Source organism: Halorussus litoreus (assembly GCF_003382685.1).
GTDB lineage: Archaea > Halobacteriota > Halobacteria > Halobacteriales > Haladaptataceae > Halorussus > Halorussus litoreus.
This window is the reverse complement of sequence record NZ_KZ859508.1, coordinates 80,901-121,699: the sequence shown is the minus strand read 5'-3', so window position 1 is coordinate 121,699 and position 40,799 is coordinate 80,901. Positions and strand designations below refer to the sequence as shown.

The window sequence follows — 40,799 nt, the reverse complement described above, 5'->3', positions numbered from 1 at the left end:
CGTGCGACGCGGCTTCGGCCGCGTCGCACGACCGCCGACCGATCTAGGGCCAGAGGCCCCGGCTCGTCTTCGCATCGCCGACGCGGCCCAGCGCCACGGCGTAGGCGGCGTCGCGCCAGCTCATGTCGCCGGCCTCGACCTCCGCGCGTACGTCGCCCCACGCCGACAGCATCATCGACTCGAGTTCGTCGTTGACGCGCTCGAGCGACCACTGCCGGCGGTTGATGTCCTGGAGCCACTCGAAGTACGAGACGGTGACCCCGCCCGCGTTCGCGAGGATGTCCGGGATGACGGGCACGTCCCGCTCGTCGAGGATGGCGTCGGCCGCGGAGGTGGTCGGGCCGTTCGCGCCCTCGACCACGATGTCGGCCTGCACGTCGTCGGCGTTGTCGGCCGTGAGGACGTTCCCGAGCGCGGCCGGGACGAGCACGTCCACGTCGAGTTCGAGCAGTTCCTCGTTCGTGAGCGTGTTCGGCGCGTCGTACTGCATCACGGCCTCGGGCTGTTCCTCGTGGGAGGGGATCGCGTGAGTGTCGAGCCCGTTGGTGTCGTAGGCCGCGCCGTTCACGTCGCTGACCGCGACCACGTTCGCGCCCCAGTCGTCGAGCAGGCGGGCCGCGTTCGCCCCGACGCTGCCGAACCCCTGGACCGCCACCGTCGACTCGTCGACGGTCTTGTCGTAGTACCGGAGCGCCTCCCGAGCGATGATGGCGACGCTCCGACCGGGTGCCTCCTCGCGGCCCTCGCTTCCGCCGATGACCGGCGGCTTGCCCGTGACCACGCCGGGGGTCGTCTCGCCCTCCTGCATCGAGTAGGCGTCCATGAACCACGCCATCGTCTGGGCGTCGGTGCCCATGTCCGGGGCCGGGATGTCCTTCTTCGGCCCGATGGTCTCGCGGATCTCCTCGGCGAACCGGCGAGTCAGTCGCTCCTTCTCGCCGGTGCTCAGCTCCTTCGGATTCACGACGATCCCGCCCTTCGCGCCGCCGAACGGGAGGTCCATCACCGCGCACTTCCACGTCATCCACATCGAGAGGCCCGTACACTCCTCGGCGGTGACCTCGGGGTGGTATCGCAGTCCGCCCTTGTAGGGGCCGCGCACGTCGTCGTGCTGGGCGCGATAGCCCGTGAACACCTCGACGCTGCCGTCGTCGCGCTTGAGCGGCACGCCGACCTCGACCACCCGCGTCGGGTGCTTGAGCCGTTCGATGACGCCGTCGTCGACGTCGATCTGGGCCGCCGCCTCCGAGAGCTGTCGGAGCGCTGTTTCGAGTGCCGATTCGGTTTCTTCGTAGTCGTCGCCGTCAGAGTCGTCGAGCGTATTCGTAGCCATTGTATGGAATTCTGCGATAGGAAATTACTCGAAGGGCATCCGTCGGTTGCGCATCGCGGCACCGCAGTCCGAACAGTCACCGGGATGGGAGTCAGCGCTCACTATCGTGGCGCAGTCCGTACACTCGTACTCGTACTCCGCCTCGGCGTCGTAGTCGGGATCGCTTTGTCTCATCCGGTAAGAATTGCTAGGGAGCCCCGGACTCATGGATTAAGCTGTTGAATAGTCCACCGTACCCGCCCGTTCCGCTGTTTACTATTCAACCTCACTCGGTCGCGGGGCGCTCTCGAACAGTGAGGCGTACAGTTTCCGCTGGATGCGCCGAACATGGTCGTAGAACGCGGTGTGAGAGATGTCGAGCATCGATGCCACGTCCCGACCGGTCACGTCGCGCTCGGCGTCGAAGAATCCGGCGTGGTACGCCGTCTGGGCCACTTCGAGCTGGCGCTCGGTGAGGTCGTCGAACAAGCGACCGGGCGACCCGGTCGTGTCGAGCGCTCGCGTCCGTTCGCGCTGGGCCACGGCCTCGGCCGCGTCGTAGGTGTTCGAGATCACCTCGTCTATCGACCGGGTCGTGACCGAGTCGGGCACGTCGACCGAGAGCGAGAGGCCTCCGGGCGTCGCGCGCAGATTCCGGAGGACTGCTCCGTGGTCGGCGAGCACCGTCGTGACGAAGTCGCCCCCGACGCCCAGCCCGACCAGTCCGCCGTCGTCGGTCTCCCGGACGATCTTCGCGTCGGTGACGCCGACGAACTCCTCGGCCGCGTCGAGCACGCGCTCGGGGTCGGCCTCCTCGGTCGCGACGAAGACGAGCGTCGTGCCGTCGTCGCGACTCACCGTCCCCTCCACCGACAGCGACGCGTCGGCCTCGCTCGCGAGTCGGGAGAGGGTCGCGTTCGGGTCGGGAACGTCGTACTCCAGTTCGACCACCGTGTCGCTCCGGAGCGCCTCCTTGCGCTGGACCGCGTTGATGGCCGAGGCGACGGTGTCCCCGAGTTCGCGCAGCACCGACTGGGCCATCTCGTCGAAGGCGTCGGGGGTCTCCGCGTAGATGCTCAGCGTGCCGAACAGCACGTCGTCGTACGCCAGCGGGATCGACAGCACCGACTGGAAGTCCCGGGACACCGCCTCCTTGCACCACTGGCCGGTCCGGAGCTGGTCGGCGACGTTCGGCACGAGGACGGTCTCGCGCTCGTCTGCGGCCCGGAGGCTTGGTTCGATCGACGACGCAAGGCCGGCGTCACCCGACGTGGGGCTGGCGCCACTCGTCGCGAGGCGGGCGTCGCCTGTCACAGGGCTGGCGTCACCCGTCGCGGCCTCCGCGTCTGACTCCAGCGGTACGCTGTCGAGGTAGCCCCGCTCGTCGCCGGCCCACGCCCGCGGTCGGAGCGTCCGGTTCAGCGACGTCGTCTCGCCGATCCACGCGAACGCGAACCGGTCGTCGGCGGTCAGCCGGTCGCAGACGGCCGCCTCGATGTTCTCGCGGGACTGTGCTCCGACGAGCGCCTGATCGATCTCGCGGATGAACTCGTTCACCCGGTTGAGCTGCGAGAGCTGTTCGTTCTGCTGCTGGAGCCGCTGGTCGCGGTCCCGGAGTTCGCGCTCGCGCTCGACCCGGTCGAACGCCGCCTCGGTCGTCGCGGCCACGAGTTCCACGACGTCCTCGCCGATCTCGTCGAACGAGTCGCCGTTCGTCGTGGCCGCGAGGAACACCCCGTGGTCGCCCAGCGGGACCGCGACGTAGTCGCCCAGCGGCGCGAACATCGACTGCTCGCGTCCCGGCGGTGTTCCACCGTTCGCTTCAGTATCGGCGTCGGCCGTCCGCGTCTCGCCCTCGACGAAAGCTCGACTCACGACCGTCCCGCGGTCCGGACGCAACTCGGGGAGCGTCCCGAGCGTCTCGATCAACTCGTCGGACGCCGCGGTGGGGTACAGCGCGTTCTCCTCGCTGTCGAACTGGTACACCGCCGCGGCGGCCGGGGGGAGGATCGACGCCGCGTCCGTCACGACGCGGTCGGCGATCTCCGGGCCGGTCTCGGCGTAGAGCAGCCCTCGGCTCGTCCGGTGGAGCTGGGTGAGCGCTCGCTCGCGCTGCTTGCGCTTGGTGATGTCCCGACAGCTGTACAGTACCGTCCCGTCCTGGATCGACACCTGCCGGACGTTGACGAGCAGGGCGTGCTCGCGGCCGTCCTTGTCGGTCGCGGTACACTCGACGTTGGTGAGAACCCCCTCGGTGTCGAGTCGCCCGCGGTCGAACAGTTCCTCGCCGAGGAGCGCGTCGATACTGCCCAACTCGTGGATCTCCTCGGCGCTGTAGCCGAAAATGAAGTGGACGTTCGGGCAGACGTACGTGAACTCGCCGTCGTCGTCGGTGACGAGCACGGTGTCGGTCATGTTGTTGAGCGTGACCCGGTGGAGCTCCTCCGACTCGCGGAGTTCGGCCTCCAACCGCGCGCGCTCGGCAACCTCCCGGCCGTCGACGAGGAGCCGGTCCACGTCGGCGTCGGCGCTACTTCCCTCGCCTTCACTGTCGCCGAGGCTGACTGGACGGACGGTGAACTCGAACAGAACGTCACCCTCCTCCGCGATGTTTTCGTCCCCGATCCCGCCCGGAAGTCGAGCCTCGAAGTCGACGTACTCGCCGCGAAGCGCGCGCTGAACCACTCCCTGGAGTTCCCGGCGGTCGGCGGCGTCTGACCACGAGAGCCCCCAGAACCGCTTGCCGAGGACCGCGCGCTCCTCGACGCCGAGCGCTCGAACCGCCGCCCGGTTGGCTCGCACGACGGTTCCGTCGGGGTCGAGGACCGCGACGAACTGGTACGGCGTCGAGAACAACGACTCGAACCCTGCGACTGCTTCGTCTTTGTGGCGGTGATCGCGGTCCCGCTCGACGACCTCTCGGCAGCGCCGCCGGAGGTCGGAGGGGTCGGCGTCCGCTAGAACGTAGTCGTCGACCCCCGCCTCGATGGCCCGACTGGCCAGCGACTCGTCGCCGGACGACGGCGCGAGGACGAACGGCGTGCCGACGTCCCGCGAGCGCAGGTCCGCCAGCAGTTCGAGACCGGTCGCGTCGTGGTCGGTCCCGCTGTCGAAACTGGCCGCGGCGACGACGCAGTCGATCCTGTCGAGGCTGCCCTCGGTCGCCACCGCCGTCGCTCGCTCGGCCGACTCGACGGTCCGCGTCGAGAACGCCTCCGCCGCTGCGAACGCCGGTTCGACGGCCGCGAGCCACGAGTCCGGCCCCGCGAGGAGGACGCGAACCTCGTCCTCGCGCGGGTCGGACGACCGCGTGTTTTCCATCACCGAAACGTTCGGGCCGCGACCGATAAGCGTGTCGTCGTCGGCGGCGAAGTCGGGTCGCTCTTCTCCCTTCGGAGCGCTGTTTGGCCGGACGGATTGCTGACCGGTGCGCCAGCTATTTCCAGTTGAGGTTCGACCGACCACGTATGAGCGACGCGCCACGAATCGCGGCCGTTGCCGGCAGCCTGCGCGACGACAGCGTCACGAGAGTTGCACTGGAGCGCGCCCTCGACGGCGTCGAGCGCGAGGGCGGCGACGGCCGACTGCTCGACCTCCGGGAGTACGACCTGCCGGCGTTCGACCCGGACGTGGACGCCGAGGACGCGGGCGACGCCGCCGAGTTCACCAGCGAGGTGCGGGACGCCGACGCCGTCATCCTCGGCACGCCGATGTACCACGGGTCGTACTCCTCGACGCTGAAGACGGCCATCGACTACTGCGGGTTCGACGAGTTCGAGCACAAGACGGTCGGCCTGCTCGCGGTGTCGGGCGGGAGCTTCCCCATCACGGCGCTCGAACACCTCCGGTCGGTCTGCCGGGCGCTCGACGCGTGGGTACTCCCGTATCAGGCCGCGGTGCCAAGGTCTCACGGCGCGGTCCGGGACGGCGCGTTCACCGACGAGGACATCGAGGAGCGGGTCGTCGAACTCGGCGTGGAGGTGGTCCACTACGCGACAATCGAGCCCAGTCCGCCGTCGATGGAGAGCGAGGAGAACGTGGGCGCGATGGACTGACTTTGTGTGGCTGTGACCGCACGCGGAAGGGACAGGGGACGATTTGGGGTACGAGTAACTACTCCCAGTTACCAAGGTGATCACCCGTGCCGGCAGTCCCCACTACCCCTCGGACGAACCGACCGAAAAGATAGTCCCGACTTCGACGAGATCGTCGACCGAATTCTGGACTGCGAGGACGCGTCGCCGACGCCGAGAACGGTGTGACGAGTGCTGACGCGATCTCTTCGTTCGAGTAGTCGCCCTCGAATCGGCAACCCTTTTCTCCCTCGCTTGAGCGCACATCGGACGTGCACAAGATAACCAACAGCGGGTGGGTCGAGGTCATCACCGGCTGTATGTTCTCCGGGAAGACCGAGGAGCTCCTCCGGCGGCTCCGCCGAGCCGAGATCGCGGGCCAAGACGTGGCCGCGTTCAAGCCCTCCATCGACGACCGGTACGGGGAGGAGACCGTCGGCTCGCACAACGGCCGCCAGTGGGAGGCCACCGTGGTCGACCCCGACGAGGGCGTGTGGGACATCCCCGAGGAACTCAACGGCGAGGACGTGGTCGCCGTCGACGAGGCGAACTTCTTCTCGGCGGAACTCGTCGAGGTCTGCGAGCACCTCGCGGACCGCGACCGGCGGGTCGTCGTGTCGGGGCTCGACCAGACGTTCCGGGGCGAGCCGTTCGAGCCCGTGCCGCGGTTGATCGCGCTCGCAGAGTACGTCGACCAGTATCAGGCCATCTGCGCGGCGTGTGGCGAGCCCGCGACCCGTACCCAGCGGCTCATCGACGGCGAGCCAGCCCACGTCGACGAACCGACGATCGTGGTGGCCGCCGAGGAGTCCTACGAAGCGCGATGTCGGAACTGTCATACCTTCCGGACCGACTAGTTCGACCGTGACTCTCCCGTGACCCAAGAGGTGAACCGCCCATGACCCAGTGGGTCGAGAACCCCTCGGGCGGGCGCGAGCGCGGCCCCGTAGCGCTGGCCCGCGCGTGGGCAGAGGTACTGGTCCGGCCCCGGCGGTTCTTCGAGAGCGGCGTCGCGCCGGGCGATCAGGCCCCGGGGCTGGTGTTCGCCATGACCGTCGTGCTCGTCGAGGAGGCGGTCCGCTTCGCGCTGGTGCCCGGCGCGGCCCCGGTGTTCGGCGGTCGGCCCGCGCTCTCGGCCGCGTTCGCGCTCGCGGTCGCCGTACTGTTCGTCGCGCCCGCGGTGCTCCACCTGACCGCCGCGCTCCAGACGCTCCTCCTGATGGCACTGGTCCCGGACCGCGCGGGCACCAGCGAGACGGTCCAGACCCTCGCCTACGCGACCGCGCCCTGCGTCTTCGCGGGAGTTCCGAGCCCCACTCTCCGGGCGGTCTGCGCTCTCTACGGCGCGGGGCTGTTCGTCGTCGGCCTCCACACGGTCCACGGCACGTCCTACCTCCGAGCGCTCGTCACCGGTGCGGTCCCGGCGGCGCTGGTGTTCGGCTACGCGTTTCGGGGCTTCGCGGCGCTCGACGAGATTGTCGTCTGGCGAGCGGGCGAGGTCTGTCTTCGGATTCCGGAACTCGGTGCGGAACTGTGCCTCGCGCTGGGCTGATTCTCGGTCGTGTTTTGCAGTTGGGTATCTCTCGATTTGGGGCGCGCTGGCTTCCTCTCACCACCGTTCGTGCGCTGGCCCGTCTTGACTCCCGGCGCGCGTTTGGGCGCGGCGCGCTTGCGCGCCACGCCCTAGCGCGCGAGGGAGGCGGCCGCGTCTGTGCGAGGGAACCAAGCGCAGGCTCGTCGGACGCGGGTTGTCCAACAGCGTTGAGGTGGCCGGCGAGGCTGGGGAGGTCTGAGAGGCCCGCCGTTGCGGTGCCGTCGCGGTTGCGGTGCTGTGCGGTGCGGTCACGCCGAGGCGCAAGCAGTAGCTAGCTCAGAATAACTTCGTGTAGAGGGATCAGTAGCGAAGCTAGCTACTGCCGAAGCATATGAGAAACCGCAACCGCACAGTACCGCGACCGCACAGTACCGCGACCGCACAGTACCGCGACCGCACAGTACCGCGACCGCACCGTCCCTCGTCCTCCCCAGCCTCCTGCGCTTCTCACTTCGTTGCGATGCTCGTCCCTCGCGCGCGTTGCTCGCGCGCGCCGGAATTCGTTTATTAATAGAGAACGAGACACGAGGAAGCACCCCGAGAAAACCAATCGAATCGAGACGGTTCGCAAACCAACTCTCCCGGTTATAAGACCGTTCGCGTCGAACCACGTCCCATGCTCAACCTGATCCTCGACGACTTCATGGTCGAACTCAAGGACGGAGCCATCCAGAACGTCGGCCCGTCGAACAAGTCCGCCAGCGCGAAGCTGTTCGACGTCGAGTCGGCCGAAGCGCGGGAGTTCGGCGACAAGCGCGTGAAGATCGTCTGCGAGGACGCCGACGGCAACGAGGTGCAGGTCGCGCTGTTCCCCGAGCAGGTGCGCGAGATCGCGGCCGACATCGAAGCGATGGAGGACGACAGCCCGGTGTTCGAGTAGGGCCGCCGAGTTGGTCCGCAGACCACTCACTCCCGCAGCACCACCTACTCCCGCAGGAACGCGACCACGTCGTCCGGACTCGCGTCCAACCCGCCGCCCTGCGCGAACGCGGGGCTGCCGCCGCCGCCACCGCCGAACTCCGCGGTCACTTCGTCGACGATTTCGCCGGCATCTGGATCGCCGCCAGTCGCGGCGACCACGAACGTCCCGCCGTCCGCGCCGGCGAGCACCACCGCGTCGGGCTGATCGTCCGAAGGAACTGCGTCGTCCGCACCGCCGACGAGTTCCCGCGCGCGGTCGGCGAGTTCGTTCGGTCCGAATCCGGAGACCGTGCCGACAAGCCACTCGTCGCCGTCGCGCTGGGTCGGAGTCCCGCGGAGGTCGTCGAGTCGGGCGTCCAGCACGCTCTCCTTGGCATCGCTCAGTTCGGCTTCGAGGCGTTCGATCTCCTCGCTCGCGCGCCGGGCCGCATCCGGGAGGTCCCCGACGCCCACGTCGTGGACCGTGGCCGCCTCGCGGGCCGCGCGCACGTCCTCGGCCCGCCGCCGAATCGCGGTCGGTCCCACCGCGAACTCCACGCGGGTCAGCCCCTCGCCGGGGTTCGAGCGGTCGAGCAGGGTCACGGGGCCGATTTCGGCGGTGTTTCGGACGTGGGTACCGCCGCAGGCCGCCCAGTCCCAGTCCGCAACGCTCACCACGCGCACGGTGTCTGACTCGCTCATCACGCCCTCCTCGGTCTTGGTGTTGAACGCGACCTCCTCGCGCTCACGGGCCTCCCGTTCGGGAATCTCGTCCCACGAGACCTCGCGAGACTCCCAGACCGCGCGGTTCGTCAGCCGCTCCAGTTCCGCGAGCACGTCGTCGGTGATGTCGGTCGTCGTGGTGAAGTCGACCCGGACCTTCCGCTCGCCGATGTCGAAACCGCCGTACCCCAGATCGTCGAGCACGCGCCGTCCCGCGCCGTAGAGGACGTGGCTTGCAGTGTGGGCTCGCGCGCAGTACGTCCGGAAGTCGTCGTCGATCTCGGCCCGCACCGTCTCGCCGACCTCGAACGCCGCGGCTCCGTCCTCCGCAGCTACTTCGTGAACGACCTCTCCGTCGCGCTCCTGCACGTCCGCGACCTGCGCGCTCGCTTCGCCGGTTGCTAGCGTGCCCCGGTCGGCTGGCTGGCCGCCGCTCTCGGCGTAGAAGTACGTCCCGTCGAGCACGACCTCGTCGCCGTCGACCGACTCGACGGTGGCCTCGAACTGTCGCACGTCGGGTTCGCGCGCCGCCAGTTGACTCATGTGCGGGGTGAGTCGGCGGGCCGACTAAAGCGTCACGCTACCCGCAGTCGGGGCGTCACACTCCGTCCGTCGATTGCTCCCGGTGTCGGGAGGCCGCTCGACTCACCTCCACAGGTCCGCCCGCGTCCGCGCCTTGAGGTAGTCGATGACGACGATGGCGGCGGGCCCCGAGAGACAAACGCCGGCGAGCAACGCCCGGTCGCGCGGGCCGAGGTCGACGCCGAGCGCGGCCATGGCGACGACGAACGCCGCGCTCGCGCCCGCGACGCCGGCAACGCGCTTGCTCGCGCGCCCGAGGTCGAAGCCGGTCGCGGGCCGCCGGAGGAGGTTCTCGGCCGCCACTGCGAGGCCCACTCCCTCCGCAATTCCGACGAGGACGAACAGTCCCGGCGCGAGGTCGGGCAGCGGATGCGGCAGCGCGACGACCGCGAGGACGACGAGGATGGCGCAGACGCCGGCGGCTCGGCTCCGGATGGCCGCGAGCAGACGGGTCGGCTGGGAGGAGTTCTCGCCGAGCGAACCGGTCGGTCGACGTGACATGCTCTCCAATCGGACGCTTCGCGTTATCAATCTTCTCGGGGACGGAAGGGTTGTGCTCGGATGAGCAGCTGAAGTTGGCGGAACATTTTCGAAATCCCACGGCCTTTTAGTCCGCCAGGGGATGGCCTTCGGCCTTCAGTCGGCCAGGGGGTGGCTGGTCACCAGCCGAACCAACAGTTGGACGCGCTCTTTCGCACGTCAGCCCATCCCCGGCGGCGGCCCCTGATCGAACTCGTCGTCGCTCGTGTCGACGTTCAGCCCCATCTCCTCGCGTTTACGTTCGAGCTCCTTGATCTGGCGCCGGAAGTAGCCCAGCCCGATGAGCGCGAGCAGGACGCCGGCGGCGATGATGCCGGTGAAGATGGTGAGGTCGCGCGCGAGGTAGTACCGGACGACGAGCGTGTTCGCGGTCACCTCGGCCCACTCGATGTGGGTCCGGCCGTCTCGAATGGTGGTGTCGTCGGCGTTCGGCCGGACCTTACTCAGGATGGGCGTGCCGACCCGCATCCCCACCGGCAGGATAACCTCGTATGATCCCTCGACGTGGACTGGCTTGCTGAACGACTTGCCGCGGTGAGATGCGGTGTACGCCAGCTTCCCCTCGTCGGCGGGCAGCTCGAAGATGGTCCGGGAGTCGGTCGTCCGGACGCGCTCCTGACCGAGCGAGACCACGGTCCCGTTGGGGTAGCGGAACCGGACCGTCCCGACCTGCACCGGGCCCTCCTCGCCGAGCGTCTGGGGCTCGTACACCCGGAGCTCCGAGCGGTTCGAGAAGTCGTACGTCGCGCGGTACTCCCCGTCGGTGACGTTCAGCGTCACGTCGGCCGTGGTGTTCCAGTCGTAGCTCGCCGACTCCTCGCCCGCCAACTGCTCTTCGCCGATCTGGTCGGAGCCGAACACGCCGCCACAGCCTGCCGTGACCGCCAGCAGTGCGACCGCCGCGAACGCGAGGAGGAGTCGCCGGTTCATGGTCGTGTCGTGGTGTGGCGCGTTTGGATCGAGTTGTCGTCGGGTCGAATCACGGGATGACGCATCTGATCTCGGCTGGCAGGTAGTTACCGATGGCCGAAAGCAGCCCCGGCGGGTCGGTCTCGTCCTTGCAGACGATGCTCTGCTCCAGCAGGCCGAGGCGTTCGACCGTCACGATGTCCTGCGCGTGGCCCGCGCGGTTGACCGTCGCGCGTACCTCGCCGCGGGTGGCGCTGTTGACGTTCACCCGGCCCGAACCCCGGGTCCAGTCGTAGAGGCGGTCGCGCTCCGCGTCGGCGAGCCGGTGAGGTCCGGATTCGGAGACTCCATCCGCTGCTTCAGCATCGGAGTCGCCGTCGCCACCGTAGACGAACCGGAGCGGGACGTGCTGGACGAGGCCGAGCCGCTCGACGATCTGGATCGGACTCCCCTGTCCGAGGCCGAGTTCGCTTGCGGGGACGCGGATCTCCTCGCCGGCGTCGAGGACGAAGCCGTCCTCGTCCCAGCCTTCGAGGGTGCCGACGTACGTCTCGCCCGGCTCGAAGTCCGGCGTGATCTCGCCGTACTCCTCGCGGAGCAGGTTACGCGCGACCACCTCGTCGTCGCCGTCGAGGGTGACCGTCGCGAAGTCGTCGTGGCGCACGCCGACGGTGTACTCCACGTCGAGGTCGCCGACCGCGTTGTCGACGAGCGACCGGAGGGCGTCGAGCGAGCGCTCGCGGGCGTCGCCCTGGACGTACAGCTTGGTAGCGAGTACGACCATCTACGCCTCGGCCTCGGTCTCTGCCTCTTCGAGTTGCTCGACGTTGAGCTCCTCGCGGAGGGTCTCGATGCGCCGCTCCATCGAGTCGATGAGCCGGGAGTTCTCCATCGACTCCAGCGGCGAGCCACACTCCGGGCACTCGAAGCCGAAGTCCATCGCCTCGCCGAACTCGAATCGGATGGAGCAGACCTCACAGAGGTAGAACTCGTGCTGGTACTCGTACTCCTGACGATTCTCGAGCGCTTCGAGCAGTCGGTGCATCTCCTCTTCGAGGTTGTCCGGGATGTTCTCGTACTGGAACGTCCAGAGGTACGTGAGCCAGCCGGAATCCTCGTCGCGGAGCCGTCGGTAGGTCGCGAGGTCGTTCTCGTAGAGGATGAACAGCGCGCGCCGGACGTCGTTGAGCTCCAGATCAAGCTCTTCGGCGAGTTCCTCGTCGGTGACCTCACCGTCGGGCGGCGCTGCCGCGACGGGCATCCCTTTCGGACCGACCAGCTCGTGAAGATATTTCTGGATTACCGGGTCTTCGAGCAGGTCCTCAAAAGCCATTGTGTTCAACTGGGGGCGCAAAGCCGTTTAAATCCATCGGAGCGGACCCCCGGCCGCCGACACGCGTCCGGTTCGACTGCGGTGATGGAAGCGGAGGGTTACTCCCCACGAGAGCCGAAAGAGCGGTAAGAGAAGCCGAGGCGATAGGATTCCACCGCCTCCCCAAGTCCGCGTCGCTCTTCGTCGGCCACTTGCGGAGCCCCCGTCACTCCTCGTCCGCGGGGACGACTTTCTTCCCGGTCGCTTTCGGCACTACGGTCTGGTCGGCGTCCGCCCACTCCCGGTCGAGTTCCCGGCCCTCGAACAGCCTGTCCAGAAACACCGCCAGCCCCGCGACCTCGGAGTGGGGCTGGTTGGTCACGCCGACGTTCCAGTCGGCGGCCTCGTACACGTCGAACGACACCTTCTGGGAGCCGACCACGACGAGGATCGGCTCGCCGTCGGTTGCCTCACTGCCACTGTGCCCCTCCGGTTCGGTCCCGCGGTGGGCAGCCCGGATCTCGCTCTCCACGTCCTGGATTCGCTCGCCGTACATCGTGAGGTGGACCACGCGGCCGTCCCACTCCCGGATGACCGACCGCGGGCTGTCGGTCAACTCGACCGCGAACGGGCCGCCGAAGCGGTCGGTGATGTCTTCGACGGTCCCCTTGGACTTGCTCGCGTCGCCCGCCAGCACCGCGCGGTCGCCCCCCAGCGCCCGCGCGGTCAGCCCGACGTGGGTGGTCATCCGTTCGTCGCGGCCGGGCCGGTGGCCGAGCCGGAGCACCGCGACCTCGGGTTCGCCTTGCATGGGAGTAGCTCGGTGGTCGGCGGGTTAGGGGGTTTCGGAACGTTACGGGCGGAAGGACCATCGCCGAGTCGATTCTCCGAAGGCCGAGTAGTCGGGGGTCTACACCGAGAAGTCCGTCCGGGCCTCCGCGTCCGGTCCGGCGTTCAGCGTGGCAACTACGGTGTAGTCGCCCGGGTCGGGGTCGTCCCACGCCTCGGTGAACGTCTCGCTGTCCCCGGCGTCGACTGTCTCAGTCCGGAGCGCCTGCGTGAACATCTGGCCGTCGCTGGCCCGCCAGATCTCGTCGCCGTCGTCCAGTACCGCGAAGTCGGCCGAGAGGCCGTTCCGGAAGGTGATCTCCGCCGGCGCGTCGCCGACGTTCTCGACGGTGTACTCGAAGACGACGCGGTCCTCCTCCGGCGTTGCGGTGACGGAACTGTCGAGCGTCATACTTCCTATTCGCCGCCGTGCCGTTGAAAACTTTTCCACGCGACGGGCTCCACGCAGTTGGGCACAGCATAGTTCGACGCCAAAAAAGCAGTCCGTATGTCGGGGCTCTGCGTCAGTCGTCGCTGGAGACGTCTCCCAGCGCGGCGGCCACGCCGAGTAGTTGTCGGTGCCGGGGCCGGCGATCTCGACTTCGGACCGGGTCCGATTGGCGAACGGCACGCCTATAGGACCGTGACTCGTACCTCCGTCCGTGCAAGTCGTCGGGTACGAGACCGAACGCGCCGACGCCCGAGATGGCGGTGCCGACCGCGGAGCCGACACCGCCGAGTCGGACCACCGCGATCCGGCGCTGCTCGTGGCGGAGGCGGGCGAGGTGCGCCGCGAGCCGCTGGAGTCGGGCCGGAGTCTCGCGTACGCGTTAGGCGAGCGCCGATGCGCGGGCGCGCTCGACGGGCGGATCCACCGCGAGTGTGCGACCGCCGACGCGCCGTACTGCGACAGCCACACCAGCACGTGGGTCTGCGCCCGGTGTACCGGCACCTGTCTCAAGGACGAGATGGACTGCTACGACAACCACGCCGTCTACCTCGCCGCGTTCGCACCCGCGACGTTCAAGGTCGGCGTGACCAAGGAATGGCGACTCCGAACTCGCCTGCGCGAGCAGGGTGCCGACCGGGCCGCCCACCTCCGGACGGTCGAGAACGGCCGGATCGCCCGTGAGATCGAATCGCAGTTGGCCGAGGAGTTCACCGACCGGGTTCGCGTGCCCGAGAAGGTCGCGGGGCTCCACCGCGAGGTCGACGAGGCGGCGTGGTCGGCCGCGCTCGCGGAGTTCGATCCGGTGGAGACGTTCGCGTTCGACTACGGCCTCGAACTGGACTCCGCGCCGGTGCCCGAGACCGTCGCGACCGGCGAGATAGTCGGTGTGCAGGGCCGCGTCGCGGTGCTCGAACGCGGCGGCACGACCTACGCGGTCGACGTGCGCGACCTCGTGGGCTACGAAGTTCGCGAGGAGGAGAGCGACCGCAAGCTCCAGTCGAGTTTGAGCGCGTTCTGAACCGCGTCGGTTCGCGTCGCGCGATTCACGCCGTTTCGGTCGCCTACCGAACTGCTTCTGCGCCGCGCGCGAGAATGCCGTCGTCGGTGGTCGTCTTTTCGTTGCTCGCGGTGGTCGTCTCCTCGTTGCCGGAGTCGGTCGTCTCTTCGTCGCTCGGGGTGGTCGTCTCTTCGTCGCCGGAGCCTGCCGTGGTTTCCTCGTTCGCCTCCGAATCTCCTGCGGTTCCGTCGTCCCCACCGCCAGAGGCGTCCTTCGCGCCGAAGACGTCGGTCTCGATGGTCTCGGTGTAGGTCATCTCCTCCAGCGGGACGCGGAACGTCTCGCCGGCGACCTCGACCTCGGCGTAGAAGTCGATGCGGAGTTCGGTCACCTGTCCGTTTTCGAGGTGGGTGACCCACCACTCGTCGAGCTTGTCGTTGTCGATGGTGGTCGTCGTCCGAATGGTCTCCTCGGTGTGGCCCTCGATGACGTGCTCGTCGTCGCTCGACCCGTTGCCGACCGCCACGTCGTTCATCGTGATCTCGTACCCGATCTCGGTGATGGCCATCGGGACGGGCTTGTCGTTGTAGACGACCATGCGCAGGTCGATTGGCGTCTCGGCCCGGGTGACCTCGCCCCACTGCGCGCCCGTCTCGTTGACGTACGCCACGGGGTCCGAGACCAGCGGCTGGCTCGCGTTGATCGGCCGCGTCTCGGTCGAGTTGAACTGCGAGATGACGTCGGTCGACACCTGTCGCTCGACCGGCGGGGCGTCGAAGCTCCGGCCCAGCGTCCCCGACCGGACCTCGGCGTCGACCTGCACCGCGGTCTGCTCGTCGTTCCTGACGTGGCTGGCCCACCACGCCGGGATGCGGTCGTTCTGCATCACGGTGGTGAACGCCAGCGTGGAGTTTCCTGAGCCGATGGAGACGCCCTCCTTCGTGCCGTTGGCCATCGCCACGTCGTTCATCGACACGTCGTAGTTCACCGACACCCCGCCGAGGCTCACCCCGAACGGGTTGGGATTGTTCACCACGAGTTCGGTCCGAATCTCGGTCGTCTCGTCGGTGACCTCGCCGAACTGGTTCTGGAGGCCCGCGACGCTCGGCGTCCCGAGGACCCCGAGCGCGAATCCGGCCGCGACCGCGACGACCAGCAGCGCGACGACCGCGACGAGTATCTTGAGCGTGCTACCGAACAACGCCGACGTGAGCCGTCCCATGCTCGGTGCCGGACGCGCCACCATTTAAAAGGTGTCGGCCACGGTCGACCGCTCGAACGTTCTCGAAACGCTCCTTGCGTGGAATGGCGATAATCCTGCTTGGACGATTATAATTTCAGAACCTGGCGCGCGCGAGCAACGCGCGCGAGGGACGAGCATCGCAGGCCGTAGTCCTCGGGAGCGCAGCGACCGAGGGCTCGTCGGAGCTTGCTCCGACGGTGGCCGAGAAGCGCAGGAGGCTGGGGAGGTTCGAGGCTGCGGTGCGGTCGCGGTGCTGTGCTGGGCGGTCTCTCATATGCCTCGGCAGTAGCTAGCTTAGACTCTCACAGAACAGTCGACGAAAAGAGCAAGAAGCTAGCTATTGCTTGCGCCTCGGCGTGACCGCGACCGCAACAGCGAGCCTCAGACCTCCCCAGCCTCCTGCGGTCCTCGGTCTCCGCTTCGCTCCGACCTGCGGTCCTCGTCCCTCGCACGAGATGGCGCGAGATGAACTCGCGCCAGCACGCGCCGGGTTGGAAGAATCAGTAGGCGCGCCAGAGGAAAAACAAGCCAGCACGCGCCGAGGTGGAAGGTAAACAGCACACGCTCGGTGAAAATCGAACCGAGCGCACGCAGACGGTTCCACTAGATCAAACACACCACCCCGAGACACGAACTATTACGGTCGCGCCGACGGATTGGCGAACCATGACCGACGAGACTCCCGAGACCGATGGGAAACCCGATTACGAAGCGCAGGTGCGCGAGGCCTTCCCCGAGATCGCCGACATCGAGGACGAGACGCTCCGCGAGCAGGTCACCGAGGCGTGGGTGCTCGGCCTCGAACGCGGCGGCTGGGCCGACGTTTTCGACGTGCCCTACGCGTGGAACATCCACGAGAAGACCAACGTCGAGCACGTGCGCGGGGTCACCCGCATCGCGGTCCGGTCGGCCGAGGAACAGCGCGACTTCCACGGCGCGGACCCCGACCTCGACGTGATCCGGGCGGCCTGCCTGCTCCACGACGTGGGCAAGTGCTACGAGTACGTCGACCACGTCGACGACGAGAAACTGCTCGATCCCGACCCGACGTACGCCACCGAGGAGATTCCCCACTCGCTGTCGGGCTACGCGCTGGCCCACGAGGTCGGCTGCCCGCTTTCGGTCCAGCGCGCGATTCCCCATTTCTTGGGGGAAGTGCCCAAGCGCACGCTCGAAGCCGAACTGGTCAAGAGCGCCAACTCGGCGAGTTCGAACGCCATCACCCAGTCCGCGATGGGCATCACGCTTCAGGAGTGGGTCGAGAAGTACAGTCAGACGAGCGACTGAGCCGTTGGCAGGTTCCTCTGAACCCTCGGCGGGGTCGAGTCGAGCAGCAGTTTGCCGTCCCAGTTAATTGCACCTTTGTTACCAAATACCATAGTTGAGGAGCTGTCAGTATCGGCACAAAGACGTTAAGAATTATTGATGACGAATAAATCTGTTGGGGGACCATGAAACGGCGTCAATTCATCGCCGCGACGGGGGTCGCGGGACTGGCGGGACTAAGTGGGTACGCGAATCGACAAGACGGGGGCACGTACCTAGAGCAAGCACAGGAGATCGGGTTTGCCGAGAACTGGCGAGCACGACGACTCGACGTGGCCGACGACTGGCCGATAGAGGCCCGACGGGACGTCCCCGACCGGGAGAACGACCAGACGTTCCAGGGGACCGAGACCTTCGAAACCGCACCGTGGGAACCGCCGGAGGGGTGGCAGGACACCGCCGCAGGCGACGTTGACACGCTTCAGATTCTCAACCACGGCGCGGCCAACATGGAGTTCGACCCGGCGACCCTCGCCACGCACGAACTGTTCGAGGAGAAGACCGGGATCACCATCGAACCGATAGAGATCGGCGTGGACCAGGCCAATCTTCAGGAACAGCAGTTCCTCAGCGCGAGGCAGGGCGAACCCCACGTGATGAACGTCGACGGTCCACTGACGCCGGTGTTCGTCCAACAGGGCTACCTCGAAGTGGTCGACCCGCTGTACACCGACGAGATGTGGGACGCCTACATTCCGGCACTCAGGAGCATGGTCGAGTGGGACATCGACTCCACCCGAGAGGGGACTCACCAGTACGGGTTCCCGAACATCGCCGAGGCCACGGTCGGGAACCTCAGGACCAACCTCGTCGAAGAGCAGGGCATCGATCCGAGCCGGTTCGACGGCGAGTGGTCGTGGGACCTGCTCGAAGAGACGATGGAGGCGTTCGAGGGAACCGACGTGTTCGGCTACGCTTACTACGCCGGGAACCCGGTGTACCTGTTCTACTCGTTCCGCCAACTGCTTTACCAGCAGGGCGGGCAGATCGTAGCCGACGACGGAACGGTCCAGATAGACACCCAACCGGCCCGGACCGTGCTCCAGAAGATGGTCGAGTGGCGCGAGAACAACTGGGTCCCACAGGAGGTCATCTCCTACGGGGAGGGCGACCTCGTCGACCTGTTCCTGGCCGGGCGACTGGCGTACGTCGACGCGTTCGCCGACTTCGTGCCGCGGGCACTCAATCAGTACGAGGCCGACAGCGAGTACCGCGCCGTCGTGCCACCGATGGCGAACACGGGGCCGAACCCCCAACAGGCGGCACTCGTCGCACCCAACACGACCGCTATCAACCCGTTCGCCGACGACGCCCAGAAACTCGCGGGGCTGCTCTACGGCGACCTGCGACTGAGCTATCCGAGCCAGTGGTGGGAGTTCACCTTCGAGGGGAACATGTCGTTCATGGACAGAGTGTACGACGACGCCGAGGCGGCCGATTTCGTCCAGTTCGGCGACGTGTTGGGGTCTGCCATCGACCGGGGCGTCCTCGAGTTCTTCCCCCAGCAGCAGGCCATCTTCCAGCGACTGGCCGACCCGTTCCAGAGCGCCATCGTGGGCGACATCTCGCCCGCGGAAGCGACCCAACGGGGCCAACAGTTCATCGATAGCGTCCTCGGCCAGTAACTCCCTCGACCGCTCGACTTCCAGCAAGGACACTGGTTTCCAGTAATCACACAATGTCAGAAGCCTATCGGAGAGTTCCCGAAACTCGGTACGGACGACTCAAGCGACTGATTTCGGAGTTCGCGAACGACCACATCCGCCTCGTTCTGCTGGGTCCAGCACTGGTGAGCCTCGTCGTCATCTTCATCTACCCCGTCGCCTTCCTCGTCTGGAGTTCGATGCAACGCACGCTGGCGTTTGGGGCGACGGCGGAGTTCGCACCGACTGCAAACTACGAAGCGATGCTGTCCGACCCGACGTTCTGGAACGCCGCCGAGAAGACGCTGACCTACTCTTTCGGGTCGTTCGTCGTCACGATGCTTTCGGGGTTGATAATCGCGCTCGCGCTCAACAACGTCGTCAGGAAGCGACTTCGAGACACGTACACGACCCTTATTCTGCTGTCGTGGGCGGTCCCGCTGTCCATCGTGGGCGTGACGTGGCGCTGGATGTTCAACGGTCAGCTGGGCGTGGTCAACAAGCTACTCCGGGACCTCGGTCTGCTCTCGGGGAACTTCTCGTGGCTCGCCAATCCGGAGACGGCGATGGCGGTGGTCATCATGGCAGACGCGTGGTCGCGCATCCCGTTCGCGACCATCATCATACTGGCTGGGCTTCAGTCGATACCCCAGGAGACGTACGACGCCGCGAAGGTAGACGGCGCGACCACGTTCCAGACGTTCCGACACGTCACGCTACCGTACCTCAGGCCGTCGTTTTTCGTGGCGGGCCTGATAACGTGGATGTTCGCGTTCCGCGCGTTCGCCATCCCGTTTTCGACGACCGGCGGTGGCCCGGCGGGCGCGACCGAGGTACTCGCGATCTACATCCATCGGTTCGGCATCGAACTGTTCGACTACGGCTTCGCCTCGGCGGTGTCGATGTTCCTCGTCGGCGTGACCCTCATCGTCGCGGGCATCTACGTGAACGTCATCCTCGAACAACTCAGCGAGATAGAAGCGTGAACCGAAAACAGCGTATCCAGCCATGAGCGGACGAACTGCCAAGCCATGAGCGGACGAACCGGCCTCGACCGATACAGACGCGAACAGCGCCTCGGGGACGCGCTCGAAAGTCCGTACGTCGTTCACCTCGTACTCTTTCTCGCGGTGCTGTTCATCGTCGCCCCGCTGGTCTGGGAGCTGCTCACCTCGCTGAAGACCAACGACGCCGTCTACAACTTCAACTACTTCCCGCGGAATCCGACGCTCGAAAGTTACTACATCGCGCTGTTCGAGCGTGGATACTGGCGAGCCGTCGTCAACAGCATTATAATTTCGTCCGCGTCGACGGTCGTCGTGATGTTGCTCGGCGTGCCCGCGGGGTACGCGTTTAGCCGATACCGATTCCCCTTCGACAACCTCGTGTTCGTGTTCATCCTGTTCACGCGGCTGTTCCCGCCCATCGGACTCGTGGTGCCGTACTACCGCATCATGACCGAGTTCGGCCTCCTGAACACGAAACTCGGTATCGTAATCGCGAACGTCTACCTCTGGCTTCCGCTGGTCGTCTACATCATGCGGAACTTCTTCATCACGATACCCCACGACCTCGACGAGGCGGCGCTCGTCGATGGCTGTACGAAGATTCAGGCGTTTCGCCACGTCATTCTGCCGGTGGTCATGCCGGGAATCGCGGCCGGAACCATTCTGACCTTCCTCTACTCGTGGCGGGAGTTCCTGTTCGCGTTCACGGTCAGCACCGACCTGAACTCGATGACGATTCCGGTCTCGACGTTCCTGTTCGTCGGTGACACGTCGGTCCAGTGGGCGTCGATGGCGGCTGCCGCGGTCGTCGCGACGATTCCGTCGGCGCTCGTCGTGTTCTTCTTCCAGCGGTACATCGTCGTCGGTCTCACGGGAGGGTTGAAAGGATGAGTTTCGAGGCAGGATCGAAAAGATGAGATGTGCCAACAGTCGACACGCATTTGGGTGCGCGGGCAGAAGTATCCACGCGAGTTCCGGGGGAGGATCCGACGTGACGTTCGGTAACGACCAGACGCGGCGTTCAGGGGGACAACCATGAGTGATTCCGTGCAGGGAGACGATTCACGACTCGACGAGCGCACAGGAGACCAGACGCGCGAGGTCAGTCTCGAACTCGACGGGTTGACCAAGGTGTTTCAGGACGACGAGGGCGACGTGGTGGCCGTCGACGACGTGTCGATGGACATCTACGACGGCGAGTTCGTGGTGCTGGTGGGGCCGTCGGGATGCGGAAAGACGACGACGCTCCGGATGATCGCCGGACTAGAAGACCCCACCGACGGCCGAATCGTACTCGGTGGCCGCGACGTCGCGGGACTCGAACCCCGAGAGCGCGACGTGGCGATGGTGTTCCAGAACTACGCGCTCTACCCGCACAAGACGGTGGCGGAGAATCTCGAATTCCCGCTTCAGATCCGGCACTACCCGTCCGACGAGCGGAAGTCGCAGGTCGAGAGCGTCAGCGAGTTGCTCGGCATCTCGGACCTGTTGGACCGGCGCCCGGGCGACCTCTCGGGCGGCCAGCAACAGCGAGTCGCGCTCGGGCGAGCCATCATCAGGGACCCGGAGGTGTTCCTGTTCGACGAACCGCTGTCGAACCTCGACGCCAAACTCCGAATCGAGATGCGGACAGAGTTGAACAAGCTACACGACAGGGTCGGGAAGACCTCGGTCTACGTCACGCACGACCAGGAGGAGGCCATGACGTTGAGCGACCGCGTCGCCGTGATGAACGACGGCGAACTCCAGCAGATCGCACCGCCACAGACCGTCTACGACCGGCCGGCGAACCTCTTCGTCGCCAGCTTTATCGGCGAACCGCCGATGAACTTCTTCGACGTCGAGCTTTCACCCGTCCAAAGCGACGCCGGCCTCCGGATCGTCTCGGACGTGTTCGACCTGTTGCTTCCCGAGGCGATGGCGCGCAAACTCGACTCGTGGGACGGGAGTACCGACAACCTCGTCTTCGGTGTCAGGCCCGAGGACGTGACCGACACGACAGTCGCCGACGAGACGTTCCCGCCCGAAACGACGTTCGACGCCTACGTGGCGGTGGTCGAGCCGATCGGAGCGGACAAAGACCTCACGCTCGCGCCCGACGCGGACGCACCCGAGGAGAGGGAGTTCACCGTCCGGGTGGACGCCGACACCGAAGCGCGGGAGGGCGACGTGATAACTCTCGCGGTGGACATGGCGAAGACCCACGTCTTCGACGACGAGACCGGGACCAATCTCACGCTGTAGGAGGAGTGTTCGTGACTGCACCGCACACTATCGGCCTGCTCGGATTCGGTCGAATCGGGCGCGCGCTCGCCGACTACGTCGAGTCGGACCCGGACTTCGAACTCGGGTACGCCCTCGTCCGCTCGGAGAAAGACGACCTCCCCGGGCACAAGCAGCTGACCGACCCGGCCCGACTCGCCGATCGGCCCGTGGACCTCGTCGTGGAGGCCGCAACTCACGAGGTGCTCGCGGACCTGGGCGAGACGGTCCTCGAAGCGAGCGACCTGATGGTCCTCTCCGGGTCGGCGTTCGTGGACGAGTCGGTCGAACAGCGACTCGTCTCGACCGCGAACGCCAACGACACGGACGTCTATCTGCCCCACGCCGCGCTGCTCGGGATGGACGGTCTGGTCGACGCCCGGCACGCGCTCGATTCGGTATCGATCCGCGCGACGAAAGCACCCGACCATCTCGATTTCAGTTACACCGACGAACTCGACCCCGGGGACGTGGCGGGTCGAACCGTCCTCTACGAGGGACCAGTCCGGGGCCTCTGCGAGCGGTTTCCCCGGAACTTCAACTCCCACGCGGCAGTCGCGCTGGCGTCACTCGGGTTGGACGACGTCCGGTCGAAACTCGTCGCTGACCCGAGTGCCGACAGCGCCGACCACGTCATCACGGCCTCGGGCGACGGGTTCGACCTCGAAATCGTCCGCGAGAGTGCTATCGAGGGAGTGACCGGCGAGTACACGATAGAATCTATTTGGGGGTCCATGCGGCGCGCGCTCTATGCCGACGGAGGGCTGACGTTTCTCTGAACGGCGTCCGCAAGTCCGTCCTCGTATCGCTACATGAGCAACGAAATTTCGTTTTTTGATCGAGCGCGCGCGAGGTCTGCGCTCGGTCCCCGTGCGAAGACCTCGCGCGGCTTGGCGCGCCACGGAGCCACCGGCAGAGAAACCGCCTCTGCCGAGCGGTCGGTCGCGTCGCGCGCGGTTTCACCGCTCGCATTTCCGCGGCCGTCGGCCGCGCCCCGCTCCCGACGACCGCGCCAGCACGCGCCGGGATGGAAAGACGAAATCGCACGGAACGGCCGAAGGACGAGTCAGTGCGAGCAGGAGTTCCAGAAAACCGACGAACCACGAAGCCCCCCTCGTCACGTCCAATCACGCCCCGTCCGAAAGCGACACATCGAACTGTGGCGGTCGCGCACCTGCAAGCGATGACCGACTACTCGTTCACCACCGAGGTCGACGTTCGCTTTCAGGACCTCGACGCGATGGGCCACGTCAATAACGCGGTGTACGCCACCATCCTCGAAGAGGCCCGCGTGGCCTACTTCCGCGAGGTGCTCGACCTCCAGCTCAACGAGATCGGGAGCGTGCTCGCCAGCCTCGAACTCGACTTCCGGCGGCCCGTAAGCTCGACCGGCCCGGTCACCGTGGCGGTCCGAGTCCCCGAACTCGGCACCTCCTCGCTCCGGATGGACTACGAGATCCGCGAGAACGCTGGCGCAGCTGCCGACGGAGACGACGGCGGAGTCGCTGCGGAGGGCCACACCGTACAGGTTGCCGTGAACCGCGACGGCGACTCGCGTCCCATCCCCGACGACTGGCGCGAGGGGATTCGCGAGTTCGAAGGCCTGTAGATCGGCCAGATACCCGCCCGCTACGCGCTCTCCTCCGGGTCCGGACGCTCGCCGAGCGTGACGCTGACGGTCCGGCGCTCGCCGTCCCGGACGACGGTCAACTCGACCTCGTCGCCCGGCCGGGTTTCGGTCAGCAGGTACGACAGGAGGTCCTCGGGCCTCTCGACCGACTGGTCGCCGACGGCGACGATCACGTCACCACCGACCGGTACGCGCTGGTCGGCCACGATCTGCGAGCCAGTCGCGCCCTGCAGGGCGTTGCTCGCCGGCGAACCGTCGGCCACCTCCGCGACGTAGACGCCCTGCGTGACGTTCAGGTCGTTGGCGTCGACGACCGACTGGGCGAGCGGCGCGGGCTGGACCCCGAGGTAGGGGTAGTCGTACTCGCCGTTCTGGACGAGACCGGGCACGATGCGCTCGACCAGCGAGGCCGACACCGCGAACCCGATGTTGTCGCCACCGCCCGCGCGGTTCACGCCGACGACCGTGCCGGAGTCACAGGCGACCAGCGGGCCGCCGCTGTTGCCGGGGTTGATCGGCGCGTCGGTCTGGATGGTGTTCGGAATCAGGCCCGTCTCGGTCGGGGTCAGCCGGTCGACGCCGCTGATGATGCCCGACGTGATGGTGCTCTGGAGCCCGAACGGGCTGCCGATGGCCGCGACGCGCTGGCCGGGCCGTGGCATTTCGGCGCTGAGTTCGAGCGCTTCCACGTAGTCGGGCGTTTCGTTCAGGCGCACGACAGCGAGGTCGACGAACGCGGTCGCACCCACGACCTCCCCGCGGAGGCGCTCGCCCCGACTGAACTGCACGCCGACCGATGCCGACTCGTTGACGACGTGCTCGTTGGTCACGACGTAGCTGATTCCGTTCTCGTCGTTCTCGTAGACGAAACCGGAGCCGAGCCCGTCGGCCGTTCTGACGAGGACGACCGAGCCGATGGTCCGGTCGTACAGCCGGGTGTAGTTACACCCCTCGGCGGTCTGCCGGGCGAGCGCGCCGTTCGAGATCGCCCCCGAGCTACCGACAGCTAGCGCTTGGCCGACCGATGCGTCCCCTCGGTGCTGTCCCGCTTCGGCCGCGACCGTCCCCACTGCCGCGACCGGTGCGACGGCGACGAGAACGACCGCGAGCGCGACGACTGCGAACGTTGAATTCCCCACCATGCGCTTGTGGTCACGACGGGGAGTCGGAAAAGACGGGTGGCCGCCGACGGCGAGCGCATCGCTGTCGCTCGAACAGTAGCGTCCGAAAGGAATTGTGCGTGGGTGCAGTCCCAAGGGACTCCACCTGCATCCTGTGCGCGAATAGACGCGCTTGCGATGCGTGGGACCGGATTTGAACCGGCGGACCCCTACGGGACAGCGCCCTCAACGCTGCGCCGTTGGCCTAGCTTGGCTACCCACGCTCGCTGGGTCTTTCTCGCAATACAAGATAGAGGCCAACCGGATAAAAGGCCTTTCGTTTCAACGTCGGGACGGCACCGGTTTGCACGACACTTCGAGCCGACCCGGTCGCCCTTCTCGGGACGACACAGCAAGGCGTATTTTCGTCGCTTCCCTACCGTCGAGCATGCAACGCTTCGTCGAGCGTCACGTCCCCGCCGTGACCGGCCTGCTGACGGTCGTCTCGCTCGCGCTCGTGTTCTCGGCCGCGCTGCGCGTGGTGCCCGCCGGCGCGCTCCCGCGAGCGCCCGACCCCGTGCTGGCGGCCATTCCGCACGTCAACGCGGTCATCAGCACGGTCGCGTTCGTGGTCATCGCGGCCTCGTGGCGGGCCATCCGCCGCGGCGAGGTCGAGCGCCACCGCAACGGGATGCTCGCGGGCGTTGGCCTGTTCGCGGCGTTCCTGACGCTGTACCTCTACCGGGTCGCGATCCTCGGGCCGACCGGCTACGAGGGACCGGCCGTGATCGAGCGGTTCGTCTACGCACCGATTCTGGCGATCCACGTCCTGCTCGCGGTGGTCTGCATCCCGCTGCTGTACTACGTCCTCCTGCTCGCGCTGACGAAGTCGGTGTCCGAGCTTCCGGCGACGAACCACCCGCGAGTCGGCCGGGTTGCCGCCGTACTGTGGCTCACCTCGTTCGCGCTCGGCGTGGTGGTGTACCTGCTGCTGTATCTGTTCTGAATCCAACTGTCGATGCGTTCACTCGGACGGTTCGCCCTCGTAGGTCTCCAGCAGAACCTCCCACGCGTCGTAGTCCTCGTGGAACCGACTGGCGAGGATGCGACCGTTCCGCCCGATCTCGACCGCGAGTCTCGGCTCGCGAATCTGGACCCAGCGGACCTCGGGTTCGGGGCGGGTTTTCTCTTCGTCCTCCTTTTGTTCCGCTTTCCGCGCCGCTCGCTGTTCGTCCGGTCGCTCCTCGCCGGTCGCGCCCCGGTCGCCCGGGTCGGGGCTGGGAACCATCTCTGGAACACCACGACCTGCCGAGAAGTAACGGTTTCGCCCGCGAGAGCGTCGTGGGCAGACCGCTCCGAAATATTATCGCTCTGAGTCGTCGGTGTCAGTTCCAGATTCACCGTCGGAACTCGACTCTCCATTCGAGCCGGAGCCGGGCTCCCTGTCCGTCACCGACTCGCCGCTCTCGACGTCGATGTGGTGGACCTCCGGTTCGCCGGTGCCGCCCTCGTCGCTCCCGGTACCCCGACCGCCGCCCAAGCCGCCGCCACCCCGCGTTTCGCTTCCCCCGAGGAGCTTCGACCGGAGGTCGTCGGCGACCGACTGGACCTGATCGCGGACCGTCTTGACCTCCTCGAACTCCTCGACCGTGCGCTCGACGTAGTACACCCGTTGGGTGGGGATGCGCCGCACCCGGTCGCGGCCCTGCTCGTCCTCGTCGATGCGGAGGATCCAGTGGTCCTGAAAGTACGCGACATGCTCGTTCTGGACGGTCTCCTCGACCGTCTCGCCGTCCGGGTCCTCGTACGCGATGGTGGCCTCGCCGAAGTCCTGTTCGACCATACCGAGAAGTCGCGTTCGAGGCAGGTATCCGCTGTGGCCGGTGGGAATGTGGTGTTCTGACTAACCAAGGGAACCGTGACTACGCTCTTTGGCTAGCTGAGGGTTCTGATAGCTGAGGGACCGCAACTACAATTTCGAAAGCCCTCGACCTGCTCGCGGTCGCTCAGCGGGATAGCTGGCGCGCGCAGAACTGCGCGCGCCAGCTATCCCGCTGAAACGACTACAATGAACGCGAGCAGGTCTCGCCCTTTCAGTCCGCCAAGGATAGTGGTTGATCGGTCCAGCGCATCCACTGGCGGTCTGGCGTGGAATTGAACAATGTGGTCGGCGAAAAGCGACCGACCACTACAACTCTGGCTTCACGTTCCCGGCGTGGGCCGGGTCCATCGCCTCGCCCTCCACGTCGTAGGGGTACTCGCCGGTGACACAGCCCATGCAGAGGTCCGCGCGGTCCTCGCCGAGCGCGTGCGCGACTGCCTCGGACGAGAGGTACGCGAGGCTGTCGGCCGCGATCTCGTCGCGGATCTCCTCGACCGAACGGTCGGCGGCAACGAGTTCGTCGCGGGCCGCCATGTCGATACCCATGTAGCACGGCGCGGCGATGGGCGGCGCGCCGATGCGCATGTGGACCGCCTCCGCGCCGCAGTCCAGCAGGAGGTCGACGAGCTGGGTCGAGGTGGTTCCGCGGACGATGGAGTCGTCGATGAGCGTGACGGTCTTGCCCTCGACCGTCGACTTGATGGGGTTGAGCTTCAGCCGGACCGCGCGCTCGCGCTCGTCCTGGGTCGGCATGATGAACGTCCGCCCGACGTAGCGGTTCTTCATCAGCCCCTCGGCGAACTCGACGTCGGCTTCGCTCGCGGTTCCCGAGGCGCTTTGCGCCTCGCTATCCTCCTGTGCGGCCTCCGCATATCCCGAGGCGAACGCCCGACCGGAGTCAGGCACCGGCATCACCACGTCGGTGTCGATGCCGCTCTCCTCCCAGAGCTTGCGGCCGAGCTCCCGGCGGACCTCGTAGACGAGTTTACCGTCGATGACGCTGTCCGGTCGGGCGAAGTAGACGTGCTCGAAGAAGCAGTGGGCGGTGTGCTCGGGCTCGAACAGCTGGTGGGAGTCGAACCCCGCGCCGTTGGGTCGGAGCACGACGAGTTCGCCCGGCCGCACGTCCCGGACGAGTTCGCCGTCGAGGGTGTCGACGGCCGCGGACTCGCTGGCGAGCACGTAGCCGTCGTCGAGTTCGCCGATGCAGAGCGGGCGATTGCCCTGCGGGTCCCGGACGCCCATCACCACGTCGTCGTGCATGATCGTCAGCGAGTACGAGCCGTGGACGCGCTCCATCGTGGTCTCGACCGCCTCGACGAGGTCGGCGTCGAGCAGGTTGCGCGCGAGGTCGTGGGCGATGACCTCGGTGTCGCCGTCGGAGGTGAACGCGTGGCCCTGTCGGGCGAGCCGATCCCGGAGCTCGTCGGCGTTCACGAGGTTCCCGTTGTGGCTCAGCCCCAGCGCGCCGCTCCGGAACGAGACGGTGAACGGCTGGGCGCAGGACTTGTCGACACTCCCCGCGGTGGGATAGCGGACGTGGCCGATGCCCGCGCTCCCGTGCAGGGCGTCGACGTCGTCCTCGTCGAACGCCTCGCCGACGAGTCCCATCCCGACGTGGCTGTGCTGCTGGAACCCGTCGTGGGTGACGATGCCCGCCGACTCCTGCCCGCGATGCTGGAGCGCGTACAGCGAGTAGTACAGCGGGTGGGCGGCGTCCCGGTCGTCGAGCGAGACGCCGACCACGCCGCACTTCTCGGTCGGCTCGTCGGAGCGGCCACCGGTCGAACCGTCGGAAGGGCCACCGGCAGGCCGCTCGCGCCGACCCTCGCTGGGCGTCTCGGACGAACTCGAACGGGCGTTCTCGGTCGAACCGCTTCGGGCCGCGTCCCGGCCGTCTGGCATGGAAGGAGGGAGGGGACCGGGGTAGTAAAAACCCTCGCTATCGTGCTGATATCCCTCCCCGGTTTCCGACAGGATATCCACGAATGCGCATACGTTCGGTCGTCCCATCACGGCGTGCGCTGGCATCTATTTCCACCACAGCGTGTGCTGACCGGCCTGCTGCCACGGCGTGCGCTGACCCATTCTTCTGGCCCGGCGCGCGTTTGGGCGCGGCGCGTTCGCGCGCCGCGCCATAGCGTGCGAGGGACGAGTAGCGCAGGTCGGAGCGAAGCGGAGACCGAGCAACGCAGGAGGCTGGGGAGGTTCGAGGATGCGGTGCAGTCGCGGTGCTGTGCAGTTGCGGGTGCGGTCACGCCTAGGCTCAAGCGATAGCTAGCGACTTTCTGCATTCACTGTCGAAGTACACTCCCCACACAACACCTCGAACTCTCGTTCACGCCATCCCGTCATATTCCCAGAAAACACACTCTACGACAAACACACGTCTACGCGAAGGAGATCGGAGAGACCAAAGCGGCGACCAGTTTCAGTCGCTATTCGCCGGCCTTGCTCTGCCACTCGTAGTCGCGGCGCTTGCTGGATTTGCCGAAGCCGCAACTCGAACACTCGCCTTTCCGACTGTGGTACGATTTCTCGCCGCAGCGACGACACTTCACGTGAGTCGTCTTGTTCTTCTTGCCCTGGCTCGGGGTGCCTGCACCAGTCATGGATTGATCGAAACGAGGTTATCGCCGCGTATAATGGTTGTGTCTTCGCCGTCGACGTCCTCCAGCACGAGATTCATGTGCTGGTCGTAGCCGGTGAGCGTTCCCTCGTACTCCTCGCCGCCTTTCAACTGTACTGTGACCTCCTCGTCGAGCGAGGCCTCCAGCACGTCGAGCGGTCGTCCACTCATATCATTAAGCGGCACCCGTCGAACTCTTAAACGTACCGGAAACGGCTCTTCCCGGAATGTTTCGTTACTGGCACGATTGATGGAAAGTTCGTGCAAGACTCGCGTGGGAACGACGGTCGAACCGTGCCGCACCGCGACCACGCAGTACCGCGACCGCGCAACACCGTGACCGCACCGCGACCGGAGAAGTTTGGTCCACAAAGCGAGCTCGCTACTGCTTGCGCCTTGGCGTGACCGCAACCGCGACCGCACAGCACCGCGACCGCACCTCGTCCTCCCCAACCGCTTGCGCTTCTCGGCCACCGTCGGAGCAGCGCTCCGACGAGCTGTTGCGACTCGAAGATTCGCCACATCCCGAAAATCTTCGATTTTCGAGGACCTCGTTCGCTTCGCTCACGAGGACTCCGGCCTGCGATGGCTGCGGGCGACCCACGCGTCGCCCGCACAGCACGCGAGGCACACTGGGCCTCGCCATGCTCGTCCACCGGCAGACGGTCCTGCTCGCCCTGCGGGCTGGGCGGGCTGCGACTGCCGAGCCTGCGCTCGCTCCGCTCGCGCAGACCTCGCGCGTTTCGGCGCGGCACGGAGGCCGCGCCGTTAGAGCAAACTCTGACGAGCCGTGGCTCGATTCGCTGGCCAAGACGCCAGCACGCGCCGGAGCGGGAGGTCAAGACAGCGCACGCGCCACGTCCCGCACCTCACGTCGCCCAGTCGACCATCCGGGCGTAGAGGTCGTCGGTGCGCAGCGCCTCGCGGTCGCCGACGAGCACGAGCGACTTCTTCGCGCGGCTCAGCGCCACGTTCACCCGGCGGTAGTCCTCGAAGATCGGACTCTCGAGATCCTCGCTTGCGACGAACGACACCACGACGACCTCCTTGCTCGACCCCTGGAAGCGGTCGACCGTGTCCACGGTCACGCCGCTGGGCACCCGGCGGCCGATCTCGGCGACTTGCGCGCGGAACGGCGCGATGACGCCGACCTCGCTCGGGGCGACCCCCGCCGCGACGAACGACTCGACTACCTCGGCCACGCGGTCGGCCTCCGCGGGGTTGGTGTTGCCCTCGGCGCGACCGGCGGGGTCGACGAACGCGACGCCGCCACCGCCGCGCAGTTCGTCTGGCAGGTCGGCCGTCGTCACCTCCGGCAGATCAGCGAGGCGCTGGCCCGCGACCTTGCCGCTGGCGGGACGAAGCTCACCGTCGTAGAACTCCCGCGAGGAGAACGCCTGGATGCGCTGGCTCATCCGGTACTGGCGGTCGAGCATCACGCCTGCCTTCGGCGACTGCTCGATGAGGCGCTCGAACAGCGAGGTCGAGAGGTCGTTTTCTGTTCGGACCACCGGCGGCAACTGCTGGTGGTCTCCAACGAGGACGAACCGCTCGGCGAGGTTCACCGCCGCGAGCGCCTCGGGCTCGGTAAGCTGGGACGCCTCGTCGACCAGCGCCACGTCGAACGACTGCTCGCGCATCACGCGCGACCCGCAGGTCGCGGTCGTCGCGGCGACCACGCTGGCCTCGTTCAACTCCGCGGCGCGCTCGCCGGGGTCGCCGGCTTGTTCCAGCCGGAGGTCCTGCATATCCTCGCGCACGCCGCTCTCGGTCCCCACGCGAACGACGTCTTCGAATCCTTGCTCGCGCAGCGCTTCCAATGCGTTGTCCACCGCGCGGTTGGTGAACGCCGAAAGCAGCACGCGCTCGCCGTTTTCCACCAGCGCCCGGATGGTCCGCGCGATGGTGTACGTCTTGCCCGTGCCCGGCGGGCCGTGGACCAGCGCGAAGTCCTCGGCGTTCACCGCGAGGTTCACCGCCTCGTTCTGGGCCTCGTTGTTGTCGATGTAGGTTTCGTGGTCCTCGGCAAATTCGGGCTCGGCCTCGCCGAACAGCACGTCCTTCTGTCGCTGGTCGCCCTTGAGCAGGAAGTCGTGCAGCGCGGTCAGCATCCGGTCGGCCGAGAGTTCGGATGGATAGACGTCGAGTCGCCGCAGTTCGACGGGTTCGTCCGCGGTCACGACGACCTCGTCGTCGAGACGCTCCACGCGGGCCAACTCCGCGTGGCCGTCGACCGGGTCGCCGTCGCTGGCGAGCACCACGTCGCCCTCCCGTATCTTCGACACCGCCTCGCCCGCGCGCTCGGCGCGAAGCTCCCACCGGCCGCCGTCGAGCTGGCGGCGGTCGGTCGGTTCGAGGTCGACGAGCGCGCGGTCGGCGTCGGCGCGCTCGGCGGCGGTCTGCTCCCAGAGCTTGGCGTACTCCCGATGGGTCGCCCGGCGCTCCTCCTCGATGAGTCGGTAAGTGCGGTCGAAGTACTCGCGCTCGTGTTCCGGGATGGCCTCGCCGATCTGGCCCGCCTTCGACTCCTGATCGAGCCGGCCCGACACTACCATGCAGGTGTCCTGCTCGAAGCAGTACTCGCAGGTCGCGTCGGCCTCGTAGCCGGTCGGTACGTCCGAGTCGAACTCCATCGCGGCGATCTCGTTTCGCGTTCGCACGACAAAGTCGAGCAGACCGTCGCCGACCGAGAACTCCTTGGCGGGCGAGAGGTCGCCGTCCTCCGCCGACCGGTCGAGCGCACTGTTTTTGGTGTACAGCAGGGTTCCCGTGTCGACGGGGACGCCCTTCTCCTGCAGGAGGAGGGCGTAGCAGGCCGCCTGAATCTTGTCCTGGAATCGCGGGTCGCGCTTGAGATTCTTCCCGGTCTTGAGTTCGACCGGCATCCCGCGCCGGAGTGCGTCGGCCCGGCCCTTGATCCCGAACGTCTCGCTGATGAGCGTCTGCTCGCTCCGCCAGTTATCTTCTTCTGTCAGGGCTCCCTGCGCAAGCCACCCTTCGATGGCGCTCGCGTTCTGGCGGACCTCCTCGGCGACCTCCTCGGCCTCTCTGCCGAGCAGGCCCAACTCCAGTCCGGCCTCCGCGACGCGCTCCTCGACGCTGTCGTCGAGATCCCGCCCCCGAAGCAGATCCCCGAAGACCTCGTGGACGATGGTCCCCTTGACCACGGGGTAGGCCAGCGGGATCCCCGAGAGCTTGTTGAGGTAGTACATCCGCGGGCACTGGACCCACGAGCGCACGTCGGTTACGTCCACGAGGAAGGAGGGCTCGACCACGACGTAGGAGTCCCCGCCGGTGGCGTAGGTGGTCTCCCCGCGGTACTCGTCGGTCTCCACGTCGGTCACGAGCAGTTCCATCTCCGGTTCGAGGAGGTCGGCGCTCTCGGTCCACTTGCCCCACAGCGTGACCTGCTGGTGGGCCGTCTTGCCGGCGGGTTCGCCGGGGCCGCCCTCGCGGACGGTGACCTCGGCGAGTTCGCGCTCGCCGTACTGCGTGCTGACGGTTCGCTCCTCGCCCACCTCGACGACCGTGCCCCGAACGTTCACGAACGAGTCGTAGCGCGCGCCGGTAGAAAAAGCCCGTCGGTCCGCGAGCCCTCGGCGTCGCCATTCAAAGCCATCCAGCAGAAGGATTTTGACCGTTCGCCCCCAACTGAACCCGTGAGTCTCTATCGCAGCGTGCGGGCCATCGCCGACTCGTCCGGCGACGGCCCCATCGACTGGCAGGCGGTCGCCGAGGCCGCGAAGGCGTCGACCGACCCCGGCGAACTCGACCTCTCGGCCGCCGAGCAAGCGGGGTACGCCGCCGACGTGCGCGACGCTCGCGAGCGCGTCCGCGAGGTCTCCGGGCGGGGGTTCGACGTGCCCGACACCATCGAGGTGCAGAACCGCCACCACTGGATCGACGCCAACGTCGCCACCTTCCGGCGGGTGATGAAGCCCGTCGAGCAGCACGGCCCCGCGGTGATGCCCGGCGTCGCCCGGACCATCAACACCGGCACGATGTCGGTGATGCTGTCGGTGCTCGCGAAGAACGTTCTCGGACAGTACGACCCGCTGCTGCTCGCGGAGGGCGACGAGCAGCACGCCCTCTATTTCGTCCGGCCGAACATCGACCGCATCGCGCGCGAACTCGACGTGAGCTACGACCGGTTCCGGCGCTGGATCGCGTTCCACGAGGTGACCCACGCCGCGGAGTTCGGCGCGGCACCGTGGCTCTCGGAACACCTCGAATCCCGGATGGAGGAGGGTATCGAGGCCCTCGCCTCGGGTCACCTCGACCGCGAGGCGTTCCGCGAACTCGACGCCGCGATGACCGCGGTCGAGGGGTACGCCGAACTCCTGATGGACGGCGCGTTCGACGACGAGTATTCGGACCTCCGCCGGAAGATGGAGGAGCGACGACAGGGCGGCGACCCGCTCTCGCGGCTGGTCCGCCGGCTGCTCGGCCTCGGGCTCAAGCGCCGCCAGTACGAGCGCGGCAAGGCCTTTTTCGACGCGGTCGCGGCCGAGCGCGGCATCGAGGGCGCGAGCGCGGTGTGGGACCGCCCGGAGAACCTGCCGACCGACGACGAGATCGACGACCCCGCGACGTGGCTCCGGCGCGTCGAGGCCTGACCTCGTTTCCGTTCCTCCCACAGAAGCACCCCAGAAGCGCGTTTCTCGGGCAGTAGCACTCCGGAGGTGCGTTCCGCCCGCGAGGAAGGCAGTGTTCAGATAAGAGCGCCCAGTCTCAGCTTCGCTTGGTGAATCAACCACCATCTCTGGTGGACTGAAAGGGCGAGGTCGCTCGACGAACCCCGGCGACGCAAGCACTACAGCGACTGCAAAGGAGCGAAGCGCGCAGCGAGTCGCGGGAGTCGAGCGACCGAGGGCTTACGAGAACATCTCTCCAGTTCTACTGGCTTATCACAACACTACCCGAGGAACGTCAACGTCCTAGGCGATTCGGACCGGATAGCTCACGCGATTCGGACCAGATAGGCGAGCAGCGCCGCCCCGACGACGAGCCCGCCGAGCACGGCCGCCAGAATCTGGAGAGCAGAGCCGCCGCCCGACAGCGTGATGAGCCCGGCCGACGCGCCCACCAGTGCGACGATGCCGACTTTCAGCCGCGTCATCGCTTCCGTCCGGTCCTCGTCGCTGGTTCGCCCGACCATCGTCAGAGCTGATGTGGCGCGCTGACGTGCATCGCTACGAAGCGCCAGTTCGGGTCGTCTTCGTCGTCTTCTGAACCTGATTCACTCTCGTCAGTACCGCGTTCGAGGACGCCGCTCCACCGCGTGTCGAACGACCGGCGGACGCCCTCGGCGTCGAGCCACGAGAGCGCCACGTCGTCGGAGAACCACGCCACCGGGTCGCGGACGACGACCTGCAAGCGCCGGCTGTCGACCCGCCAGTCGTCGGTGGTCCGAGTCTGCTCGCGCAGGCCGTCGGCGACCGCCCCGTAGCCGGAGAGGCGCTCGCTCACGCCGAACTTCACCACGTCCTCGCGCTCGACGAAGTAGGGGTCGAGGGGCTCGCCCGTCCGGAGCGCCCGGTAGTAGTCCTCGACGGTTTCGGTCGGGCTCACGATTCGCCCTCGACGATTTCGATCGAGTTCATGCAGAATCGGTTGCCCCGAACCCGCTTAAGCCTACTCGGTTCGGCTCGCAAGACGGGGTTCCGCTCGCAGACCGAGTTCTGCTCGCGCGCCGGGGACGCGACCGCGAGCGGTCGCATCCCCGGCGCGCGAGCCATCACTGGAACGCCCGGCCCACGTCGTCCTCGTCGACCAGTTCGTCGAGTTCGGCGTTCAGGAGTTCTTCGGCCTCCTCGAAGCGGTCCGAAAGCTCGTCGGCCTCGTCCGGCCGGTCGTACCGGTCGAACTCCATCGGGCCGAACGCGGGGCTGTCGAGCGCCCCCATCAGGTCGTCGAAGAAGTCGTCGGGCGTGGTCGGCGCGTCGGCGTGGGCCTTCACGACCTCCTCGACGTGGCGGGCCGTCTCCTCGGCGGCGTCCTCGTCCTCGGGCGGTTGCTGGACCGCGAACCGGCCGTCGGTGTCCTGTGCGGGGAGGAACGAGCCGATCTCGTCGTCGAGCTTGCGCGCGACCTGCGTGCCGACGCCCCGTACCTCGTAGGGGTTCTTGGCGTACGTCTTGAGCATGTACACCCCGCCGCGCGGGTGGCCGACGTAGAGGTCCTCGCCGACGCCACCCGAGCGCTTGCCGCCGACCGCGCGCCAGCCCTCCGGGTCGACGTCCTGCTCGACCACGTCCTCGACGATGTCGTCCCACTCGCGTATCCGCATGCTTACACGTAACAAGCGACCGGGAGGGAATGAACGTGTCGGTCTCGGCGGGAGTCCCGCCAGCGCACGCTCGGAACACCGGCAAGAACGCTTTTCGGTCCGTCTACCGACCGCGTGCCATGGAGCGCAGAACGTTTCTCGGCCTGTCCGGCGATGCACTACTCGGGAGCACGTTGCTTCGGTCTCGGCAGAACCAGGAGTCGACGCCCGACGACGAGTGGCGTCTCGCGAAGGTCGACCTCCACTCTCACCTTCGCCACGGCGGGGGGCAACCGATGGCAGATCGATACGCCGAACTGGGGTTCGACGCGCTGGTCGGGACGGACCACCACTCCGAGATCGGGGTCGACGGCGACGTGGACGACGAAACGGTCGGGGACGACTCGGACCTATCCTTTCCCGGGCCGATACTCGACGGCGTCGAACTCTCGAACGACCACCACGTCTGCGTCATCGAGTCTGAGAACGAGACGGTGAAACAGATCAACCACCCGATGCGGTACGACGACACCGCCGAGGACATCAACGAACTCGCGTTGGAGATCGGAGCCGACCTCGTCGAGGTAACCGACCACGGCCGCAAGCTCGACGAGTACCCGACCGTCGCCGAGGCGGTCGAAGAGCTAAAACCGACGCCGACGATAACGTCCGACGCGCACGCGGTCGACGAGGTCGGGGTAGGCAACGTCGTAATCGAGGTGCCGGATTTGACGGGTGACGACATCCTTCGCTCTCTGAAGGACGGCCGGTACTCCCTCAGCAGGGACTGGTGACTGGACCAGACTCCGGAGCAGTCGTCTGGGCCGCCGGGGCTCCACTCAGTACGTCGGCGACTCCTCGGGCACGCCGTCGCGCTGGTTGACCACGCGGCCGAAGACGAACAGCGCGTCCGAGAGCCGGTTGAGGTACGTCACCGCCTCGTCGTTGATCTCCTCCTCGGCTTCGAGCGCGACCGCGCGGCGCTCGGCGCGGCGACAGACCGTCCGGGCGTGGTGGAGGCTCGCGCCCGCCTCGCTCCCGCCGGGCAGGATGAACGACTGGAGCGGGTCGAGTTCCTCGTCGAAGCCGTCCATCCACGCCTCCAACTGCTCGACGTGGTCCTCGCGGATGACGGGGTCGTCCTCGTCAGGCTCCGGATTTGCGAAGTCCGCCTGCACGACGTGAAGGTGGTTCTGGACCTCGCCGAGGCGGTCGTCCACGTCGTCGTGGCCGGTCGGACGCGCCCGACCGAGCAGCGCGTTGAGCTCGTCCACGGTGCCGTACGCCTCGATTCGCGGGCTGGCCTTCGACACGCGGGACATGTCCCGGAGGTCGGTCTGGCCCTCGTCACCTCGTCCGGTGTAGATCTTCATACCTCCGAGTACCCACCGACCGCACTTAGTTCCGGCCCCGAATGCCGCTCCCTCGGGGAAGTTCTACGTTTCAATCGAAAAAGCCGCCGCGACCGCCCCAACTCAGGCCAGCGAGTGCTCGACGTACTCCACGATGTTGTCGCTCTCGGCCATCGTCACGCCCCGGTCCTCGTCGACGAGGACCGGCACCGCGCGCTGGCCGCTGACGCGCTTGACCTCGTCGCGCGTGGAGTGAAGCCCCTCGACCCACTCGGTCTCGTACTCGACGCCGTGATCGTCGAGCGCCTCTTCGACCTTCTCGCAGTACGGACAGCCGTCGAGCGAGTACAGCACGATGGACATATGCGGTACGTGGTGCCGGTGGACAATGAAGGTGATGTCTGCGGTGAAACGGTTCTACTTCGGCGGTCGATTCGCGAAACCCGGACGAGCAGCGCTGCAACGGTCGGTTTCGACGAGAGATGCATTCCCCCGGTAAGGAAACTTGATATAGCTATATTTGGTTTACTGCTTCGGACCCCACGAGATCCGCTCCAAATTCGCCAAGAGCGCATTCGGTCCTGAACCGTTCGCTTCGAGACCCAAGACGGGCGAAAACGGAGGTTCGGCGGAAAGGCAAGCGACTCCTCCGCAGATCTCGTTCGATGGTCCCGGGTTTCCGGAAGTGGCGGCACCGCGGACTGGCTAGTAAGAGGGGCCAGCCAACTGCTTGCAGGACGGCGGTCATCCAGGTTTCGCCAGCGGACTGCTTTCCGGACGATCTCGGGGTTCCCGGTACCCCGGTCGCGGTCGTTCTGAGGTCGAACTGCGGGAATCACCGCTGGCTAGGCCCTGCCGACGGGACCCGGCCGGGTTTCGGCGTCGTCGCGTGACCGCAACCGTGTCCTCCCGGGTAGTACCCTTGGGGTCCAGTCGTGAGGGGCGCACGAACGAGGTTCGATTATCGGAACAGTCGAGATAGACCGTTCAAGCGAGTCCAGGCTCCGGAACTTCCGAGAGGGATGGACTCGGCCAGCAGTTGAAACGTGAGAGGGTGGATTCGACGACGACCACCGACGGACCGGACAAAAACCAGTATCCTCAAATGTCGTCCGCCACGATTTTCGAACATGAGCCAGGAACTCGACCACGACTGCCCGGCGTGTGGCACCGAGCGGACGTTCTACTGCACCGCGAGCACGAACCTCCACCTCGGCCAGAAGACGAAGTGGAGCTGTCCAGAGTGTGACTACCGGCTCGTTCGGATAAACGGCGCCATCGACTCCGCGGAAGCCTGACTCCGGCGACGCCATCAGGGACTGGCCATTCAGCCACCCGTTCTACTCGTTCCCTATCGTTACCTGCGCGACCGATTGAGGGCCCCGGTTTTCAGGGTTCGACTCCCCGAAGAGCCGGGCGCTCTGTCGTACTCGGTTGGGGCCGAAAGCTGACCGATAGCGGAACGTCACATCGGGAGCTGACTCGGATTTCCAGCGGTTCCGCAGCCGAAGACGAAACCCGCCGCGCTACTCCGACCGAAGGCCGTCCCGGCGCATCACCCAGACGAAATCCCCTGCTCGCGGTCGGCCCGCAATCGCCAGCTCGACGCGGACGACGGATCGTGGCCGAGCAGTCGGCGGGGCCGCCGCGAACCGCGGCGGCCCCGCCGACCGCATCCTGACCCTGTCTGCACCCGGCTCCAGCAGCATCCCGACTGGACTACAACCGGTTCCGACAACCACGACCAGTTCCTCGCTCTAGCCCCTCTTTCCCCCGTTTCGCCCGGAGTTGATGATGAGTAGCCGGTTCTCGACGGATGATTCCCCGGCGCAGGCGGTACGGATAAATCACATTTCGATATATCAAATTCGGGCAACCGCGGCGGAGACTAGAGCTTCGCAGACCCGGTAGAGAAATCCTCTACCTCCCGGAAACAGGAATCTCTCCGGGGATGAAGCTGGTGGGGCCTCGCCTCGCGGACGGCGACCAGCCCACGGGACGAGTGGCGAGACTCGTCCGCCAACGACCACCGGCCGGTCCGTCTCGTCTCGCAGCGAGAGCCACGGAGCAGGCCGGTCGCCAGTCGCCGGTAGAAAGGGTTATGGATGCACCGGCACCCAAGACGAAACATGAGTTCGATTACGGTCACGCTTCCCGACGGCTCCGAACTGGAGCTTGACGAGGGGGCGACGGTCGAAGACGCCGCCCACGAGATCGGCCCCGGTCTCGGACGCGACACCGTCGCGGGTGTCGTGGACGGCGACCTCGTCGACGCGGCGAGCGAACTGCCGGACGGCGCACGACTGGAGATCGTCACGCCCTCTAGCGACGAGTACCTCGACGTGCTCCGCCACTCGGCGGCCCACGTGTTCGCACAGGCGCTCCAGCGACTCCACCCAGAGGCCCGACTTACCATCGGCCCGTGGACCGACGACGGCTTCTACTACGACGTGTACGGCGTCGACCTCGACGAGGAGGATCTGGCGGCCATCGAGGAAGAGGCCTACGACGTCATCGAGGAGGACCTCGCCATCGAGCGCTTCGAGCGCTCTCGGGAGGAGGCGTTCGAGGCGTACGAGGACAACCCGTTCAAGCGCGAGATCTTAGACGAGGAGGCCGCCGACGAGGAGACGGTGTCGTTCTACCAGCAGGGCGAGTTCGAGGACCTCTGCAAGGGACCCCACGTCGAGTCGACCGGCGAGATCGGCGGGTTCGCGCTGCTCTCGATCTCCGGCGCGTACTGGCGCGGCGACGAGGACAACGAGATGCTCACGCGGGTCTACGGCACCGCCTTCGAGAGCGAGGCGGACCTGGAGGAGTTCCTCGAGCGCCGCGAGGAGGCCGAGGAGCGCGACCACCGCAAGATCGGCCGCGAAATGGACCTGTTCTCCATCCCGGACCACTCGCCGGGATCGGCCCACTACCACCCGAACGGGATGACCATCCGGCGCGAGCTAGAGGACTACATCCGGACGAAGAACGACGAACTGGGCTACGACGAGGTGTGGACGCCCGAACTCAACAAGGCCGAACTCTGGAAGCCCACCGGCCACTACGACACGTTCAAGGAAGCGGGCGAGATGTTCGCGTGGGAGCAAGACGACACCGAGTACGGCCTGAAGCCGATGAACTGCGCGAACCACGCCCACATCTACGACGACCACCAGTTCTCCTACCGGGACCTGCCGGTGCGGTACTCGGAGTTCGGCACGGTGTACCGCAACGAGCAGTCGGGCGAACTCTCCGGGCTTCTGCGGGTCCGCGGACTGACCCAGGACGACGGCCACGCGTTCATCCGGCCCGACCAGATCAACGAGGAGATCGTCGGGACACTGGGCGTCATCGACGACATCTACGGCCACTTCGACCTCGACGTGCGCTACAAGCTGGAGACGAAGGGCGACGACGCGGTCGGCAGCGACGAGATCTGGGAGCAGGCGACGGGAGCGCTGAAGGACGCTCTCGCATCCGAGGGACTCGACTACGACGTAGAGGTCGGCGAGGCGGCGTTCTACGGCCCGAAGATCGGCATCAACGCGGTCGACGCCATCGGCCGGGAGTGGACCATCGGCACGGTGCAGGTCGACTTCAACATCCCCGAGCGGCTCGACCTGACCTACGTCGGCGAGGACAACGAGGAGCACCGCCCGGTGATGGTCCACCGCGCGCTGCTGGGCTCGTTCGAGCGCTTCATGGGCGTGATGATCGAGCACTTCAAGGGCCGGTTCCCGACGTGGCTCGCGCCCGAGCAGGTCCGCATCCTGCCCGTGAGCGACGACAACCTCGGCTACGCCAAGCAGCTCCAGAACCGCTACCTCGGCGACTTCCGCGTCGAGATCGAGGACCGCTCGTGGACCGTCGGCAAGAAGATCCAGCAGGCCCACGACGACAACGTGCCGTACATGCTCATCGTCGGCGACAACGAGGAGGAGGCCGGCACCGTCTCGGTGCGCGACCGACAGGAACGCGAGCGCGACGACGTTGGCGTCGAGGCGTTCGCCGACCACCTCGAATCCGAGATCGAGTCGAAGGCGACCCAGCCGACGTTCCTCGAATAGCGACCGGTCGGGCGTCTCGACCACCACGATTATCAGTTCACCGTCGGTATCCCGGCGGTGTGTCGCCCGCGCCGCTGAGGCCCGTGCGGTCCACTGACAGCCCGGACGGGTGCTCGCGGTCGCGGGGGGGGGGGGGGGGGGGGGGGGGCGGCCGCGCGCGGGGGCGAGCGGGGGGGGG

At 66.8% G+C, this 40,799-nt stretch carries 40 protein-coding genes and 1 tRNA gene; 17 read left to right on the top strand and 24 right to left on the bottom strand.

Going from position 1 to position 40,799, the window contains the following annotated elements:
* Positions 1-43: 43 nt before the first annotated feature.
* The 3 genes from gdhB to DPQ64_RS04080 all read right to left on the bottom strand — a co-directional run bounded on the left by gdhB (position 44) and on the right by DPQ64_RS04080 (position 4,633).
* Entirely contained in the window at positions 44-1,333 is a 1,290-nt protein-coding gene (gene gdhB, locus DPQ64_RS04090; RefSeq protein ID WP_115863083.1) for a glutamate dehydrogenase GdhB, read from the bottom strand.
* Between the two features lie 24 nt (positions 1,334-1,357).
* Positions 1,358-1,507 (bottom strand): rubrerythrin-like domain-containing protein, encoded by a 150-nt coding sequence (locus tag DPQ64_RS04085; RefSeq protein WP_115863082.1) that lies wholly within the window; start codon positions 1,505-1,507, stop codon positions 1,358-1,360.
* An 81-nt stretch (positions 1,508-1,588) separates the two neighbouring features.
* Positions 1,589-4,633, bottom strand: a complete 3,045-nt coding sequence (locus DPQ64_RS04080) for a bacterio-opsin activator domain-containing protein (protein ID WP_115863081.1) — start codon at positions 4,631-4,633, stop codon at positions 1,589-1,591.
* Between the two features lie 146 nt (positions 4,634-4,779).
* Between DPQ64_RS04080 and DPQ64_RS04075 the strand changes: the two genes are divergently transcribed.
* From DPQ64_RS04075 to DPQ64_RS04060, 4 genes are all read left to right on the top strand, one after another.
* The gene (locus DPQ64_RS04075; protein WP_115863080.1) at positions 4,780-5,367 is read left to right on the top strand and encodes an NADPH-dependent FMN reductase; all 588 of its coding nucleotides are present in this window, start codon (positions 4,780-4,782) and stop codon (positions 5,365-5,367) included.
* Between the two features lie 290 nt (positions 5,368-5,657).
* Complete coding sequence (locus DPQ64_RS04070) at positions 5,658-6,242, top strand: thymidine kinase (protein WP_115863079.1); 585 nt, start codon at positions 5,658-5,660, stop codon at positions 6,240-6,242.
* 41 nt (positions 6,243-6,283) lie between these two features.
* On the top strand, positions 6,284-6,937 hold the full coding sequence (locus DPQ64_RS04065; RefSeq protein WP_115863078.1) for a YIP1 family protein: 654 nt from the start codon (positions 6,284-6,286) through the stop codon (positions 6,935-6,937).
* Positions 6,938-7,595: 658 nt separating this feature from the next.
* Positions 7,596-7,859, top strand: a complete 264-nt coding sequence (locus tag DPQ64_RS04060) for a hypothetical protein (RefSeq protein WP_115863077.1) — start codon at positions 7,596-7,598, stop codon at positions 7,857-7,859.
* A 44-nt stretch (positions 7,860-7,903) separates the two neighbouring features.
* Here the strand turns inward: DPQ64_RS04060 and DPQ64_RS04055 are convergent, their stop codons facing one another.
* The 7 genes from DPQ64_RS04055 to DPQ64_RS04025 form a co-directional block, all read right to left on the bottom strand.
* Positions 7,904-9,145: an alanyl-tRNA editing protein gene (locus DPQ64_RS04055; protein WP_115863076.1), complete on the bottom strand. Its 1,242-nt coding sequence runs from the start codon at positions 9,143-9,145 to the stop codon at positions 7,904-7,906.
* A gap of 102 nt (positions 9,146-9,247) precedes the next feature.
* Positions 9,248-9,685: a hypothetical protein gene (locus DPQ64_RS04050; RefSeq protein WP_115863075.1), complete on the bottom strand. Its 438-nt coding sequence runs from the start codon at positions 9,683-9,685 to the stop codon at positions 9,248-9,250.
* A 198-nt stretch (positions 9,686-9,883) separates the two neighbouring features.
* On the bottom strand, positions 9,884-10,654 hold the full coding sequence (locus DPQ64_RS04045; protein ID WP_115863074.1) for a DUF5803 family protein: 771 nt from the start codon (positions 10,652-10,654) through the stop codon (positions 9,884-9,886).
* 49 nt (positions 10,655-10,703) lie between these two features.
* The gene (locus DPQ64_RS04040; protein WP_115863073.1) at positions 10,704-11,417 is read right to left on the bottom strand and encodes a DUF2110 family protein; all 714 of its coding nucleotides are present in this window, start codon (positions 11,415-11,417) and stop codon (positions 10,704-10,706) included.
* Positions 11,418-11,966, bottom strand: coding sequence for a transcription factor E (gene tfe, locus DPQ64_RS04035; protein ID WP_115863072.1), 549 nt, complete (start codon positions 11,964-11,966; stop codon positions 11,418-11,420).
* 205 nt (positions 11,967-12,171) lie between these two features.
* Positions 12,172-12,756 (bottom strand): tRNA (cytidine(56)-2'-O)-methyltransferase, encoded by a 585-nt coding sequence (locus DPQ64_RS04030; RefSeq protein ID WP_115863071.1) that lies wholly within the window; start codon positions 12,754-12,756, stop codon positions 12,172-12,174.
* A 99-nt stretch (positions 12,757-12,855) separates the two neighbouring features.
* Complete coding sequence (locus DPQ64_RS04025; RefSeq protein ID WP_115863070.1) at positions 12,856-13,185, bottom strand: BsuPI-related putative proteinase inhibitor; 330 nt, start codon at positions 13,183-13,185, stop codon at positions 12,856-12,858.
* A 250-nt stretch (positions 13,186-13,435) separates the two neighbouring features.
* Between DPQ64_RS04025 and DPQ64_RS04020 the strand changes: the two genes are divergently transcribed.
* Positions 13,436-14,242, top strand: a complete 807-nt coding sequence (locus DPQ64_RS04020; RefSeq protein ID WP_115863069.1) for a DUF2797 domain-containing protein — start codon at positions 13,436-13,438, stop codon at positions 14,240-14,242.
* Between the two features lie 43 nt (positions 14,243-14,285).
* Here DPQ64_RS04020 and DPQ64_RS04015 read toward each other — a convergent pair whose 3' ends face one another.
* Positions 14,286-15,443, bottom strand: coding sequence for an LEA type 2 family protein (locus tag DPQ64_RS04015; protein ID WP_115863068.1), 1,158 nt, complete (start codon positions 15,441-15,443; stop codon positions 14,286-14,288).
* Positions 15,444-16,130: 687 nt separating this feature from the next.
* On the opposite strand from DPQ64_RS04015, the gene DPQ64_RS04010 reads away from it, so the two are divergent.
* From DPQ64_RS04010 to DPQ64_RS03980, 7 genes are all read left to right on the top strand, one after another.
* Positions 16,131-16,751 (top strand): HD domain-containing protein, encoded by a 621-nt coding sequence (locus DPQ64_RS04010; protein WP_115863067.1) that lies wholly within the window; start codon positions 16,131-16,133, stop codon positions 16,749-16,751.
* A 164-nt stretch (positions 16,752-16,915) separates the two neighbouring features.
* Entirely contained in the window at positions 16,916-18,415 is a 1,500-nt protein-coding gene (locus DPQ64_RS04005; protein ID WP_115863066.1) for an ABC transporter substrate-binding protein, read from the top strand.
* Between the two features lie 164 nt (positions 18,416-18,579).
* The gene (locus tag DPQ64_RS04000) at positions 18,580-19,419 is read left to right on the top strand and encodes a carbohydrate ABC transporter permease (protein ID WP_232820478.1); all 840 of its coding nucleotides are present in this window, start codon (positions 18,580-18,582) and stop codon (positions 19,417-19,419) included.
* 45 nt (positions 19,420-19,464) lie between these two features.
* On the top strand, positions 19,465-20,331 hold the full coding sequence (locus tag DPQ64_RS03995) for a carbohydrate ABC transporter permease (protein WP_115863064.1): 867 nt from the start codon (positions 19,465-19,467) through the stop codon (positions 20,329-20,331).
* 144 nt (positions 20,332-20,475) lie between these two features.
* Positions 20,476-21,684 (top strand): ABC transporter ATP-binding protein, encoded by a 1,209-nt coding sequence (locus tag DPQ64_RS03990; RefSeq protein WP_115863063.1) that lies wholly within the window; start codon positions 20,476-20,478, stop codon positions 21,682-21,684.
* Positions 21,685-21,695: 11 nt separating this feature from the next.
* Positions 21,696-22,481 carry an aspartate dehydrogenase domain-containing protein gene (locus tag DPQ64_RS03985; protein ID WP_198661998.1) on the top strand — a complete coding sequence of 262 codons (786 nt, stop codon included), beginning with the start codon at positions 21,696-21,698 and terminating at the stop codon, positions 22,479-22,481.
* Between the two features lie 404 nt (positions 22,482-22,885).
* Positions 22,886-23,311 carry an acyl-CoA thioesterase gene (locus DPQ64_RS03980; protein WP_115863061.1) on the top strand — a complete coding sequence of 142 codons (426 nt, stop codon included), beginning with the start codon at positions 22,886-22,888 and terminating at the stop codon, positions 23,309-23,311.
* 20 nt (positions 23,312-23,331) lie between these two features.
* Here the strand turns inward: DPQ64_RS03980 and DPQ64_RS03975 are convergent, their stop codons facing one another.
* Together DPQ64_RS03975 and DPQ64_RS03970 are read right to left on the bottom strand one after the other, a co-directional pair.
* Positions 23,332-24,474 (bottom strand): S1C family serine protease, encoded by a 1,143-nt coding sequence (locus DPQ64_RS03975; RefSeq protein WP_115863060.1) that lies wholly within the window; start codon positions 24,472-24,474, stop codon positions 23,332-23,334.
* Between the two features lie 157 nt (positions 24,475-24,631).
* Positions 24,632-24,716, bottom strand: a tRNA-Leu gene (locus tag DPQ64_RS03970).
* 164 nt (positions 24,717-24,880) lie between these two features.
* Here DPQ64_RS03970 and DPQ64_RS03965 point away from each other — a divergent pair.
* Complete coding sequence (locus tag DPQ64_RS03965) at positions 24,881-25,438, top strand: DUF420 domain-containing protein (protein ID WP_115863059.1); 558 nt, start codon at positions 24,881-24,883, stop codon at positions 25,436-25,438.
* Positions 25,439-25,456: 18 nt separating this feature from the next.
* Here the strand turns inward: DPQ64_RS03965 and DPQ64_RS03960 are convergent, their stop codons facing one another.
* The 6 genes from DPQ64_RS03960 to DPQ64_RS03935 all read right to left on the bottom strand — a co-directional run bounded on the left by DPQ64_RS03960 (position 25,457) and on the right by DPQ64_RS03935 (position 32,488).
* Entirely contained in the window at positions 25,457-25,720 is a 264-nt protein-coding gene (locus DPQ64_RS03960; protein WP_115863058.1) for a hypothetical protein, read from the bottom strand.
* Between the two features lie 75 nt (positions 25,721-25,795).
* A complete protein-coding gene (locus tag DPQ64_RS03955) occupies positions 25,796-26,275 on the bottom strand; it encodes a hypothetical protein (protein WP_115863057.1) in 480 nt (159 codons plus the stop codon).
* A 345-nt stretch (positions 26,276-26,620) separates the two neighbouring features.
* Positions 26,621-28,219 carry an amidophosphoribosyltransferase gene (purF, locus tag DPQ64_RS03950; RefSeq protein WP_115863056.1) on the bottom strand — a complete coding sequence of 533 codons (1,599 nt, stop codon included), beginning with the start codon at positions 28,217-28,219 and terminating at the stop codon, positions 26,621-26,623.
* Positions 28,220-28,752: 533 nt separating this feature from the next.
* A complete protein-coding gene (locus DPQ64_RS03945; RefSeq protein ID WP_115863055.1) occupies positions 28,753-28,926 on the bottom strand; it encodes a 50S ribosomal protein L37e in 174 nt (57 codons plus the stop codon).
* Positions 28,923-29,114: an LSM domain-containing protein gene (locus tag DPQ64_RS03940; protein ID WP_115863054.1), complete on the bottom strand. Its 192-nt coding sequence runs from the start codon at positions 29,112-29,114 to the stop codon at positions 28,923-28,925. The genes DPQ64_RS03945 and DPQ64_RS03940 overlap by 4 nt, the downstream gene beginning before the upstream one ends.
* Before the next feature lie 698 nt (positions 29,115-29,812).
* Complete coding sequence (locus DPQ64_RS03935) at positions 29,813-32,488, bottom strand: AAA domain-containing protein (protein WP_115863053.1); 2,676 nt, start codon at positions 32,486-32,488, stop codon at positions 29,813-29,815.
* A 114-nt stretch (positions 32,489-32,602) separates the two neighbouring features.
* On the opposite strand from DPQ64_RS03935, the gene DPQ64_RS03930 reads away from it, so the two are divergent.
* Positions 32,603-33,559, top strand: coding sequence for a zinc-dependent metalloprotease (locus tag DPQ64_RS03930; protein WP_115863052.1), 957 nt, complete (start codon positions 32,603-32,605; stop codon positions 33,557-33,559).
* A gap of 344 nt (positions 33,560-33,903) precedes the next feature.
* Here DPQ64_RS03930 and DPQ64_RS03925 read toward each other — a convergent pair whose 3' ends face one another.
* The 3 genes from DPQ64_RS03925 to DPQ64_RS03915 all read right to left on the bottom strand — a co-directional run bounded on the left by DPQ64_RS03925 (position 33,904) and on the right by DPQ64_RS03915 (position 35,232).
* Complete coding sequence (locus DPQ64_RS03925) at positions 33,904-34,101, bottom strand: hypothetical protein (RefSeq protein WP_115863051.1); 198 nt, start codon at positions 34,099-34,101, stop codon at positions 33,904-33,906.
* Between the two features lie 2 nt (positions 34,102-34,103).
* Entirely contained in the window at positions 34,104-34,514 is a 411-nt protein-coding gene (locus tag DPQ64_RS03920; protein WP_115863050.1) for a nuclear transport factor 2 family protein, read from the bottom strand.
* Between the two features lie 166 nt (positions 34,515-34,680).
* Complete coding sequence (locus DPQ64_RS03915; RefSeq protein ID WP_115863049.1) at positions 34,681-35,232, bottom strand: hypothetical protein; 552 nt, start codon at positions 35,230-35,232, stop codon at positions 34,681-34,683.
* Positions 35,233-35,351: 119 nt separating this feature from the next.
* Between DPQ64_RS03915 and DPQ64_RS03910 the strand changes: the two genes are divergently transcribed.
* On the top strand, positions 35,352-36,005 hold the full coding sequence (locus tag DPQ64_RS03910; protein WP_157971577.1) for a PHP-associated domain-containing protein: 654 nt from the start codon (positions 35,352-35,354) through the stop codon (positions 36,003-36,005).
* Between the two features lie 45 nt (positions 36,006-36,050).
* On the opposite strand, the gene DPQ64_RS03905 is transcribed toward DPQ64_RS03910, so the two are convergent.
* Positions 36,051-36,584, bottom strand: coding sequence for a cob(I)yrinic acid a,c-diamide adenosyltransferase (locus DPQ64_RS03905; protein WP_115863047.1), 534 nt, complete (start codon positions 36,582-36,584; stop codon positions 36,051-36,053).
* 102 nt (positions 36,585-36,686) lie between these two features.
* A complete protein-coding gene (locus DPQ64_RS03900) occupies positions 36,687-36,926 on the bottom strand; it encodes a glutaredoxin family protein (protein ID WP_115863046.1) in 240 nt (79 codons plus the stop codon).
* A gap of 767 nt (positions 36,927-37,693) precedes the next feature.
* Between DPQ64_RS03900 and DPQ64_RS19110 the strand changes: the two genes are divergently transcribed.
* Both DPQ64_RS19110 and thrS read left to right on the top strand, forming a co-directional pair.
* Entirely contained in the window at positions 37,694-37,861 is a 168-nt protein-coding gene (locus DPQ64_RS19110; RefSeq protein ID WP_198661997.1) for a DUF7838 family putative zinc beta-ribbon protein, read from the top strand.
* An 831-nt stretch (positions 37,862-38,692) separates the two neighbouring features.
* Positions 38,693-40,621: a threonine--tRNA ligase gene (gene thrS / locus DPQ64_RS03895; RefSeq protein WP_115863045.1), complete on the top strand. Its 1,929-nt coding sequence runs from the start codon at positions 38,693-38,695 to the stop codon at positions 40,619-40,621.
* The last annotated feature ends 178 nt before the right edge of the window (positions 40,622-40,799 follow it).

Excerpts from the sequence above, each read along its gene's own strand:
- gdhB (WP_115863083.1), bottom strand. The coding sequence starts at position 1,333 with ATGGCTACGAATACGCTCGACGACTCTGACGGCGACGACTACGAAGAA.
- DPQ64_RS04085 (WP_115863082.1), bottom strand. The coding sequence starts at position 1,507 with ATGAGACAAAGCGATCCCGACTACGACGCCGAGGCGGAGTACGAGTAC.
- DPQ64_RS04080 (WP_115863081.1), bottom strand. The coding sequence starts at position 4,633 with ATGGAAAACACGCGGTCGTCCGACCCGCGCGAGGACGAGGTTCGCGTC.
- DPQ64_RS04075 (WP_115863080.1), top strand. The coding sequence starts at position 4,780 with ATGAGCGACGCGCCACGAATCGCGGCCGTTGCCGGCAGCCTGCGCGAC.
- DPQ64_RS04065 (WP_115863078.1), top strand. The coding sequence starts at position 6,284 with ATGACCCAGTGGGTCGAGAACCCCTCGGGCGGGCGCGAGCGCGGCCCC.
- DPQ64_RS04060 (WP_115863077.1), top strand. The coding sequence starts at position 7,596 with ATGCTCAACCTGATCCTCGACGACTTCATGGTCGAACTCAAGGACGGA.
- DPQ64_RS04055 (WP_115863076.1), bottom strand. The coding sequence starts at position 9,145 with ATGAGTCAACTGGCGGCGCGCGAACCCGACGTGCGACAGTTCGAGGCC.
- DPQ64_RS04050 (WP_115863075.1), bottom strand. The coding sequence starts at position 9,685 with ATGTCACGTCGACCGACCGGTTCGCTCGGCGAGAACTCCTCCCAGCCG.
- DPQ64_RS04045 (WP_115863074.1), bottom strand. The coding sequence starts at position 10,654 with ATGAACCGGCGACTCCTCCTCGCGTTCGCGGCGGTCGCACTGCTGGCG.
- DPQ64_RS04040 (WP_115863073.1), bottom strand. The coding sequence starts at position 11,417 with ATGGTCGTACTCGCTACCAAGCTGTACGTCCAGGGCGACGCCCGCGAG.
- tfe (WP_115863072.1), bottom strand. The coding sequence starts at position 11,966 with ATGGCTTTTGAGGACCTGCTCGAAGACCCGGTAATCCAGAAATATCTT.
- DPQ64_RS04030 (WP_115863071.1), bottom strand. The coding sequence starts at position 12,756 with ATGCAAGGCGAACCCGAGGTCGCGGTGCTCCGGCTCGGCCACCGGCCC.
- DPQ64_RS04025 (WP_115863070.1), bottom strand. The coding sequence starts at position 13,185 with ATGACGCTCGACAGTTCCGTCACCGCAACGCCGGAGGAGGACCGCGTC.
- DPQ64_RS04015 (WP_115863068.1), bottom strand. The coding sequence starts at position 15,443 with ATGGGACGGCTCACGTCGGCGTTGTTCGGTAGCACGCTCAAGATACTC.
- DPQ64_RS04010 (WP_115863067.1), top strand. The coding sequence starts at position 16,131 with ATGACCGACGAGACTCCCGAGACCGATGGGAAACCCGATTACGAAGCG.
- DPQ64_RS04005 (WP_115863066.1), top strand. The coding sequence starts at position 16,916 with ATGAAACGGCGTCAATTCATCGCCGCGACGGGGGTCGCGGGACTGGCG.
- DPQ64_RS03995 (WP_115863064.1), top strand. The coding sequence starts at position 19,465 with ATGAGCGGACGAACCGGCCTCGACCGATACAGACGCGAACAGCGCCTC.
- DPQ64_RS03990 (WP_115863063.1), top strand. The coding sequence starts at position 20,476 with ATGAGTGATTCCGTGCAGGGAGACGATTCACGACTCGACGAGCGCACA.
- DPQ64_RS03980 (WP_115863061.1), top strand. The coding sequence starts at position 22,886 with ATGACCGACTACTCGTTCACCACCGAGGTCGACGTTCGCTTTCAGGAC.
- DPQ64_RS03975 (WP_115863060.1), bottom strand. The coding sequence starts at position 24,474 with ATGGTGGGGAATTCAACGTTCGCAGTCGTCGCGCTCGCGGTCGTTCTC.
- DPQ64_RS03965 (WP_115863059.1), top strand. The coding sequence starts at position 24,881 with ATGCAACGCTTCGTCGAGCGTCACGTCCCCGCCGTGACCGGCCTGCTG.
- DPQ64_RS03960 (WP_115863058.1), bottom strand. The coding sequence starts at position 25,720 with ATGGTTCCCAGCCCCGACCCGGGCGACCGGGGCGCGACCGGCGAGGAG.
- DPQ64_RS03955 (WP_115863057.1), bottom strand. The coding sequence starts at position 26,275 with ATGGTCGAACAGGACTTCGGCGAGGCCACCATCGCGTACGAGGACCCG.
- purF (WP_115863056.1), bottom strand. The coding sequence starts at position 28,219 with ATGCCAGACGGCCGGGACGCGGCCCGAAGCGGTTCGACCGAGAACGCC.
- DPQ64_RS03945 (WP_115863055.1), bottom strand. The coding sequence starts at position 28,926 with ATGACTGGTGCAGGCACCCCGAGCCAGGGCAAGAAGAACAAGACGACT.
- DPQ64_RS03940 (WP_115863054.1), bottom strand. The coding sequence starts at position 29,114 with ATGAGTGGACGACCGCTCGACGTGCTGGAGGCCTCGCTCGACGAGGAG.
- DPQ64_RS03925 (WP_115863051.1), bottom strand. The coding sequence starts at position 34,101 with ATGGTCGGGCGAACCAGCGACGAGGACCGGACGGAAGCGATGACGCGG.
- DPQ64_RS03915 (WP_115863049.1), bottom strand. The coding sequence starts at position 35,232 with ATGCGGATACGCGAGTGGGACGACATCGTCGAGGACGTGGTCGAGCAG.
- DPQ64_RS03910 (WP_157971577.1), top strand. The coding sequence starts at position 35,352 with ATGGAGCGCAGAACGTTTCTCGGCCTGTCCGGCGATGCACTACTCGGG.
- DPQ64_RS03905 (WP_115863047.1), bottom strand. The coding sequence starts at position 36,584 with ATGAAGATCTACACCGGACGAGGTGACGAGGGCCAGACCGACCTCCGG.
- DPQ64_RS03900 (WP_115863046.1), bottom strand. The coding sequence starts at position 36,926 with ATGTCCATCGTGCTGTACTCGCTCGACGGCTGTCCGTACTGCGAGAAG.
- DPQ64_RS19110 (WP_198661997.1), top strand. The coding sequence starts at position 37,694 with ATGAGCCAGGAACTCGACCACGACTGCCCGGCGTGTGGCACCGAGCGG.
- thrS (WP_115863045.1), top strand. The coding sequence starts at position 38,693 with ATGAGTTCGATTACGGTCACGCTTCCCGACGGCTCCGAACTGGAGCTT.